This is a genomic window from Pseudomonas sessilinigenes (genome assembly GCF_003850565.1).
Classification (GTDB): Bacteria; Pseudomonadota; Gammaproteobacteria; order Pseudomonadales; family Pseudomonadaceae; genus Aquipseudomonas; species Aquipseudomonas sessilinigenes.
In genome coordinates this window covers 5,414,018-5,470,311 of record NZ_CP027706.1, presented here as the reverse complement: position 1 = coordinate 5,470,311, position 56,294 = coordinate 5,414,018, and the positions used below count along the sequence as shown (strand labels likewise).

Annotated in this window: 52 protein-coding genes (2 of these 52 running past the window's edge); 14 read left to right on the top strand and 38 right to left on the bottom strand. The window is 64.1% G+C overall.

The window, feature by feature from the left end; translation table 11 throughout:
* Both C4K39_RS25110 and C4K39_RS25105 read right to left on the bottom strand, forming a co-directional pair.
* Positions 1-1,141, bottom strand: partial view of an acyl-CoA dehydrogenase family protein gene (locus tag C4K39_RS25110; protein ID WP_124347688.1) — the 5' portion only. 11 nt of this gene lie to the left of the window's left edge; only the first 1,141 of its 1,152 coding nucleotides appear in the window; it begins with the start codon at positions 1,139-1,141; the stop codon falls past the left edge of the window.
* 4 nt (positions 1,142-1,145) lie between these two features.
* Entirely contained in the window at positions 1,146-2,252 is a 1,107-nt protein-coding gene (locus C4K39_RS25105) for an enoyl-CoA hydratase/isomerase family protein (protein WP_068575896.1), read from the bottom strand.
* Positions 2,253-2,711: 459 nt separating this feature from the next.
* On the opposite strand from C4K39_RS25105, the gene C4K39_RS25100 reads away from it, so the two are divergent.
* The 7 genes from C4K39_RS25100 (at position 2,712) to astA (ending at position 8,420) form a co-directional block, all read left to right on the top strand.
* Positions 2,712-3,491 carry a transporter substrate-binding domain-containing protein gene (locus C4K39_RS25100; RefSeq protein ID WP_068575894.1) on the top strand — a complete coding sequence of 260 codons (780 nt, stop codon included), beginning with the start codon at positions 2,712-2,714 and terminating at the stop codon, positions 3,489-3,491.
* A gap of 72 nt (positions 3,492-3,563) precedes the next feature.
* On the top strand, positions 3,564-4,289 hold the full coding sequence (locus tag C4K39_RS25095; RefSeq protein WP_068575892.1) for an ABC transporter permease: 726 nt from the start codon (positions 3,564-3,566) through the stop codon (positions 4,287-4,289).
* Positions 4,286-4,996: an ABC transporter permease gene (locus C4K39_RS25090; protein WP_068575890.1), complete on the top strand. Its 711-nt coding sequence runs from the start codon at positions 4,286-4,288 to the stop codon at positions 4,994-4,996. The genes C4K39_RS25095 and C4K39_RS25090 overlap by 4 nt, the downstream gene beginning before the upstream one ends.
* 61 nt (positions 4,997-5,057) lie before the next feature.
* Entirely contained in the window at positions 5,058-5,819 is a 762-nt protein-coding gene (locus tag C4K39_RS25085; protein WP_068575888.1) for an ABC transporter ATP-binding protein, read from the top strand.
* Positions 5,820-5,831: 12 nt separating this feature from the next.
* Entirely contained in the window at positions 5,832-6,311 is a 480-nt protein-coding gene (locus tag C4K39_RS25080) for an Lrp/AsnC family transcriptional regulator (RefSeq protein ID WP_124347687.1), read from the top strand.
* Positions 6,312-6,450: 139 nt separating this feature from the next.
* A complete protein-coding gene (ctlX, locus tag C4K39_RS25075; RefSeq protein WP_068575884.1) occupies positions 6,451-7,389 on the top strand; it encodes a citrulline utilization hydrolase CtlX in 939 nt (312 codons plus the stop codon).
* Positions 7,386-8,420 (top strand): arginine N-succinyltransferase, encoded by a 1,035-nt coding sequence (gene astA, locus C4K39_RS25070; RefSeq protein ID WP_124347686.1) that lies wholly within the window; start codon positions 7,386-7,388, stop codon positions 8,418-8,420. Before ctlX ends, astA begins: the two co-directional genes overlap by 4 nt.
* Here astA and C4K39_RS25065 read toward each other — a convergent pair.
* Genes C4K39_RS25065 through C4K39_RS25055 form a run of 3 tightly spaced genes read right to left on the bottom strand, consistent with a single transcriptional unit; the run spans position 8,380 to position 11,217 of the window.
* A complete protein-coding gene (locus tag C4K39_RS25065) occupies positions 8,380-9,831 on the bottom strand; it encodes an ArnT family glycosyltransferase (RefSeq protein WP_124347685.1) in 1,452 nt (483 codons plus the stop codon). The two genes, astA and C4K39_RS25065, sit on opposite strands and share 41 nt — an antisense overlap.
* Positions 9,828-10,820: a glycosyltransferase family 2 protein gene (locus tag C4K39_RS25060; protein WP_068575880.1), complete on the bottom strand. Its 993-nt coding sequence runs from the start codon at positions 10,818-10,820 to the stop codon at positions 9,828-9,830. The genes C4K39_RS25065 and C4K39_RS25060 overlap by 4 nt, the downstream gene beginning before the upstream one ends.
* Positions 10,807-11,217, bottom strand: coding sequence for a GtrA family protein (locus C4K39_RS25055; protein ID WP_068575879.1), 411 nt, complete (start codon positions 11,215-11,217; stop codon positions 10,807-10,809). The genes C4K39_RS25060 and C4K39_RS25055 overlap by 14 nt, the downstream gene beginning before the upstream one ends.
* A 335-nt stretch (positions 11,218-11,552) precedes the next feature.
* Here C4K39_RS25055 and C4K39_RS25050 point away from each other — a divergent pair, with 335 nt between their 5' ends.
* Complete coding sequence (locus C4K39_RS25050; RefSeq protein WP_068587281.1) at positions 11,553-12,416, top strand: LysR family transcriptional regulator; 864 nt, start codon at positions 11,553-11,555, stop codon at positions 12,414-12,416.
* 39 nt (positions 12,417-12,455) lie between these two features.
* Here C4K39_RS25050 and C4K39_RS25045 read toward each other — a convergent pair whose 3' ends face one another.
* From C4K39_RS25045 to arnB, 12 genes are all read right to left on the bottom strand, one after another.
* Positions 12,456-13,172: an HPP family protein gene (locus C4K39_RS25045; protein ID WP_068587280.1), complete on the bottom strand. Its 717-nt coding sequence runs from the start codon at positions 13,170-13,172 to the stop codon at positions 12,456-12,458.
* Positions 13,173-13,338: 166 nt separating this feature from the next.
* A complete protein-coding gene (locus C4K39_RS25040; protein WP_124347684.1) occupies positions 13,339-14,499 on the bottom strand; it encodes an MFS transporter in 1,161 nt (386 codons plus the stop codon).
* 30 nt (positions 14,500-14,529) lie between these two features.
* Positions 14,530-15,045 (bottom strand): GNAT family N-acetyltransferase, encoded by a 516-nt coding sequence (locus tag C4K39_RS25035; RefSeq protein ID WP_124347683.1) that lies wholly within the window; start codon positions 15,043-15,045, stop codon positions 14,530-14,532.
* A 42-nt stretch (positions 15,046-15,087) separates the two neighbouring features.
* A complete protein-coding gene (locus tag C4K39_RS25030) occupies positions 15,088-16,713 on the bottom strand; it encodes an ArnT family glycosyltransferase (protein ID WP_124347682.1) in 1,626 nt (541 codons plus the stop codon).
* Positions 16,714-18,078: a UDP-glucose dehydrogenase family protein gene (locus C4K39_RS25025; RefSeq protein WP_068587272.1), complete on the bottom strand. Its 1,365-nt coding sequence runs from the start codon at positions 18,076-18,078 to the stop codon at positions 16,714-16,716.
* Positions 18,075-18,488 (bottom strand): 4-amino-4-deoxy-L-arabinose-phosphoundecaprenol flippase subunit ArnF, encoded by a 414-nt coding sequence (arnF, locus tag C4K39_RS25020; RefSeq protein ID WP_124347681.1) that lies wholly within the window; start codon positions 18,486-18,488, stop codon positions 18,075-18,077. The genes C4K39_RS25025 and arnF overlap by 4 nt, the downstream gene beginning before the upstream one ends.
* Positions 18,485-18,829 (bottom strand): 4-amino-4-deoxy-L-arabinose-phosphoundecaprenol flippase subunit ArnE, encoded by a 345-nt coding sequence (arnE, locus tag C4K39_RS25015; protein ID WP_068587268.1) that lies wholly within the window; start codon positions 18,827-18,829, stop codon positions 18,485-18,487. Before arnE ends, arnF begins: the two co-directional genes overlap by 4 nt.
* Positions 18,826-20,475: a lipid IV(A) 4-amino-4-deoxy-L-arabinosyltransferase gene (arnT, locus tag C4K39_RS25010; RefSeq protein WP_124347680.1), complete on the bottom strand. Its 1,650-nt coding sequence runs from the start codon at positions 20,473-20,475 to the stop codon at positions 18,826-18,828. The genes arnE and arnT overlap by 4 nt, the downstream gene beginning before the upstream one ends.
* A complete protein-coding gene (gene arnD, locus C4K39_RS25005) occupies positions 20,472-21,356 on the bottom strand; it encodes a 4-deoxy-4-formamido-L-arabinose-phosphoundecaprenol deformylase (RefSeq protein WP_124347679.1) in 885 nt (294 codons plus the stop codon). Before arnD ends, arnT begins: the two co-directional genes overlap by 4 nt.
* A complete protein-coding gene (gene arnA, locus C4K39_RS25000; RefSeq protein WP_124347678.1) occupies positions 21,356-23,362 on the bottom strand; it encodes a bifunctional UDP-4-amino-4-deoxy-L-arabinose formyltransferase/UDP-glucuronic acid oxidase ArnA in 2,007 nt (668 codons plus the stop codon). The genes arnD and arnA overlap by 1 nt, the downstream gene beginning before the upstream one ends.
* Positions 23,359-24,378: an undecaprenyl-phosphate 4-deoxy-4-formamido-L-arabinose transferase gene (arnC, locus tag C4K39_RS24995; RefSeq protein ID WP_068587260.1), complete on the bottom strand. Its 1,020-nt coding sequence runs from the start codon at positions 24,376-24,378 to the stop codon at positions 23,359-23,361. Before arnC ends, arnA begins: the two co-directional genes overlap by 4 nt.
* 5 nt (positions 24,379-24,383) lie before the next feature.
* Positions 24,384-25,523 (bottom strand): UDP-4-amino-4-deoxy-L-arabinose aminotransferase, encoded by a 1,140-nt coding sequence (arnB, locus tag C4K39_RS24990; protein WP_068587258.1) that lies wholly within the window; start codon positions 25,521-25,523, stop codon positions 24,384-24,386.
* Between the two features lie 445 nt (positions 25,524-25,968).
* Here arnB and C4K39_RS24985 point away from each other — a divergent pair, with 445 nt between their 5' ends.
* Positions 25,969-26,910 (top strand): site-specific integrase, encoded by a 942-nt coding sequence (locus tag C4K39_RS24985; protein ID WP_068587294.1) that lies wholly within the window; start codon positions 25,969-25,971, stop codon positions 26,908-26,910.
* Between the two features lie 10 nt (positions 26,911-26,920).
* Here the strand turns inward: C4K39_RS24985 and C4K39_RS24980 are convergent, their stop codons facing one another.
* The 4 genes from C4K39_RS24980 to C4K39_RS24965 form a co-directional block, all read right to left on the bottom strand.
* A complete protein-coding gene (locus tag C4K39_RS24980) occupies positions 26,921-27,133 on the bottom strand; it encodes a FecR/PupR family sigma factor regulator (protein ID WP_124347677.1) in 213 nt (70 codons plus the stop codon).
* A gap of 96 nt (positions 27,134-27,229) precedes the next feature.
* A complete protein-coding gene (locus C4K39_RS24975) occupies positions 27,230-28,300 on the bottom strand; it encodes an ABC transporter ATP-binding protein (protein ID WP_124347676.1) in 1,071 nt (356 codons plus the stop codon).
* The gene (locus tag C4K39_RS24970) at positions 28,297-29,907 is read right to left on the bottom strand and encodes an ABC transporter permease (RefSeq protein ID WP_124347675.1); all 1,611 of its coding nucleotides are present in this window, start codon (positions 29,905-29,907) and stop codon (positions 28,297-28,299) included. Before C4K39_RS24970 ends, C4K39_RS24975 begins: the two co-directional genes overlap by 4 nt.
* 3 nt (positions 29,908-29,910) lie before the next feature.
* The gene (locus tag C4K39_RS24965; protein ID WP_068587251.1) at positions 29,911-30,924 is read right to left on the bottom strand and encodes an iron ABC transporter substrate-binding protein; all 1,014 of its coding nucleotides are present in this window, start codon (positions 30,922-30,924) and stop codon (positions 29,911-29,913) included.
* A gap of 312 nt (positions 30,925-31,236) precedes the next feature.
* Here C4K39_RS24965 and C4K39_RS24960 point away from each other — a divergent pair, with 312 nt between their 5' ends.
* Both C4K39_RS24960 and C4K39_RS24955 read left to right on the top strand, forming a co-directional pair.
* Positions 31,237-31,692: a glucosaminidase domain-containing protein gene (locus C4K39_RS24960; RefSeq protein ID WP_068587250.1), complete on the top strand. Its 456-nt coding sequence runs from the start codon at positions 31,237-31,239 to the stop codon at positions 31,690-31,692.
* Positions 31,686-32,156, top strand: a complete 471-nt coding sequence (locus C4K39_RS24955; RefSeq protein WP_068587248.1) for a hypothetical protein — start codon at positions 31,686-31,688, stop codon at positions 32,154-32,156. The genes C4K39_RS24960 and C4K39_RS24955 overlap by 7 nt, the downstream gene beginning before the upstream one ends.
* 116 nt (positions 32,157-32,272) lie before the next feature.
* Here the strand turns inward: C4K39_RS24955 and C4K39_RS24950 are convergent, their stop codons facing one another.
* The 3 genes from C4K39_RS24950 to C4K39_RS24940 form a co-directional block, all read right to left on the bottom strand.
* The gene (locus C4K39_RS24950; RefSeq protein ID WP_124347674.1) at positions 32,273-32,791 is read right to left on the bottom strand and encodes a sn-glycerol-3-phosphate transporter; all 519 of its coding nucleotides are present in this window, start codon (positions 32,789-32,791) and stop codon (positions 32,273-32,275) included.
* 81 nt (positions 32,792-32,872) lie between these two features.
* Complete coding sequence (locus C4K39_RS24945) at positions 32,873-34,348, bottom strand: alpha/beta hydrolase (protein WP_124347673.1); 1,476 nt, start codon at positions 34,346-34,348, stop codon at positions 32,873-32,875.
* Positions 34,348-35,007, bottom strand: a complete 660-nt coding sequence (locus C4K39_RS24940; protein ID WP_217884157.1) for a helix-turn-helix transcriptional regulator — start codon at positions 35,005-35,007, stop codon at positions 34,348-34,350. The genes C4K39_RS24945 and C4K39_RS24940 overlap by 1 nt, the downstream gene beginning before the upstream one ends.
* A 223-nt stretch (positions 35,008-35,230) precedes the next feature.
* Here C4K39_RS24940 and C4K39_RS24935 point away from each other — a divergent pair, with 223 nt between their 5' ends.
* Positions 35,231-36,640 (top strand): MFS transporter, encoded by a 1,410-nt coding sequence (locus C4K39_RS24935; RefSeq protein WP_124347671.1) that lies wholly within the window; start codon positions 35,231-35,233, stop codon positions 36,638-36,640.
* A gap of 140 nt (positions 36,641-36,780) precedes the next feature.
* Positions 36,781-37,398 carry a class I SAM-dependent methyltransferase gene (locus C4K39_RS24930; protein ID WP_068587245.1) on the top strand — a complete coding sequence of 206 codons (618 nt, stop codon included), beginning with the start codon at positions 36,781-36,783 and terminating at the stop codon, positions 37,396-37,398.
* A 152-nt stretch (positions 37,399-37,550) separates the two neighbouring features.
* On the opposite strand, the gene C4K39_RS24925 is transcribed toward C4K39_RS24930, so the two are convergent.
* The 6 genes from C4K39_RS24925 to C4K39_RS24900 form a co-directional block, all read right to left on the bottom strand.
* Entirely contained in the window at positions 37,551-38,060 is a 510-nt protein-coding gene (locus C4K39_RS24925) for a copper chaperone PCu(A)C (protein ID WP_124347670.1), read from the bottom strand.
* The gene (locus C4K39_RS24920) at positions 38,060-38,665 is read right to left on the bottom strand and encodes an SCO family protein (RefSeq protein ID WP_124347669.1); all 606 of its coding nucleotides are present in this window, start codon (positions 38,663-38,665) and stop codon (positions 38,060-38,062) included. Before C4K39_RS24920 ends, C4K39_RS24925 begins: the two co-directional genes overlap by 1 nt.
* A gap of 131 nt (positions 38,666-38,796) precedes the next feature.
* Positions 38,797-39,774, bottom strand: a complete 978-nt coding sequence (locus tag C4K39_RS24915; protein ID WP_124347668.1) for an alpha/beta hydrolase family protein — start codon at positions 39,772-39,774, stop codon at positions 38,797-38,799.
* A complete protein-coding gene (locus C4K39_RS24910) occupies positions 39,771-40,187 on the bottom strand; it encodes an NUDIX hydrolase (protein WP_068587237.1) in 417 nt (138 codons plus the stop codon). The genes C4K39_RS24915 and C4K39_RS24910 overlap by 4 nt, the downstream gene beginning before the upstream one ends.
* A gap of 158 nt (positions 40,188-40,345) precedes the next feature.
* On the bottom strand, positions 40,346-40,972 hold the full coding sequence (locus C4K39_RS24905) for a LysE family translocator (protein WP_178083992.1): 627 nt from the start codon (positions 40,970-40,972) through the stop codon (positions 40,346-40,348).
* A 216-nt stretch (positions 40,973-41,188) separates the two neighbouring features.
* Positions 41,189-42,001 (bottom strand): AraC family transcriptional regulator, encoded by an 813-nt coding sequence (locus C4K39_RS24900; protein ID WP_124347666.1) that lies wholly within the window; start codon positions 41,999-42,001, stop codon positions 41,189-41,191.
* 131 nt (positions 42,002-42,132) lie between these two features.
* On the opposite strand from C4K39_RS24900, the gene C4K39_RS24895 reads away from it, so the two are divergent.
* Entirely contained in the window at positions 42,133-42,963 is an 831-nt protein-coding gene (locus C4K39_RS24895; protein WP_068587235.1) for an enoyl-CoA hydratase/isomerase family protein, read from the top strand.
* An 18-nt stretch (positions 42,964-42,981) separates the two neighbouring features.
* Here the strand turns inward: C4K39_RS24895 and C4K39_RS24890 are convergent, their stop codons facing one another.
* From C4K39_RS24890 to C4K39_RS24855, 8 genes are all read right to left on the bottom strand, one after another.
* The gene (locus C4K39_RS24890; protein ID WP_124347665.1) at positions 42,982-43,428 is read right to left on the bottom strand and encodes a GNAT family N-acetyltransferase; all 447 of its coding nucleotides are present in this window, start codon (positions 43,426-43,428) and stop codon (positions 42,982-42,984) included.
* A 208-nt stretch (positions 43,429-43,636) separates the two neighbouring features.
* Positions 43,637-44,818 carry a condensation domain-containing protein gene (locus C4K39_RS24885; RefSeq protein WP_244935445.1) on the bottom strand — a complete coding sequence of 394 codons (1,182 nt, stop codon included), beginning with the start codon at positions 44,816-44,818 and terminating at the stop codon, positions 43,637-43,639.
* Positions 44,819-44,917: 99 nt separating this feature from the next.
* On the bottom strand, positions 44,918-46,342 hold the full coding sequence (locus C4K39_RS24880; protein WP_068580013.1) for an MFS transporter: 1,425 nt from the start codon (positions 46,340-46,342) through the stop codon (positions 44,918-44,920).
* A gap of 71 nt (positions 46,343-46,413) precedes the next feature.
* Positions 46,414-46,998, bottom strand: a complete 585-nt coding sequence (locus tag C4K39_RS24875; protein WP_068580010.1) for an aminodeoxychorismate/anthranilate synthase component II — start codon at positions 46,996-46,998, stop codon at positions 46,414-46,416.
* Positions 46,995-48,395: an anthranilate synthase component I family protein gene (locus C4K39_RS24870; protein ID WP_124347663.1), complete on the bottom strand. Its 1,401-nt coding sequence runs from the start codon at positions 48,393-48,395 to the stop codon at positions 46,995-46,997. The genes C4K39_RS24875 and C4K39_RS24870 overlap by 4 nt, the downstream gene beginning before the upstream one ends.
* On the bottom strand, positions 48,392-49,717 hold the full coding sequence (locus tag C4K39_RS24865; RefSeq protein ID WP_068580006.1) for a phenylacetate--CoA ligase family protein: 1,326 nt from the start codon (positions 49,715-49,717) through the stop codon (positions 48,392-48,394). The genes C4K39_RS24870 and C4K39_RS24865 overlap by 4 nt, the downstream gene beginning before the upstream one ends.
* Positions 49,714-55,215, bottom strand: a complete 5,502-nt coding sequence (locus C4K39_RS24860) for a non-ribosomal peptide synthetase (RefSeq protein ID WP_225926530.1) — start codon at positions 55,213-55,215, stop codon at positions 49,714-49,716. Before C4K39_RS24860 ends, C4K39_RS24865 begins: the two co-directional genes overlap by 4 nt.
* Before the next feature lie 34 nt (positions 55,216-55,249).
* Positions 55,250-56,294 carry the 3' portion of a DNA glycosylase AlkZ-like family protein gene (locus C4K39_RS24855; RefSeq protein ID WP_124347661.1) on the bottom strand. 74 nt of this gene lie beyond the right edge of the window, so the window shows 1,045 of its 1,119 coding nt (coding positions 75-1,119); its start codon lies beyond the right edge, outside the window; its stop codon occupies positions 55,250-55,252.

Here is a 56,294-nt window from a genome sequence, read left to right as displayed (position 1 = left end):
AGTGCTTCAACTCACGGGCGATCAGCATGCGCTGGATCTCGCTGGAGCCCTCGTAGATCTGGGTGATCCTTGCGTCACGGTAGTAGCGCTCCACCGGGTAGTCCTCAAGGTAGCCATAACCGCCGTGGATCTGCATGGCCGAGGAGCAGGCCTTCTCGGCCATCTCCGAGGCGAACAGCTTGGCCTGGGAGGCTTCGGACAGGCAGGGCTGGCCGGCGCTGCGCAAGCGGGCGGCGTGCAGGATCAACAGGCGCGCGGCGTTGATCCGGGTGTGCATGTCCGCCAACAGGTTGGCGATGCTCTGGTGCTCGATGATCGGTTTGCCGAACTGCACCCGATCGCGGGCATAGGCCAGGGACGCTTCGAAGGCGGCCCGCGCGATCCCCAGGGCCTGGGCGGCGATGCCGATGCGCCCGCCCTCGAGGTTGGACAGGGCGATGGCCAGGCCCTTGCCCCGTTCGCCCAGCAGGTTGGCGGCCGGCACGCTGCATTGGTTGAGGGTCACGGCGCAGGTATCGGAGGCGCGGATGCCCATCTTGTGTTCGGTGCGGTCGACGATGAAACCCGGGGTGTCGGTGGGCACCAGGAACGCCGACAGGCCTTTCTTGCCCAACTCCGGATCGGTCACGGCGAAGACGATGGCCAACTGCGCCCGCTTGCCATTGCTGACGAACTGCTTGGCGCCGTTGATCACCCACTGGCCGTCGCGCAGTTCGGCGCGGGTCTTGAGGTTGTGGGCCTCGGAGCCGGCCTGGGGCTCGGTCAGGCAGAAGCAGCCGATGGCTTCGCCACTGGCCAGGCGTGGCAGCCAGGCCTGTTTCTGCTCTTCGCTGCCGTAGTTGAGGATCGGCCCGCAACCCACCGAGTTGTGGATGCTCATCAGGGCGCCGGTGGCACCGTCGCCAGCGGCGATCTCTTCCACGGCCAGGGCGTAGGCCACGTAGTCCAGGTAGCTGCCGCCCCATTGCTCGGGAACCACCATGCCCAACAGGCCCAGCTCACCCATCTTGCGGACCAGGGCGTCGTCGATCCAGCCGGCCTTTTCCCAGGCCTGGGCATGGGGCGCGATCTCGCCACGGGCGAAGTCCCGGGCCATGTCGCGGATCATCACTTGTTCTTCGGTCAGTTCGATATCGTGCATGAGTTCAGCTCCCGCTGCCGTCAAAACCGCTGAAGAAGCTCGCCACCCGTTCGGCCTCGAGGGCCGCCAGGGTCGGTGGGTTCCAGTGCGGGGTCTTGTCTTTGTCGATGATCAGGGCGCGTACGCCTTCCATCAGGTCGCCGCGTTCGAACCACTGCCGGTCCAGGTGCAGCTCCAGGGCGAAGCACTGCTCCAGGCTCAGTTGGCGGCCCTGGCGCAGCATCTCCAGGGTCACGGCCATGGCCAGGGGCGAGCGGGTTTCCAGCAGGTCGGCGGTAGCCTGGGCCCACTCATGGCTGTCGGCCACGGTCACGCTGCGCAATTGCTCGACGATGCCGGGCACGTCTGGCTGGGCGAAGAAGTGGTCGATGGCCGGGCGCAGCGCCTGCAATGGCGCATCGGCCAGGGCCTGGACCCCGAGCCTGGCCAGCAGGCCCTGCAGGTCCTTGAGCGGTGACTGGCCCCATTGCAAGCGGTCCAGGCGCTGGTCCAGCAGCGCCAGCTTGTCGCTTTCCAGGTACCAGTCGGCCAGGCCGCAATACAGCGCGTCGGCCGCGCGGATCTGCACGCCGCTGACCCCGAGGTAGGTGCCCAGCTCACCCGGAACCCGCGACAGGAAGTAGCTGCCGCCGACATCGGGGAAATAGCCGATGGCCACTTCCGGCATCGCCAGGCGACTGCGCTCGGTGACCACCCGCAGGTCGGCGCCTTGCACCAGGCCCATGCCGCCACCGAGGACGAAGCCGTCCATCAGTGCCAGGACCGGCTTGCGGTAATGGTGGATAGCCAGGTCCAGGGCGTATTCCTCGACGAAGAACGCTTCGTGCAAGGTGCCGGCATTCTTGTAGCTGTCGTACAACGAGCGGATGTCGCCACCGGCGCAGAAGGCCTTTTCACCCGCGCCGCGCAAGACCACGGCATGGATCTTCGGGTCCAGGGCCCAGGCATCCAGTTGGCGCTGCAAGGTGCGCACCATGGACAGGGTGATGGCGTTGAGGCCGGCGGGGCGGTTTAGGGTCAGATGGCCGATATGATTGCGTACCTCGATCAGCACCTCGTCCTGAGGGGTATCGAGGTCCCGTGCCGTCTGGGATGGAACCTGAGCAGTCATCACTAACTCCCTGCTTTTATTGTTCTTTATATGAAACTCGCGCGCGAGCATCGTCGGATCGTAACAGTGCAAATTTGCCGAATTCAACCGTGAAAGCTGCAGGTTGGCTGTGCATTTTTGCATGGGTGGGTGAACGCCGGCACCAGCCCCTCAAGCGTGCTGATCCCCGAGCTAGAAGGCCTGCGACAGAATCGGCTGTGAAATGACGGTTATCAGCCGATCCCGGCTGTTTCAGGTGCCCGTTACGACACCTGCGTGGCATTCGCTATTGGCATTCTGGCGCTCGGTTGCAGCGTAGCTCGTGGCGACCAGGACGAACCCGGCGCGGTGCGCCAGGCCTCGGCGATAACGCCAAGAACCCGATTGCGGCGACCCCGCACACACTCTCTGCCCCTGTCACAAGTGGGGCCCGGTTTTACGCCGGGCCGCTATAAATCCAAATAATCCGGGACTCTGAAGATGAATAAGAAATGGCTGGCCGCGCCGTTACTGGCGCTCGCGTGCACCTGCCTGGGCGCCAGCGCCAAGGAATGGAAGGAACTGCGCTTTGGCGTCAACCCAAGCTACCCACCCTTCGAGTCGAGTACCGCCGATGGCGGGGTACAGGGCTTCGGTGTCGATCTGGGCAATGCCATCTGCGCCGAACTCAAGCTCAAGTGCGTATGGATCAGCAATGATTTCGATGGCCTGATCCCGGCGCTCAAGGCAGGCAAGTTCGACGCCATCGAGTCGTCGATGACCGTGACCGACGCGCGGCGCAAGCAGATCGACTTCAGCGACCGGCTCTATGCCGGCCCCACGGCCATCGTCACGCGCAAGGGCTCGGGGCTGGAACCCACCGGCGAGTCGTTGAAGGGCAAGACCCTGGGCTACATGCAAGGCACCGTCCAGGAGACCTACGCCAAGGCCCGGCTCGGGCCGGCGGGGGTCAAGCTGCGTGCCTACCAGAATCAGGACCAGGTGTACGCCGACCTGGTCTACGGGCGCCTTGACGCCTCGATCCAGGACAAGTTGCAGGCGCAGATGAGTTTCCTCGCCTCGCCCCAGGGCGCGGACTTCGAAAATAGCGTGGGAATCAGCGACCCGCTGGTGCCTTCGCAGATCGCCATTGGCTTGCGCAAGGATCAGGACGAGCTCAAGGCCATGCTCAATGGCGCGATCCAGGCGCTGCACGAGAAGGGCATCTACGCCCAGATCCAGCGCAAGTATTTCGGCGACCTCGACCTCTACAACAACTGATCTCCCAAGGTCCGGCCCGGGACTGCAACAGTCGGTTCCAGGCCGAGCCATGGCGAGCGCAAGGTGACTGGCGTGAATACCCTACTGTCTCTGATTGGCCTGGACCCGACGGTCTTGCAAGGCTACGGACCGCTGTTGCTGCACGGTACCTGGACGACCCTGAAACTCTCGCTGCTGGCATTGCTGGTCAGCATGCTCCTCGGGCTTGCGGGCGCGGCGGCCAAGTTGTCTCCACTGCGCCTGCTGAACCTGCCGGCCACCTGCTACACCACGTTGATTCGCGGGGTGCCGGACCTGGTCCTGATGTTGTTGATCTTCTACAGCCTGCAGGGCTGGCTCACCGCCCTGACCGAGTGGCTGGAGTGGCCCTACATGGAGATCGACCCGTTCGTGGCAGGAATCATCACCCTGGGATTCATCTACGGCGCCTATTTCACCGAGACCTTTCGCGGGGCGATGGTCAGCGTGCCCCGGGGCCAGCAGGAGGCGGCTGCGGCCTTTGGCCTGAGTCGCTGGCAACGCTTTCGCTTCGTGGTCTTCCCACAGATGATGCGCTTTGCCTTGCCCAGCCTGGGCAATAACTGGCTGGTGCTGCTCAAGGCCACTGCGCTGGTCTCGATCATCGGCCTGGCGGACCTGGTCAAGGTGGCCCAGGAGGCCGGCAAGAGCACGTTCAACCTGCTGGATTTCCTGCTGCTGGCCGCGGCCTTGTACCTGCTGATCACCAGTGCCTCGAACCAGTTGCTGCGCCTGTTGGAGCGTCGCTATAACCAGGGTGTGCGAGGGCTGTCGCGATGATCGAACTGATCCAGGAATACTGGCGTGCGTTTCTTTTCAGCGACGGCGAGAGCCTGACCGGCCTGGCCATGACCTTGTGGCTACTGGTGGCGAGCCTGGCGATGGGTTTCGTCCTGTCGCTGCCCCTGGCGATCCTGCGGACCAGCCACTGGGCATTGCTGCGCTGGCCGGTGCAACTGTTCACCTATGTGTTTCGCGGCACGCCGTTGTATATCCAGCTACTGATCTGCTACAGCGGCCTCTACGGCGTGGCGGCGATCCGCGAGCAGCCATTGCTGGAAGCTTTTTTCCGCGATGCCATGAATTGCACCTTGCTGGCCTTCACCCTCAATACCTGCGCCTACACGGTGGAGATCTTCGCCGGGGCCATCCGCAGCATTCCCTATGGCGAGATCGAGGCCGCCCACGCCTATGGGCTCAGCGGCTGGCGGCTGTACTGGCGGCTGATCCTTCCGTCGGCCCTGCGCCGGGCGCTGCCGTACTACAGCAACGAAGTGATCCTGATGCTGCATGCCACCTCAGTGGCGTTCACCGCCACCATCCCGGACATCCTCAAGGTGGCGCGCGATGCCAATGCCGCGACGTTCTTGACCTTCCAGGCATTCGGCATCGCCGGGCTGCTGTACCTGGGGTTGTCGTTCGCCCTGGTCGGCGCCTTCCGCCTGGCAGAACGCCGCTGGCTGGGTTTTCTCGGCCCGGCCCACTGAGCCCATTCGTCTATCCCTTGATCCAGAGCGTCGCCTGCGGCTGATGCTCCAGGAGCCCTAGATGTACAAATTGACCGTTGAAAATCTCTACAAGCGTTTTGGTGACAACGAGGTGCTCAAGGGCGTCTCGTTGAAAGCTCGGGCTGGTGATGTGGTGAGCATGATCGGCGCCAGTGGCTCGGGCAAGAGCACCATGCTGCGCTGTATCAACTTCCTGGAGCGTGCCGACGCCGGTGCCTTTGCCCTGGATGGCGAGACCATCGTCACCCGGGATGCCCCCGGCGGCATGCAGGTGGCCGACCCGGCGCAATTGCAACGCCTGCGTACTCGCCTGGCCATGGTGTTCCAGCACTTCAACCTGTGGAGCCACCTGAGCGTGCTGGAGAACATCATGCTGGCACCCTGCCGGGTGCTGGGCAGCAGCCGCAAGGAGGCCGAGGCCAGCGCCCGGGCGTATCTGGACAAGGTCGGCCTGGCCCAGCGAGTGGCCGAGCAGTACCCGGCGTTTCTCTCCGGGGGCCAGCAGCAACGGGTGGCCATCGCCCGCGCGCTGGCAGTGGAGCCGCAGATCCTGCTGTTCGACGAACCGACCTCGGCGCTGGACCCGGAACTGGTCGGCGAGGTGCTCAAGGTGATCCAGGCCTTGGCCGAGGAGGGGCGGACCATGCTCATGGTGACCCATGAAATGGGATTCGCCCGGCAGGTGTCGAGCCAGGTGTTGTTCTTGCATCAAGGCAAGGTAGAGGAGCAGGGCAGCGCCGCGATCCTCGACCAGCCACAGAGTGAACGTTTGCAGCAGTTTTTATCCGGCCGTTTGAAGTGAGGGAGAACATCCATGGCGGACATCCGCGACCTGGCGATCGTGCTTGATCGTATCGACCAGGCCATTATCGAAGTGCTGCGCCATGAAGGGCGCATCACCTATCAGAAACTCTCCGAGCGCGTGCACCTCACGCCCAGGCCGTGCCTGGAGCGGGTGCGCAAGCTGGAACAATTGGGGGTGATTCGCGGGTACGGGGCGATCCTCGACGAGAAAAAACTGACCCCGGGATTGTCGCTGCTGGTGTTGGTAGCGCTCTCCAACCAGAGTGGGCGAGCGGCGCAAAAAGCCTTCGAGGCCAAGGTCCGGGGCTGCCCCCAGGTGCTGGAGTGCCGCTTGATCAGCGGCGCTTTCGATTACAGCCTGCGCATGCGTTGCCGTGACATGGAGCACTACCGGGTGCTGACCGAGGTCTGGTTCGACGACCCGGACCTGCACATCGACAAGCTGGTCAGCCATCCGGAACTGGCAATGGTCAAGACCGGCATGGAGTGACGCTCCGGCTTGTGCGGAATCGGCTGGAGTCTGGGGTCCATTCAGCCATTTTCTACTGTGCAAGCCTTCGGATCAGCCGGGTTTTGCCCGCGTACAAAACCACAATGGGTACCTCCCGACTCTCACTGATTGCGTGCCCATGCAGACCACCCATAGTGTTTTGATGATCCGTCCCTCGTGTTTCTCGTTCAACCAGGATACGGCGAGCAACAACAGTTTCCAGCGACCCGCCCTGGCCGCCGAAGATGTCCAGGCCAAGGCCCTGCTGGAGTTCGATGGTTATGTCGCCTGCTTGCGCGAACAGGGGGTGAAGGTACTGGTGCATGAAGACAGCGCAGTGCCTCACACCCCGGATTCGATCTTTCCCAACAACTGCTGGAGCAGCCACCCGGACGGCACCCTGGTGCTGTACCCGATGCAGGGACGCAACCGCCGCCTGGAGCGCTACAAAGGCGTACTGGCCCACTTGCATGAGCAATACCAGGTGACACGAACCCTCGACCTGAGCCCCCTGGAGCAGCAGGACATCTTCCTCGAGGGCACCGGCAGCATGGTCCTGGACCGCCAGCGGCGCATCTGCTACGCCGGCTACTCCAGTCGCACCCATGCCCGGGCCCTGGAGCAGTTGGCCGAGCTGCTGGACTACCAGCTCTGTGGGTTCCATGCCCGCGATCGCCAGGGCGTACCGATCTATCACACCAACGTGATGATGAGCGTCGGCAGCCAATTGGCCGTGGCCTGCCTGCTGGCGGTGGATGACCCGGAACAACGGGCGAGCTTGCAGCGCAGCCTGCAAGACAGCGGCAAACAGGTGCTGCCCTTGACCTGGGCCCAACTGGAATCCTTCGCCGGCAATATGCTGGAAGTGCACAACAGCGCCGGTGAGCCATTGCTGGTGATGTCGCGTACGGCCTGGCGCTCGCTGGACTTGCAGCAGCGTCGGTTGATCGAACGCCACGTCCAGCCCCTGCCGGTGAACATCGACACCATTGAACGCATCGGCGGCGGCAGTGCCCGCTGCATGCTGGCGGAAATCTACCTGCCTGAACGTCAACCCCAGAGGGAGCAATCACGATGATCGTCCGTCCTGCCAACCTGGCCGACTTGCCAGCCCTGCTGGATTTGGCCCATAGCGCCGGTGCCGGCCTGACCACCTTGCCCGCCGACGCCACGCGCTTGCGCCAGCGCCTGGAGTGGGCGCAGAAGACCTTTGCCGGCAAAGCCGAGCGGGCCGATGCCGACTACCTGTTCGTGCTGCAGAGCGAGCAGGGCGAAGCCGTGGGCATTTGCGCCCTGGCCGGGGCCGTGGGCCTGCGCGAGCCCTGGTACAACTACCGGCTGGGCTTGTTCGTCGCGGCCTCCAGGAACCTGGGCATCAACCAGCAACTACCGACCCTGTTCCTGGGGAACGACATGACCGGGCATTCGGAATTGTGTTCATTGTTCCTGCACGCCGATCATCGCAGCGGCCTCAATGGCCGCCTGCTGTCCAAGGCGCGGTTCCTGTTCCTGGCCGAGTTCCGCCAATGCTTTGGCGAAAAGGTGATCGCCGAGATGCGTGGCTACTCCGATGAGGCCGGGGTTTCGCCGTTCTGGGAAGGCTTGGGCCGGCATTTCTTCAAGATGGACTTTGCCGCCGCCGATCATCTCACCGGCCTGGGTAACAAGACCTTCATTGCCGAACTGATGCCCAAGTTCCCATTGCCCACCTGCCTGCTGCCCGAAGCCGCCCGCGCGGTGATCGGCCGGGTCCACCCCAATACCGAACCGGCCCTGGGCATGCTCAAGGCCGAAGGATTCGGCTTCAAGGACTACATCGATATCTTCGACGGTGGCCCGCTGATCGAATGTGCGACCGGCGATATTCGCGCCGTACGCGACAGCCAGGTCCTGCAACTGAGCATTGGCACCCCTGGCGAGCAGGCCGAGCCATACCTGATCCATAACCGCCAGTTCGCCACCTGCCGGATCACCGCGGCTCCAGCCCGGGTCGCAGCTGGCACGCTGATTGTCGATGCCGCCAGTGCCCGGGCGCTGGGCCTGGGAGCCGGGGCCTCGGTGCGGGCGGTCAGCCTGGCGGTACCGCTGCGGCAGCGTTCGGCGGCCTGATGGATTGCCCGGTGCACCAGAACAACAGGCTCTGGCTGGCCCGCAGTTGCTCCACGCAGCCCAGGGTCGGCAATTGCTCGCGCTCCTGGTCAAGGTCCTTCATCCGCCGCGCCAGGTAGAACGCCCGGTCAGTGGGCAATTGTTCCAGGGCCTTGACCCGGCGTGCTTGCCCCGCGCTGTAGAACTCAGCGGAATAGGAGCGGCGTCCCCAGTAGTAGAGCGGCCCGGGCTGGGTCGCTTGCAGGTCGTTCCAGGCCCTGGCCAGGGCTTGCTGGTTCTGCGGTCGTTGCAGGGCGGCGCCGTTGTTTACGGTGAACAGCAGGCCCAGCGGCAGCAGCAACGACAGCACCAGCAACAGGTACGGTGCGCTCCTGCTGCTGCGTTGCGGCAGTGCTTGCAGGGCCAGGGCCAACAACAGGCACCAGGCGGGCAGGGCAGGCAGTACATAGGTCCAGAGGATGTTGCCCGAAAAGGTAAAGAACAGCGGTGTAACCAGCGCCCACAAGGTGATGAAGCTCAGGCGGCGGTCGACCCCCGCAGGTGTCCGGTAGAGCCGGTACAGCAGCGGCAGCAATAGGCTCCAGGGCAACAGCGCCATCAACAGTTCCAGCCAGATGCTGGCGAAGGGCCGTTCGTGGGCGCTGCCGTACAGGTCGCCAGCCCAGTCGCTGACCACATAACGCTTCCAGTGTTCGCCCACCAGGAAGTAGTCGAGAAAGCCAGGGCTGCGCGACTCGGCCAGGAGGTACCAGGGCAGTGCAACTAATAGCATCAGGCCCACGCCGCTCGCCCAGGGCAGGCGATAGAGGGCCCGCCACTGCCTATTGAACAGCGTCCACAAGCCTGCCTGGGCACCGACCAGAACCAGAACCAGCGGACCTTTGGCCAGTAGCCCGAGGCCCAGGCCGAAGAAACCCGCCAAGGCCCAGCCGCGGTCGGCATGCACGCAGCCGCGCCAGAAGCCGTAGCAGGCCAGCAGGAGGGAAAAGCTCAGGGCCGGGTCGGTCAGCACCACGCCCGCCGCCAACAGGCCCAGGCTTGAACTGGAGAACAGGATCGCCGCCAACAGGCCACTGCGCTCGTCGTACTCCTCGCGGGCGAAGCGGATCAGGATCAGGCAACTGGCTACATGAAACAGCCAGGCCGGCAGGCGCACGGCGAATTCGCTGATCCCCAGGACCTGCATGGCCAGGGCCTGGCTCCAGAACGCCAACGGCGGCTTGCCCCAGAAGGGCACACCGTAGTCGAACATCGGCGTCACCCAATCGCCCAGCTCGAGCATCTTGCGCGCCATCTCGCCGTAGCGTGCCTCGGAGGTGTCCATCAGTGGATAGAGCCCCAGGCTTGCCAGGCGCAGGCCGAGGATGCCCAGCAGCAACCACCACAGGGTGCGGGTTGGAAGGGCGTTCATCGGATCCGCTCTTGCTCGTCGGACTCAAGCGCAGGAGGCGCCTGCAACTGGCGGGAAAACCCGCCAAAGGTGCTACGCAGGAAGTACAGCGGGCGACGCTTGACCTCGACCAGTGCGGCGCCGATGTATTCGCCCACCATGGCAACGCCCACCAGGACCAGGGCCAGGGCACCGAGGATCAGGTGATCCACGCTGAAGGCGTCGACGAACCATTGGTGCATCAGGTAAGTACCGGTCAACAGCAGCGTTGCCAGGCTCAATACGCTGAACCAGCGCAGCGGCTTGCGTGAGAACGCCAGCACACCCTCCATGGCCAGGTCCACCAGGGCCATGGGGCTCCATTTCGACTCACCGGCCTTGCGCCGGGCCCGTTGGTAGGGAATTTCGATGGTCCTGAAGCCCAGCCAATTGACCAGGCCTTTCATCAGGGTGGCCCGCTCCGGCATGTTGCGCAGGGCATTCAGGGGAGCGGTACCGATCAGGCGGAAATCGCTGACATCCGGTGGTACCGGGTACTTGTCCACCAGCAGGTTCATCAACTTGTAGTAGAGCTGTGCGCTCAAACGCTTGCCGGCGGTATCGCTGCGCCGGTCGCTGCGTTGCATGTTGACGATGTCGTAGCCGGCCAGCCAGTGGCGGACCATGGCGGGAATCAGCTCCGGCGGGTCCTGCAGATCGGCATCGATAAACAGTACCGCGTCCCCCATTGCATGATCGATGCCTGCCGACATCGCCGACTCCTTGCCGAAGTTACGGCTCAAATTGAGGCAGCGCACCTTGGGCGCACGACAGAATTGTTCCAGTAGTTGGTCACTTCCATCCTGGCTGCCATCGTTGACATACACGACTTCGTAAGCCACGGGTAACGCATTCAATACCAGCATGAGGCGATGATGGAACTCGGGCAGTATGTGGGCCTCGTCATAACAGCAGACAATGATGCTGATAATCGAGTGGTTATCCATCGGTACGCAACTAGGCAACTTCATTTTTAAATGTCCAGGTTCGGTTTATCCAATAGCTGCCCAAGGTCAGGCAGAGCGTGCTGAGCATTTGCATCGACAAGGGAGAGTCTGGGTAGAGCGCCAGCAGGCACAGCATCAGCAGGGCGTTGCCGAGGTTGTAGCCGGCAGCCACCAGGCAGAAGCGCAGGGCCTGGGTGTTCCTGGTAGTGCCGACTGGTGGGAAGGTCCAACGCTTGTTGCCCAGGTAGGCGACCCAGGTGCCGAGGGCGGCACCGAGTAGGCTGGCGAGTAAGGCTGGCAAGGGGCCGAGCAACAGTAGGAACAATATGTAATGACTCAGGGTGGCAACACCTCCCACCAGTAGATAACGGAAAAGTTGTTTTAATGGGTGGCCTGATGAACTTATCGATAGTCGCGACATGAATGAACCCAAGCGTTTAAGGCTGATTGATTCTTGGGAAAATAATGTCGGTAATCAGTGGGTGTTTTGTGAAAATTTCGTTTGTCGCGTGGTGTGTAATATTTCACCAAGTAACTGACAAAGTTGTAATTAATTACCCGGGGCCGGCTGCGTCGTGGCTTTGCTTAGTTAAGTTGTTAGTTGGATTACAATAGAATGGCGTATTTGTTAGTTTGCCGTCAGCCATGGCCATGTACAGGCGATGGGCGATGGGCGAGGCACCGGTCATTTGCACCACTGGTTCAAAAGAGACGGGCCGTTACAATGGCGCTCGACTTCGACGCTACAGAGGCACTATGGATATCGATCTGGCCCGCACCTTCCTGGAGATCGTCCGCAGCGGCAGCCTGATTGCCGCCGCCGAACGCCTGCACCTGACCCAAACCGCCATCAGCGCCCGGGTGCAGAACCTGGAAGGCCAGCTCAACTGCAAGCTGCTGGTACGCAACCGTGCCGGTGCCAGGCCCACGGCCGATGGCGAGGCCTTCATTGCCTACGCCAACCAGCTGGTACAGACCTGGGAAGCGGCCCAGCGCGACCTGCCATTGCTGGCTGGCTATCGCAATGTGCTGCACATCGGTGGTGAGTTGAGCCTGTGCAATCCGCTGATGCTCAACTGGGTGCGCCGCCTGCGCCAGGCGCTGCCCAACCATGCGGTGCGCACCCAGATCGGCGACGGCGCGAGCTTGCAACGGCAGTTGGAACTGGGCGTGCTGGATGCGGCGCTGGTGTTCCAACCGCTGTACTCGCCGGGCCTGCAAGTGGAGCAAATGCTTGAGGAAAAACTGATCCAGGTGCGCCTGGCTGGCCGTCCACAGCCCTATGTCTATATCGATTGGGGCGAGGACTTCCGGCGCCAGCACGATGCCGCCTTGCCGGAGCAGGCCAAGGCCGCGGTGGGTTTCAACCTGGGGCCGCTGGCGCTGCAGTTCATCCTCGATGCCGGTGGCAGTGGCTACTTCCGTACCCGGGTGGTGCAGAGCTACCTGGACAGTGGTGTATTGGAACGAGTGGAAAAGGCCCCGGAGTTCAGCTTCCCGACCTATCTACTCTATGCCCGGGAGCGGGATTCGGAGCCGCTGCAACAGGCTTTCGATGTCTTGCGCGAGGTCATCCAGAGAGATAACGACTGGTCCCAGCGCTGGTCGCCGATGGTCTGAGCGCAACATGGCAGCCGGCAAGCGGCTGCCTGCACGGGCTCAGGGGCGCGACTGTGGGGCCGAGGACAGCACCTGGCCAATACTGCGGCGGCGGGCGTGCGCTTCGCTGGCGTGGATCAGTTGCTCCAGGTCCTCGGGGGTGACATCGAAGAACTCCTCCATTTCCTCCAGGGCCCGCTTGAGATCGACGGCAGTGATCGCCAGGCTGTCGCTGGGCCCGGCGGGGGCGAGGACCGCCGGCGGCTCGCCCGGCCCCTTGGGATAGCGGGTACGGGTCAGGTTGTTGTAGACCAGGGCACTGGCCAGCAGGCTGGCCGCGGCCAACATTACCGGGCCCAGCTCGCGCCAGTCGAGGGCGACACTGGCCGGGTCGGCCAACACCAGGGTCAGGGCCAGGGCACCGGCCGGTGGGTGCAGGCAGCGCAGCCAGCACATCAGCACCAGGGCCGTGCCGGCAGCCAGGCCTGCGCTGCCCAGGCTGCGCCCCAGGAAGTGGGCGGCCAACAGGGCCATCACCGCCGCGCACAGGTAGCCCCCCAGGATCGACCAGGGTTGGGCCAGGGCGCCGGAGGATACCGCGAACAGCAGCACGGCCGATGCCCCCAGGGGACCGATCAAGTGCAAGGCCACCGGCATGCCGAACACCTTGGCGCAGAGCCAGACACTGAACAGGGGGCCCAGGGCCACGCCGATGGCAGCGCGACTCCATTCCAGGGGGCGGGTATTGATGGCGGCGGGTTTCCAGCGGGTGAACATCGACACAAGCGATCCATTTTCAGGCGGGCAAAAAGAAGGGCTTGTCTGGATCACCAGAAAGCCCTTGAACGTTCCAACATTTGGGGGAGGAACCGGCGCAGTCTGCCGAGGAATCGATAGGTTGGCAAATTCATAATAATGCAGCTTAAGTGCAGATTTTTTGCACTCAAACCCCCGCGCGGCGGGCACTGCGATAACACAGGCAACCACCGGCGGCGCTCAGGCCGGCCAACACATAAAACATGCTGGCCGGGATGCTGTGGGTCAGCAGGTAGCCGCAGATGATCGGGCTCAGGGCACCGCCCACCGCCGCCAGGTTCTGCGCGGCGTAGTAGCTGCCGCGCAGGGACTCGGGGGCCAGGGTGTCGACGAACAGGAATTCTGCCGGGTAGATGATCATCTCCCCCAGGGTGAACACCAGCATCGCCAGGCACCAGAGCAGCAGGTTGTCGGCAACGCTGAAACCGATCAGGCCGGCCATGAACAGGGCCGTGCCCAGGGCGATCCAGTAGCGTAGTTGCTCGCGCTTGAGAAAACGACCGATCTGGTATTGCAGCGCGATTACGCACAGGGCGTTACAGGCCAGCAGCGCCGCCATGGTGTCCAAGGCCTGGCGAGGTTCCTGGGTGACCATCAGGTACTGCGACAGGTAGAGCGTGAAACGCCCGTGGACGATGGTGCTGAGCAAGCAGCCAGCGGTGAAGATGACCAGCGTGCGATCGTTTTTCAGGGTCGCCAGTGTCGTGAGGAAACTCAGCGGCTTGCCGATGTCGACCGCACCTCGGCCCACGCCGCGCATCAGCCACATGCTGCCAAGGGCAATGGCCCCGGCCAGCAGGAACGGGGCCTGAAACATATAGCCGGCGATCACCACTCCCAGCATCGGCGCGGTGGCGTAGCCGATGTTGGTCAAGGTGTAGCGCAGGGAAAAGACTCGGGCTCGCTGCTCCTGGGGCAGGCATTCACTGATGATCGCCTTGGAGCCGATCAGGAACAGCGCCGAGGCCGTTTCCACCAGGACCAGCACCACGGTAGTCAGCCACAGATCCTGGGCGAAGGTCAGCAATATGAAGCCGATGCCGCTGGAGAGCATGGTCAGGATCAGCAGCCGGCGCTTGTCCAGGCGATCGATGATGTAGCCGCCGTACAGGGCGAGCAGAGTGGCGCTGAACACCGCGATGCCCAGCAGCAAGCCTACGTCCTGCTGGTCCAGGCCCAGCTTGTGGCTGAGAAACTGGGTGAGCAGGGCACCGGTCAGGGCTCGGCTGACGACGATGGTCAGCGAGCAGATGAGCAACCGGCGAATGATCAGTGAGTAGGCAGCCATGGCCTCGTACGATCCTTGTGCTGATGGCGTCTACAACAGCAGGCGCATGGCGCAACGGCGCAGCGCCGGCAATCCATGTTGCTGTTCATCGAGCAGCACCTGTTCCAGGCGTGTTCCCAATTGCCCGGCATCCAGGGTGATAAAACCCTGGCGCTGATAAAAAGGCTCGTTCCATGGCAACTGCCGGAAGGTCGTCAGGGTCAGGGCCTTGAGTCGCTGCTGCCGGGCGTGTTCGATGGCCGCCTGCAACAGTGCCTTGCCGATCCCCTGACCCTGGTAATCACTGGCTACGGAGATTTCCCAGATGTGCAGTTCGTGGCCAAGGGGTTCGGCGCACAGGAAGGCGCAAGGCTGGTCCTCTGCCGGGCAAGCCACCCAGACCGGCAGGCGCTGGATATTGCGCCGGTGTCCTTCGGCGTCCAGCACCGGGGCCTCGGCCAGCCAGGCCAGTTGCGGATCGCGGAGAAACAGTCTGGCGGCGCTGGTTTCGATAGCGGGCAGGGCATTGGCATCGGACACTCGCGCCCGGCGGATATTGATCGTCATGGACGCGAGTGTAAGGAGGCAGCGGTACGCCGCGCAACGACTTCAGGGTTGCGCGGTCGCCGCCTTGGGCAGGTGCAGCAGGACGAAGTCGTTCTTGTCGAAGCGAGCACTGAGCACGGGTTCCAGGTGAGCCAGGGCCGTGCCTTCAAGACTGGACAGGTCGCTCTGATCGAGAATGATCCACGCCGGTCCGCTGATCTGGGCCAGGGCCTGGGGCTGATCGGTGAATTGCGGTTGCAGGTCCTGGTCGAGGTTGACCATGAACTTGATCGCCTTGGCATCCTTGCCCATGCGATGGAGGATCACCGGGGCCGGGTCCGCCTCGATCAACTGCAGGGCTGCATGGCTGAAGGTGCGGGTGTCGTAGAGCCGGTGCTCGACAGGCTCGTAAACGCCGATATAGCAAGCCCAGACCGCCAGGACCGCGCTGTAGGCCAGGCCCACGGCCCGCCATTGGCGCTTGAACAGCAAGGCCAGGGACAGCAGTTGCAACAGGCCAAGCACCACCAGCATCGGCGTGAGGTGGGTGAGCTGTTCGGGGAACTTGCGCCGCAATACCACCAGGCCGACCATCAGCAGGCCCGGTAGCAGCAACCACAAGCCCTGGATCAGGCCACGCAGCCAGGCCATGATTCGAGCGCTGCCAGCCTGGAACGGATAGGCCGCGACAATGGCCGCCATGGGCAGCATCGGCAACAGGTAGCGGGCCTTCTTCGCCTGGGGAATCGACAGGCCGATCATCACCACCAGGGCCGCTGCGGTACACAGGCGCAGTAGCTTCAGGCCAGGCCCCGGCTCTGCCGGGCGCGACAGCAGCACGGCGACCCAGGCCAGGATCGCCAGCGGATAGGCCAGGGCGTAGTTGCCCAGGGAACTGGTGAAGTAATAGAGGACGTCGCTGGAGCCTTCGCTGCCGTCCATGCGCCCCATGAACTGCATGCGGATCACGTCGTCGACGAAACCCTGGCCGCCACTGAGCTTGGCCAGCCACAGCAGCAGGGCGATGCACGCCACCAGCAACCCCAGGGCGCTGAAGCCAAAGCCGAACAAGCGACGCCACTGGCCGCCCAGCAGGTAGTAGCTGCACAGCATGCCGGTGGGGATCACCAGGCCGATGGGGCCGCGAATGGCAAAGCCCAGCACCAGCAACAGCAGGATCCAGCCCAGGCGCCGGGGCGCCGCGAAATGGTCGTGGGCATAGCCCAGGTAGAACACGGTGAGTGAAACTGCCGCCAGCATCTGGTCCAGTGAGACCGCGCGGGTTTCACTGATAAAGGTGTTGCTGAGCAGCAACAGGGCGACGCTCAGCAGGGCCCAGGTACGGGAGTAGGGCGCCAGCAGCCGGTAGACCAGGCTGACGATCAGCGCCGAGGCGATGGCCGTGGGCAGCCAGGCGGTGAGGCTGGTGACCTGCCCGTTGGGCAGCGAGAACAACCACACCAGCAGCGTCGAGGCGCTGGTGTAGTCGGCATAGGGCTCGCCATAGGTCGTGGGGAAGAACCCCGGCCCATGGCGTAGCATTTCCTTGGCGAACAGGAAGAAACGGGAATCGAAGCCGATCGCCGATTGATGATCGGCGCCGACGCAGAACAGCAGCAAAGTCAGCAGCCCCAGCCCCAACGATTGCCAAAGTAGTGTGTTCGCAGGGGAGCTGGAGTGCGTGTTCATTCAGGCCTCGGCGGACCACTGCTGATGAGGGATCGGCAGATTGCGCGACTCGCCACGACCGATCGGGAAGTAGGTGAAGCCATTGCGCGCCAGGCGTTCGGCGTCATACAGGTTACGGCCGTCGAAAATCACAGGCGCCTTGAGGCGCTGTTGGATCAGGTCGAAGTCCGGAGCCTTGAACTGCTGCCATTCGGTGCAGATGATCAGGGCGTCGGCACCGTTGAGTACCGACTCCGGGGTGCCCATCAGCAGCAGGCGAGACTCATCCGGATACAAGCGCTGGGTTTCCTGCATGGCTTCCGGGTCGAAGGCGCGGACTTCGGCACCGGCGGCGAACAATGCATCGAGCAGCACCCGGCTTGGGGCGTCGCGCATGTCGTCGGTGTTGGGCTTGAACGCCAGGCCCCACAGGGCGAAGGTCTTGCCTTTCAGGTCGCCCTTGTAGAAAGCCTTGATACGCTCGAACAGCTTGTGCTTCTGCCGTTCGTTGATGGCTTCCACTGCTTGCAGCAGGTCGCTGGAGCAATGGGCTTGCTCGGCACTGTGGATCAGCGCGCGCATGTCCTTGGGGAAGCACGAACCGCCATAGCCGCAGCCAGGGTAGATGAAGTGGTAGCCGATACGAGTATCGGCGCCGATCCCCAAGCGTACCGATTCGATATCGGCGCCCAGGTGTTCGGCCAGTTCGGCGATCTGGTTGATGAAGCTGATCTTGGTCGCCAGCATGCAGTTGGCGGCGTACTTGGTCAGCTCGGCGCTGCGCAGGTCCATGAACATGATGCGGTCATGGTTGCGGTTGAACGGTGCGTAGAGGTCGCGCATCACGTCGCGTACTTCTTCGCGGGCGCAACCGATGATGATCCGGTCCGGGCGGCGGCAGTCGGAAACCGCCGAGCCTTCCTTGAGGAATTCCGGGTTGGAGACGATATCGAATTGCAGTGGACGGCCGTCCAGGGCTTTCTCGATGTGGGCCTTGAGGGTGTCGCCGGTGCCGACTGGCACGGTGGATTTCTCCACCAGGATCAGCGGCTGCTCACGGTGACGGGCGACGGCATCGCCCACCGACAGCACGTAGCGCAGGTCGGCCGAGCCGTCTTCGCTCGACGGCGTGCCAACGGCAATGAACAGCACCTGGCCATGCTGTACCGCGAGTTTTTCGTCGTTGGTGAAGTGCAGTCGCTTGGCTTCGAGGTTTTCCTTCACCAGGCTTGCAAGCCCGGGCTCGAAGATGCTCACGTGTCCTTGTTGCAGCTGTTTGACCTTTTGCTCATCGATGTCCATGCAGATGACATCGTGGCCGACTTCAGCCAACACGGCAGCCTGTACGAGGCCGACATAACCACTTCCAAATACACTGATTTTCATGGGGTATTCCTGGGACTTGTCGCGGGTGCAGATCGAGAGTTGATGGTGATGACCCCGAGGATGACCAAGGCCACCCCGAGGGTTTTGGAAAGCGTGAAAGGTTCGTTGAACAGCGGCAGGCTGGCGGCTAGCAGGTAGACCAGTGCATAGCTGATGCTCAACAGCGAATAGGCCCGGCCCAGCGGCAGGTCGCGCAGGGCCAGCAGCCAGCAGAGCATCGACAGGGCATAGGCGCAGATCGCCGCGATGACCACGGCCAGGGCCGCCAGATCGACTGTGCCGTTGCCCAGGGCGTCCAGCCACTGCTGTGGCGCGGGCAGGCGAGTCATGCTCCAGCGCATGGCCAGTTGTGCGCCACTGACCAGCACCACGCTGCCCAGGGCGAAGATGAATCCCCTGGCCCGGCTCATGCGTGACGCCCCAGCAGCACTACGCCACCGATCACCAGGGCGACACCGAGCCAGTGGCGGCGATCGATGTGCTCACGGAACACGAAACGGGCGATCAGGGTGATGAACACGAAATTCAGGCTGAGCATCGGGTAGGCCACGCCCACCTCCATGCGCTGCAGCACCAGCAGCCACACCAGCAGGCCCAGGCCGAGGCTGAACAGGGCCAGCCACAACCAGCCCGAGCGCAGCTTGGCTACCACGGTCGATGGCTGGTCGCGCCAGCTTTCAACGGCAAATTTCTGTGCCACCTGGCCCAGGCAGGTCAGCCCGCAGGCCAGGAGTAGAAGCAACAGGCTCATGGCTGGCTCTGGGGAATGATAAAAATCACGATGTTGCCCTGGGCATAACGCTTGGCATCCGGTGGCAGCAGTTGGACTTCATGCTCCTCGTCGCGGCTCTTGACCCGCATGACCACGCCTACAGAGCCTTGCTTGCGGGCCTCGGCTATCCACGGTTGGACCTGCTCCAGGTTGACCTTGCGCTGGGCCGAATCGTCATAGGCCAGGCCGTATTTCAACTCGCCCTCGGTGTTGTACAAGGTCACATCGCTGCGGCGCAGACGCCAGGCCAGGGCCGAGGCCGCACCAAGGTCGTTGCTCAGCAGATGCTTGGCTTCGTTCAGTTCACCTACGTGATCGATGATGAATTGGTCGGGAATCTTGTTGTAGACCACCGAATTGGGCAGGGCGGCCGGGGCCAGGGCCGCCAGCAGGAAACTACCCAGGGCTGGAGCCGCCCACAGGGTCAGCGGACGCATGGCTTGCAGCAGGTTGCTGAGGATCCAGCCCAGCAGCAGGACGTAAACCAGCACCAAGTGCTGCGGCTCGTCCACATACACCGGTTTTTTCAGCTGGAAGTACACCAGCGCCAGCAAACCCAACAGGCCTGCCAGCAGATTGAGCAAGCCGTTGAGGCTGATGATGCGTGTCTGCTTGGCACTCAGGCGATCCATCAGGGTATTGCCCATCAGCAGCGCCAGCGGTAGCAGGCACGGCAGGATATAGGCGGGCAGCTTGCCCTTGCTCAGGCTGAAGAAGGCCAGTGGCAGCACCAGCCACAGCAGCAGGAAGCCGCTACTGCCCAGGCGTCGCTGGCTCCAGGCTTGTTTGAAGGTTGCAGGCAACAGCATGACCCAAGGCACACTGAAGGCCACCAGCAATGGCAGGTAGTACCACCATGGCGAGGCATGCTGGGCATCTTCACCGGCGAAGCGGCGAATATGTTCGTGCCAGAAGAAGAAACGCCAGTAGTCCGGTTCCTGGGCGTGCACCGCCAAGGCCCAGGGCAGGCTGATGAGGATGGCAACGAGGACGCCGATGCCACCCAATACCAGCAGCGATTTCAGGCGTTTTTGCCAGATGGCGTAGGGCAGGGCCACCAACACTGGCAGCAACCAGGCCAGGAATCCCTTGGTCATGAAGCCCATGCCGCAGGCCAGGCCCAGGACGACCCAGGCCAGTAGCTGCCCGCGGGAGGTCTTGCAGTCGAACGTGAACCACAGCGCAACCAGGCTCAGGTTGACCCAGAAGGTGAATTGCGGGTCGAGGTTGGCGTAGCCCGCCACCAGCGCCATCACGGTGAAACTCATGTACAGCACGGCGCTGGCCAGGGCCTTGCGCGGATCGTTCCACAAGCGCATGGCCAACAGGTAGGCCAGGACCACGCTCAGTCCGGTGCTCAGGGCTGACGCCACGCGTACCCCGAACAGGTTGTCACCGAAAACGGCCTGACCAATGGCCATCATCCAGTAACCCGCCACCGGTTTTTCGAAATAGCGAATCCCCATGAAATGTGGCGACGCCCATTGACCGCCATGGAGCATTTCCTGGCTGATCTGCGCGTAGCGGGTTTCATCGGGAATCCACAGGCCGTGGGTAGCCATGGGCAGGAGGTAGAACAGGCCGAAAGCGATCAGCAGCAGTGACAGGGCCCAACGTCTGGTCATGCTCCTTGCACTCCCAGCCAGCCTTCGCGGCCTTCCAGGGCGCCGCGTACCACCTGGCCTGCCGGCAAGCTGGAGATGTCCGCCGGGAGCATGTCTCCCAGGGGCTGGAAATGAATGTCGCGCTGCTTGGCACTGGCCAGCAGCTGGCGGAAGTCATTGGCCATCAGAATCCCTTCTACTTCGGCGTGGATGGTGTAGACATTGAGCTTGCCTGGCTTGAACCGGTCGAGGATGAAAGTGTTGAAATCAGCACTCGAGACCACCGGGCCGACGACTTCGTCGAAGGTCGGCAGGTCTACCGGAATCTGTGGCGCGCCCAGGCCGCCGTCCGCCAAACGTGGCTGGAACAGGCTCTGGCCGCGGCAATCGCTGTTGTAGCGAAAACCGAATTGTTGCTTGGCTTCGATGACCCGCTCATCGGCACGCCAACCGGCGGATGCCGAGCAGCTCACCGCTTGCCCGAGAATATCGTTGAGGCTGTCGACGCCACGGCGGATCTGTTCGATCAGCTGTGCCTGGCTCCAGCGCCCGGTGTTGGCCTGCCAGCCGTGGTGATCCCAGGCGTGCAGGCCGACTTCGTGTCCGGCAGCCAGGGCCTGGCGCATCAAGTGCCCCAGGTCCCGGCCAATGGGTTTGCCTGGCCAGGCGGTGCCGGCCAGGAGAATGTCCCAGCCATACAGGCCGGCAGCATTGGACCGCAGCATTTTCCAGAGGAACTGCGGACGGATCAGGCGCCACAGGTGGCGCCCCATGTTGTCCGGCCCGACGCTGAAGAAGAACGTGGCTTTGACCCCGGCTTCATCCAGCGATTCGAGCAGCCGTGGCACCCCCTCCCGGGTGCCGCGGTAGGTATCGACATCAATGCGCAGACCTGCCTGCATCAGCGTGCTTCTTCTTTGGCGCGATCGGCGATTTCCAGCATGGCTTCGCGCAGGAAGAAGTCCAGGGTGTTGCCGATGGTTTCGCTCATTTCCACGGTCGGTTCCCAGTTCAGCAGGCGCTTGGCATTCTCAATGCTTGGCTTGCGGTGCTCCACGTCCTGGTAGCCCGCGCCGTAGAAGGCCTTGCTTTCCACTTCGCGGAAACCGGCGAACGGTGGGAAGTTGCCACGCAGCGGGTGGGCTTCGAACTGGCGCAGCAGCTCTTCGCCCAACTGGCGGATGCTGGCTTCGTTGTCCGGGTTGCCGATGTTGACGATCTGGCCGTTGCAGCAATCGTTTTCGTTGTCGACGATGCGGGCCAGGGCCTCGATGCCGTCAGCGATGTCGGTGAAGCAGCGTTTCTGCTCGCCACCGTCGAACAGGCGGATCGGGGTGCCTTCCACCAGGTTGAGGATCAGCTGGGTAATGGCCCGGGAGCTACCGATACGTGCCGAGTCCAGGCGGTCCAGGCGCGGGCCCATCCAGTTGAATGGACGGAACAGGGTGAAGTTCAGGCCCTTGGCGCCGTAGGCCCAGATCACGCGGTCCAGCAGTTGCTTGGAGACCGAGTAGATCCAGCGCTGCTTGTTGATCGGGCCGACGATCAGGTTGGAGTTGTCTTCGTCGAAGTTCTTGTCCTGGCACATGCCATAGACTTCCGACGTCGACGGGAAGATCACCCGCTTGTTGTACTTCACGCAGTAGCGAACCAGCTTCAGGTTCTCTTCGAAGTCCAGCTCGAATACGCGCAGTGGGTTACGGGTGTATTCGATCGGGGTGGCGATGGCCACCAGCGGCAGGACCACGTCGCACTTCTTGATGTGGTACTCGATCCACTCGGAGTGAATGCTGATGTCGCCTTCGACGAAGTGGAAGTTCGGGTGGCTGCGCAGGCGCTCGATGGCGTCGCAGCCGATGTCCAGGCCATAGACTTCGTACTTGTCGTCGCGCAGCAGGCGCTCGGACAGGTGGTTACCGATGAAGCCGTTGACGCCCAGGATCAGTACGCGGGTACGACGTGGCTTGCGGCCGGACTCGGCGCCGCGCAGCAGCGAACCGTCCACCAGGCCCAGCTCGTTGGCCAGTTGCGGGCCGCTCAGGTACAGGCCGTTGGCGTTGCGCTGGCCGGAGGTGATGACCAGGGAGTCTTCGCCACAGGCGATGCGCAGTGGATCGACGCTGATGACCCGGCCCGGGGCCTGGCCTTCGTTGCCCTTGGCCACTTCGGCGCTCCAGACGATCAGCTTGTGTTCGCCGACGGCGCAGAAGGCACCTGGATAAGGTTGGGTCACGGCACGCACCAGGTTGAACAGCTCCTCGGCTGGGCGCTTCCACTCCAGCTTGCCGTCCGCAGCGGTACGACGACCGTAGTAGCTGGCCTTGGATTCGTCCTGGGCGGTTTCGCTGACCTTGCCCTGGGCCAGTGCCGGCAGGGTGTCGCGCAGCAGGCTGGCAGCGGCGTCACGCAACTTGTGGTGCAGGCTCAGCGCCGTGTCGCTGCGCTCGATGGCTACGCGTTCCTGGGCGATGATCGCACCGGCATCGGCGCGCTTGACCATGCGGTGCAGGGTCACGCCGGTCTCGGTTTCGCCCTTGACCAGGACCCAGTTCGCAGGTGCGCGGCCACGGTAGTGCGGCAGCAGGGAACCGTGCAGGTTGAACGCGCCCTTGCTGGCAGTGGCCAGCAGTTGTTCGCTCAGCAGGTTGCGGTAGTAGAAGGAGAACAGGTAGTCAGGGTTGAGCTTGGCAATGCGCTCGATCCACAGCGGGTGGTTGGCGTCTTCCGGGGCGTGTACGGCAATACCCTTGCGTGCGCACAGTTGTGCGACGGAACCGTAGAAGGTGTTTTCCTTCGGATCATCGGCGTGGGTGAATACCGCAGCGATCTCATAACCTGCGTTGAGCAGGGCTTCGATGCCAGCACAGCCAATATCGTGGTAGGCGAAGACAACAGCTTTATTGCTCATGGGGAAACCTGATCAGTATGGGTGGAAGTTAAACCGTCGACAGTCACGGTCGGGGCGGGTGCCGCCGGCTGACTGCGCAAGACTTTTTCGATGAAGAAGCGCGGGCGGGCCCGCACGTCGCTGTACATGCGTCCCAGGTATTCGCCCAGAAGACCCATGCCGATGAACTGGCCGCCGGTGAACACGAAGAGCACCGCGAACAGCACGAAGTTACCGTCGCCGGCCCAGGTGGCGCCGAAGATCAAGCGCAGGATGATCAGCAGCATGGCGAACAACGCACCCAGGCCGGCCATGCTGAAACCGATGATGCTCAGCAGGCGCAGGGGGGTGGTGGTCATGCAGGTGATCAGGTCGAACATCAGGTTGACCAGGCGCATCGGGCTGTACTTGGAGTCGCCGTGCTCGCGCTCGGCGTGCTCCACCAAGACCTCGGTGGTGTGCCGGGCGAAGCTGTTGGCCAGGATCGGGATGAAGGTGCTGCGTTCGGTACAGGCCAGCATCGCGTCGATGATGGTCCGGCGGTAGGCGCGCAGCATGCAGCCGTAGTCGCTCATGGCCACGCCAGTGGAGCGTTGCACCGCCATGTTGATCAGCTTCGATGGCCAGCGGCGGAAGGCCGAGTCCTGGCGGTTGTTGCGCACGGTGCCGACCACGTCGTAGCCGAGCTCGGCCTGGGCCACCAGGCGCGGGATTTCCTCCGGCGGGTTCTGCAGGTCGGCATCGAGGGTAATCACCACGTCGCCGCGGCACTGCTCGAAACCGGCCATGATCGCCGCGTGCTGGCCGTAGTTGCGATTGAGGATGACCGCCACCACCGGGCTGCCTTCGCGTTCCGCGGCGGCTTGCAGGATATTCGCCGACTCGTCGCGACTGCCGTCGTCCACCAGGACGATTTCAAAGTCGTGCTTGAGCAGGCGGCAAGCCGCTTCGGTACGTCGCAACAGCTCGGGAAGGCTCTGTTCTTCGTTGTAGACCGGGATGACGATCGACACGAACTGAATGGGATAAGGTTTCAAGGGTTTCAGTCCAGGAGGTTTTCAATGGCGCCGGCAACCCGCTCGACATCGTCGAGTGTCATGTCCGGAAACAGTGGGATCGAGCACAGTCGCGCAGAGTTCCATTCGGTATGTGGCAGGTGCACATCCGGGAAGCGCTGGCGGTAATAGGTATGCATGTGGGTGGCGATGAAGTGGATACCCGTGCCGATGTTCTGCTCCTGCAGGCCTTTCATGAAGGCTTCGCGATCCAGGCCGCAGCGCTCGGCGTCGATGCGCAGGATGAACAGGTGCCAGCTGTGCTGCTGCGGGTACTGCGGCACGTGCAGCGGTTGCACCGGCAGGCCGGCCAGACGCTCCAGGTAAGCCTTGGCCAACACTTCGCGGCGGGCGTTGATCTGGTCCAGGCGCTGCAGTTGCACCAGGGCGATGGCGGCATTCATGTCCGCCAGGTTGTACTTGAAGCCGGGTTCGATCACCTGGGCCTGGGGCTTGCGACCATGGGTCAGGCGGTCATAGGCATCCACGCCCAGCCCGTGGAACTTGAGCATGCGCACACGGTTGGCCAGGGCTTCGTCGTCGCTGACGAACATCGCGCCTTCGGCGCATGTCATGTTCTTGATTGCATGGAACGAGAAGATCGCCGTACCCCGGGCACCGATCTCACGACCTCGGTAGGTCGTGCCGGCCGCGTGGGCGGCGTCCTCGATCACGGCGATGCCGTGCTTGTCGGCCAGGGCATACAGTGGATCGAGGTCGAAGGCTGCACCGGCATAGTGCACCGGGATAATGGCCTTGGTCTTGGGCGTGATGGCGGCTTCGATGGTGGCTGCGTCGCTCATCAGGGTGTCGGGATCGACATCGACGAACACCGGGGTAGCACCCAGCAGGCAGATCATGTTGGCGGTGGAGACCCAGGTCTGGGAGGGGGTGATCACCTCATCCCCCGGACCGATGCCCAAGGCCAGCAGGGTGATGTGCATGGCGCCGGTGGCCGAGGATAAGGCCACGGCATGGCGGGCGCCGACACGTTCGGCGAAGAGCTGCTCGAGTTCCTGGTTTTTCGGGCCGGTGGTGATCCAGCCGGAACGCAGAACCTGCTCTACAGCAGCAACCTCTTCATCGCCAATACTCGGGCGCGAGAAAGGAAGGAAAGCCTGGTTCATGGTTACCTCGGGTTACAGAATACGGGGTGTAGCGAGCGAACAACGGTTCATGGAACGCGGGGAGGTCAAGCAGTCATCAGGCGCATCCAGTTGATTGAGCCAGCGTGGCATTCCATGCAGCAAATGAGTAAAGACTAAGTTTGTGAAAAGTAAATGTGGATCAAGGTGTTATCTTTGCAACCTGCGAAAGGACTGCACTAAGACCCTTGGCCGTCGGTGGCTGAGATTAAGCGGAAAAATGTGAAACGAATATGAAAAATAAGGTAAAAGTCCGTTTTTCTGCGAGCCAGACAGGCAGGGTTCAGTTTTTTGTTAATTTTGTTCATCAATTGGCTGTAACCGCCAGTTTTAGCGGGTTTAAGGCGAGCAGAAAAGGGTGCAACCCAGGGATTTTTCGCAACTGGCCAAGGCGCTATCAAGTGCAACCGGTTTGTTACATATGTCCATGACTGCGCCCATCGAACAAGCCAGCGAAAACATCGGCGCGACCAATCCCTTGAGCCTGTACCTGGCGCGATTGGCGCCCTCCAGCCAGTCGACCCTGCGCTACGTCCTGCAGGACGCGGCCGACCGCCTGGGGTATGAGGACATGAACCTTGAGGACATCCCCTGGCACCAGCTGCAGCCGGAGCATGTCACCGCCCTGGTCGCGACCTTGCGTCGCGATGGCTACGCCCCCAATACCTCTTCGCTGTACGTCAATGCCCTGCGCGGAGTCATGAACGAGGCCTGGCGGGCCAGCCTGATCAGCCAGGATCATCTGCTCAAGATGCGTTCGGTAAAGCCCATCGCCGGCACGCGCCTGGGGCGCGGCCGTAACCTGCGACGTTCCCTGATCCAGGACCTGATGGGTGTGTGCGCGGCGGATCCGCGGCCCCAGGGAGTGCGTGACGCGGCGATCATCGCGGTGCTCTATGGCTCGGGCATGCGCAAGTCGGAATCGGTGAACCTTGACCTGGCCCAGGTGGACTTCGACCAGCGCAGCCTTGAGGTGCTGGCCAAGGGCAACAAGCAGTTGATCAAGTACGCGCCGGCCTGGGCCTTCCACAAGCTGCAAGCCTGGCTCGACTTGCGCCGCGAATGCCTGCCCGAGGGGCAGGCCGATGATCCGTTCCTGTTCAATCGCATTCGCCGCGGCGGCCATATCACCCGTGAACGTATCAGCAAGCATGCCATCTACTACATCGCCAGGCAGCGAGGAGCCGAGGTGGGCGTGCGGATCATGCCCCATGATTTTCGTCGCTCGTTCATTACCCGGGTGATCGAAGAGCATGACCTGTCGATCGCCCAGAAACTGGCCCACCACACCAATATCCAGACCACCGCCAGCTATGACCTGCGCGACGACAACGAACGTCGTCGCGCCATCGACCGTTTCGACCTGTAATCCGCCGGCCTCAGGCTGCCGGCGTGCCAGGGACGAGCTGGCCGGTCAGATCCCAGACTTCCAGCATCCTGGAGTACTCACAGGCGTGGCTCGGGTCGCTCAGTAGCCAGTCCTCGAAGGCCTGGCGTTCCGCGAGGCTGCAGTCGTCCTCGCGCAGGCGGATGCACCAGTGGGCCGCCTGCATCATTACGTACTCGTCTGCTGCGCTGGCAGGCTCGGTCATTGTTCAATCCTTGTTCAAAGTGGAGCTCACTGCGCCCGCCATGGGCGGGTATCGCGCCAGTATCAGGCCCAATCGCGTGCGCCGCCAAGGCGTGGCTCAAGTTGCTGTTGTCGCACCCAGGACATGCGCCAGGCCCTGGGTAGAGATCCTTACCCGAGTGCCCGGGGCCGGCAGGTGGGGGCCCTGATTGCGTACCGGCAGCAGCTGCTCGCCACCGCTAGCGGTGGCCAGGGCGACATTGAGGGTGCAGGTGTTGCCGGCGAAGTCGCAATCTTTGACCACGGCGACGCAACCGGATGCGACCCCGCTTCCCGGGGCCTCTGGAGCCAGTTGCAATTGTTCGGGGCGCAACATGATCGTGGCTTGGCCCCTGGCAGCCGAATCGCGTACAGGCAGCACGCCGAGGTCGCAGTGGGCCAGGCCGTTGTCCAGGTGTGCCGGTAACAGCACGGCATCGCCCAGGAACAACGCCGTCTGCGCATCCTGCGGGTGCTGGTACAGCTCCAGGGGAGGGCCGGCCTGGATCAACCGACCCTGGCGCATGACCACCAGTTGATCGGCAAAGGACAAGGCCTCGGCCTGGTCGTGGGTAACCAGGACCGTGGTCACTCCGGCAGCGGCCAGCAGGCGGGCGACGGTCTTGCGCATCGAGGCCCGCAAGCCGGTATCCAGGGCGGAGAAGGGCTCATCGAGCAGCATCAGCCGTGGGCGCTGGGCCAGGGCGCGGGCCAGGGCCACTCGTTGTTGCTGGCCGCCGGACAGCTCATGGGGCCAGCGTGTTGCCATGTTGGCCTCCAGGGCGACCATTTCCAGCAGTTCAGCGATGCGCTGGCGCTTGCTGTCCAGGCTCCCTGGCAGGCCGAAACCGACATTGGCCGCCACGCTCAAGTGCGGGAACAGCGCGCCATCCTGCGGGACATAGCCAATCAGGCGCTGGTGGGCAGGTACCGCGCCCCGGCCATCGACCATGACCTGGCCGTCGAGGGTAATGCGCCCGCGGTCGGGGAATTCGAAACCGGCAATCATGCGCAAAAGAGTGGTCTTGCCGGAGCCCGAGGGGCCGACGATTGCCGTGCGACTGCCAGAGGGTACGCAAAGGTTGATATCGGTCAGCGCCGCTACTGGGCCGAAGGATTTGTGCACTGCATGGAGTTCAAGGGTATTCATCGGCCTGCGCTGCGCCTGGACTGTTGGTAGAGAAGGCCGGTCAACGGCAGTGAAAGCACGATCATCAGCAAGGCATAGGGCGCTGCCGCGGCGTAGTCGATTTCGCTGGTCATGGTCCAGAACCCGGTCGCCAGGGTCCGGGTGCCGTTGGGTGCCAGCAGCAGGGTGGCCGTCAGCTCGTTGCTGATGGCCAGGAACACCAGCGCCGCCCCGGCCGCCGCACCCGGTGCCGCCAGGCGCAAGGTGATCCACCACAGGGCCTGCAGCGGTCCACGGCCCAGGCTGCGAGCGATGTTTTCCAGCTCCACCGGGGCCTGGGCGATGCCGGCCCGCAAGCTGACCAGCGCCCGGGGCAGGAACATCAGGGCGTAGGCCAGGAGTACGCAAAGGCTGGTCTGGTAAAGCGGCCGGGCGAATTTTACGGTGATGGTCACCAGCGCCAGGGCAACGACGATGCCCGGCAGGGAGCTGCTGATGTAGTTGCAGCTTTCCAGCAGCCGCAGCAATGGGCCCGGGGCGCGGATCGACAACCAGGCCAGTGGCAGGGCGACCAGGGTGGTCAGCAATGCGCCGAGGCTGGCCAGGACCAGGGTCTGTTGCAGGCTGGGCAGCAAGTCCGCGCTTTGCCAGACGGCCATCCCGCCGGCCAGCAACCACTTGCCCAGGGTCCACAGGGGAACGCCCAGGGCCAGGAGGCTGGTGAGCATCGTCAGTCCCAGGCCGGCGTAGCGCGAAATCGCCTGCAAGCGCACGGCACGTTGTGCCCTGGGGCTGCCGGAGCCGACCCGGGCGTAGCGGGCGTGGCCTCGACTGGCAGACTCGATCGTCAGCAACAGCAGGCAGCACAGCACCAGCACCCCGGCCAGCATATTGGCCGCAGGTCCGTTATAGGTGGACTGGAACTGGTCATAGATGGCGGTGGTGAAGGTATCGAAGCGAATCATCGCGTAGAGGCCATACTCGGCCAGCAAGTGCAGGCCCACCAGCAACGCACCGCCGCCGATGGCCAGGCGCAGTTGTGGCAGGACTACCCGCAGGAACAGTGGCCAGGGCCGTAGCCCCAGGGACTCGGCAACGTCTTCGATAGCCGGGTCGAGCCGGCGCAAGGAGGCAGCGACCGGTAGGTAAATGAAAGGGAAATAGGCAATCACCGACACCAGCACGGCGGCCGGCAATCCATGCAGGGTCGGCAGCAGGCTGACCCAGGCATAGCTGTGAACGAACGCCGGTACGGCCAGGGGGGCCACCGCCAGCAGGGACCAGGCCCGGCGCCCCGGCAGGTCGGTGCGCTCTGTGAGCCAGGCCAGGGCCACTCCCAGCAGCACGCACAAGGGCAGCGTCAGGGCCAGCAGCAACAGGGTGTTGTACAGCAGCTCCAAGACCCGTGGGCGCAACAGCAATTGGGCAATGGTCGCCCAGCCGGTCTGGATCGAAATACCGACGACGAACCCCAGGGGCAGCAAGGCCAGCAACGACACCAGCAAGGCCGTTGCCGACAGCCACGGCACGGCCCCCGGGCCCAGGCCACGACGGCGATAGCCGGCCAGCGTGGTGCCCCGGGCCTTGCCGATATCGGCGGCGTTGGACAGCGACAGGTCGTCGGCCATGGCTTACAGGAGACCGGCCTGGCCCATCAGGTCCACGGCTTTCTTGCTGTTGAGCCTGGCGGCATCGACCTTGGGGGCATCCAGTTCGGCCAGGGGCACCAGTTGCGAATTGGATGGCGCGTCCTGGCCCACGGCATATTCGAATGAGCGACCGCTCTTGAGTACCTCTTGGCCCTGCTTGCTGGTAATCCACTTGAGGAAGGCCTGGGCTTGTTCCTGGTGCTTGCTGGAGGCCAGTACGCCACCTCCGGAAAGGCTGACGAAAGCCCCCGGGTCCTGGTGCTTGAAGTAGTACAGGGCGGTGTTCTTGCTGTTTTCCCCGGTCTTGGACTGGTCGACGAAGCTGTAGTAGTGATAGATCACGCCACTGTCCACCTGGCCGGCATTGACGGCCTTGAGCACCGCGCTGTTGCCGCGATACAGGCTGGCATTGGCCTTGATGCCCTTGAGCCATTCCAGGGTGGCGGCTTCGCCCTTGAGTTCCAGGACGGCACTGACGATGGCCTGGAAGTCAGCCCCGGCGGGCGAGGCGGCCCACCGGCCTTTCCAGGCCGGTGTTGCCAGGTCCATCAGCGACTTGGGCAACTGGCCGGAGTCGAGCTTGGTCGGGTTGTAGACGAACACGGTGGAGCGGGCTGCGATCCCCACCCAGTTGCCATGGCTCGGCCGGTAAGCGGCGCCGACCTGCTCGAGGGTGGTCGGCGCGACCTTGGCCAGCAGCCCGGCGTTATCCACCAGGGCCATGGCCGGGGAGTTCTCTGTCAGAAACACGTCTGCCGGGGAAGCGTTGCCTTCCTGCACCAACTGGTTGCCCATCTCGCTGTCATCGCCATTGCGCAGGGTGACCTTGATCCCGGTGTCGCGGGTAAAACCTTCGACCCAGGCCTTGGTCAGGCCCTCATGCTGGGCGTTGTAGACCAGGATGCCGTCGGCATCCGCAGCCCAGGCATGCCCGGCAGCCATCACGGCGCCGGCGAGCAGGGCGGACTTGAAGAGAGAGGGGGTACGAATGGCCATGGTGAAGGCAGCTCCTGGTTTTTTTGGAGGCATCGGTCCGGACCTTGGCTTGGGAAGTCGCCGTTTCACGTTGACCAATGGGAATCATTTGCAGGTGAAAGCTGGGCGCAATGTAGAGCGGCAAACAAGAAAAAATCGTCAAATTTATGCGTAATTCCTGTCATGGCCGAGCTCATGCCGAATGGCCTGTGATGTGTGCCACAGCGTGGGTGGAGCAGGTTAAGAAAGGCGCAGGCAAGGCCCTGGCGCTGATTTATACTCAGCGCCGGAAAATCGCTGGAAATGGAATTGACACATCATGAGGGAAGACCGATGAGCGCCAGACTGTGCAACAACATCAGTGCCGTGACCTTTGTCAGCAAGTACAAGGCCGTGTGCCAGCCAATCGCTGATCAACTGGACCTGCCGGTGGAGAACATCCTCGGCCTGGCTGCCCAGGAAAGCCAATACGGTACCGGGCGGATTGCCCGGGATCTCAATAACTATTTTTCCATGCATGCCCCGGCGCCGCTGCAGAGCGGCGCCGAGTCGCCCCAGGGCAATGCGGCGATCAAGGTCGCCAAGTTCGCCTCATTCCAGCAATCGGCACAGTCCTTCGCCCAGCGTTATGGCGGTTCGGTACGGGGCAAGCGTGAGCCCATGGAGTTTGCCCAGGCCCTGGTACGCAGCGGCTACAACAGCGGGGACGCGGCCACGGGTGGGCGCAATGGCTTCGCCAAATACCTGGCGGACATCATCGTTGCAGTCAGGGGGCGGCTGGCATGCTGAGGGTCACGGCCGTTTCCTGGGGGCTGGGCCTGTCCCTGGCCTGTGCGGGGCTCAGTGCCTGTGCCCAATCCGCGTTGCAGCCGACCCAGATCGCCTCCACCGGGTTGAGCCGAGAACAAGCCCAACAGGTGCTGCTGGTGGCCCTCAAGCACCAGGACTACCCGATGAGCAAGCCGGGAGTCTTCGTCGATGGCGACCTGCAGGATGAGAGCGGCAAGCCCCCTCATCCGGGGTACTTCGATTTCAGCCTGGGCTACAACGATCCCAAGGCCGGTGCCACCGAGTACTGGGGGTTGTTCTCGGTGAGCCTGAATACCGGCGATGTCTGGGAAATCAACAGCTGCAAGCGCCTCGACGGTGGTGAACTGCGGGCCTTGCAAGGGCAGATCATGGGGCGCACCGGCAAGACCTTGGTGGATGAAGAGCCCCAGCGCCAGGGGCTGGGTTGCGAGGACGAAAAATAAGACTGCCCGGCGCGTCCAGTCGAGCGGTGACCGGCCAGGCTCTGGCGCCTGGCCGGTCACCATCAGTATCGCCAAGGCACCTGCCCGGGTACTGAACCGATACGCCCCGCATGGCTTCAGAAGCGGTAGCCGAGGTTGACCATCATCGCGGCGCTGCCCAGTAGCACCACCTCGGTCCCGAGCGGGCCGTAGTGGGCGCCAATGGCCGGAATCAGGGCTGGGGCCACGCCGAAGTGGTTGAGTGGAATTTTGTCCTTGTACTTGCCCTTGTAGCCCTGGATCAGGCCGCCGCTGAGCTTGGCGTAGACCGGCCAGCTGGCGTTTTCCCAGGCCTTGCCTGCATAGGCGTAGTAGGAGCGCTGGGAGAAGGAGTTGCGAAAGGTGCTCAGGCCCCAGAGCTGGCCATCGGCGTAATTGCGTTCCAGGCCGGCCAGGTCCTGGTGGTTGTTGTGGTCGGGGTCATGCTTCCAGTGCTGGGTATAGGCGCTGGTCTGCAGGTACCAATAGTCCTGTTGCGGGGCGCCCTGGCTGGTCTGGCTGGCGGCCAGCAGTAGCGCGCCACCGAGGCAGGCAACGCTGTATCGCTGGCGAAGAAGACCGAGGCGCAGGGCCTGGAGGCGATTCTTGATTAGCATGCTCACTCCCTGCCCGAGGGGCAGTCATGCCCCCTCGTGCATCAAGGGAGCGAAAGGGACGGGACGCTAGCAGTAGGTCATTCACCGGATCAATGCTGAAACTGTTGCATGATCTATATCCGCCTCGATGCGCTGGATCAGGTAGGGAAAGAAGGGATTGGCGGTCAGGCGCATCAACTCATCCATCGGAACGACCAGCACCCCACGCTCGCCCCGGGCCGCCACGGTACCCAGGTGTACCCCGAAGTCTTCGGCAGTCGATGGCTGGGTCCCGTACAGGGCGTCATCCAGGGGGAAGGGCAGGGCCACGTGGGACAGGGAAAACACTTCTAGCGGATAGGCCAGGTCCAGGGGCTGGCGAGTGCTGTGCTCGCTGGCGGCGGTGGTGGTCTGCAGCTCCATGGCCATGCTGGCGCTGCCACTGTTGGTCAGCACCTGCGTCGTGTAGCGGCGGGGCGGAGGAGGCAGCAGCCCGGCCAGGGAGGTGACGCTCGCCGGGTCCAGCAGGCCTTCGAAATCCCGGGCGCGGTTGAGGTCGAAAATCACCAGCTCGCTGCCGTTGGCTGGCAACCGCTGGTACAACCCATCGACCAGCGCCCGAGTGCTGACGGTGGCGTCGGTCAGCGACTGGAAGCTCAGGATCGGTGGCAGGTTGGCCAATCGCGGATCCTCCGCCAGGGCCAGCAACTGGCTTTGCAGGGCATCGGTGAGTAACCAGGACTGGCGTGCGCCGTTGACCGGGAACGAGTTGTACTTGAACGGGTTGTACTCTGGACGCAGGTTCAGCCAAGCCGCCTTGCTGAAGGCCGGGAACACTGCGGGCCACGCGGCCAACCCGGCAAAACGCGCGGACGCCGCCACCCCGATCATTGGCGAGATCAGCACCAGGCGCTGGGCCTGGGGCAGGCGTGGATCGGCCAGGGCGTCCAGGGCGTACTTGACCGCCAGGGCGCCGCCGTTGGAGTAGCCAACGATATGCAAGGGCGCCGGAGCCGGCACTTCCTGGCGGGCGGTGCGTAGCGCCATGCGGGTCGCGGCCAGCCAGTCCTGCCAGCGCGCATCGGTCAGGCCCGCGGGTACCGTGCCGTGACCGGGCAAGCGCAGGCCGATGGCCAGGTAGCCGTGCTCGACATAGCGACGGGCGACATGGCGCAGGCTGTAGGGCGAGTCTGTAAGACCATGCACCAGTACCACCACACCTTGTGGCCGGCCTTTGGGGCGCAGTATGTAGGAGTGGTTCCAGTTCGTGGCGAACGCTGGCGGGTAGGTCCTGCTGTCCTGGCGATAGCGATTGAAGGCCGGCACCTGGGCGGGATCGAGGGTTGCGCTGACCTGTTGCTCAACTTCGGCGAACACCCGCTCCTCGGCCTTGAGCCAGGTGGCCCAGTCTGCCCGGTCGAGTTGCTCAGCATCGAGTTCATGAGGCACATGCAGGTGCCAGGGTTGCAGCGCCGGGCCAGCCGCACTGTCGTAGGCTCGCCAGGCCAGCAGGGTCACTCCTGCGATCCCGAGCACCAGGCCTGCCTGTTTCAGCAGGCGCCACAGCAGGGGCGCCATCAATGCGGCTCCACGGCGCTGATGCGGTATACGCAGCGGCGGTCGCCAGTGATCAAGTGCTCCACCCGCTGCACATGGCCCAGTTCACCGATGGCGGCCTGGAACACCTGCAATTCGGAGCGGCAAAAGCCCTGGCATTGCCGGGCCGCGACGCAGATCGGGCAATGGCTTTCGATCAGCAGCCAAGCATCGCCCTCGGGTTCGACATGAGCCATGTAGCCGGCTACCTCGCGGATCTGCGCCAGCGCCCGGACCCGTGCCTCCAGGGACGGCAATGGACTGCAGGCGCCAAGGTATTCGGCGGTGTTGATGCGTTCCATATCGCTGACGATGCGCTCCACGCCGTCGGCGCCATACACCGCGCGAATCGAGTCGATCAATTGCAAGGTCAGGTTGGCGTGGGTATCGGGAAAACGCGCCTGGGCCTGTTCGGTCAAGACCCACTTCTGCGAGGGCCGACCTGCGCCCTGGGCCGGCATCAGTTGCCCGCTGATGAGTTCGCTGTCCACCAGCTTCTGCAATTGCTGGCGAGCCGCCTCCTGGGAGATCTCCAGCAACGGTGCCAGGTCGGCGGTTTTCAGCGGGCCACGGGTCTTGAGCAGATACAGAATGCGCTCGGCGGTGGCGCCGGGGTTTTTCTTGTCGGCTTGAGGGGACATCGAAGACATGCGGGGCCATTAACCAATAGGCGGATAGGAAAATTCGGTGGCCTGCCAGTGGCTGGCGACCGGCTAAGCATAACAGGCCTGCAAGCCTTGGCCTGGCGAATCGCCAAGTCCTGATCGTCCTGGGGCCAACAGGGGCATGGAAAAAACTAATTATCAAAGCAAATACTTGTGTAATACATTGGCGCCTTCTCGAATAACCAGACAGGAACACACCATGGCATCGACAACGGGTTGGTCGGCCTTGCTATCGGGCAGGAACGGGTTGCGCTCCGCGGCCCTGGCCGGCGGCGTCGCGCTGCACGCAATCAACGTCTACCTGGTCACCACTTTGCTGCCCTCGGTGGTCAAGGACATCGGCGGCCTGGATTACTACGCCTGGAACACCACATTGTTCGTGGTGGCCTCGATCATCGGCTCGGTCCTGTCTACCCGGGTCCTGGCGAAGTTGGGACCCAAGCTTGCCTACGCCCTGGCGGCCCTGGTCTTCATGCTGGGGTGCGGCCTGTGCGGGCTGGCGCAGGACATGGCCTGGCTGATCGCCGGGCGCAGCGTCCAGGGCTTGGGCGGCGGGCTGTTGTTCGCCTTGCCCTACGCGATGATCCGCCTGGTGTTCCAGGAGCCGCTGTGGCCGCGGGCCATGGCGCTGATTTCGGCGATGTGGGGCGCAGCTACCCTGATCGGGCCGGCGGTGGGCGGGGTCTTTGCCGAGCATGGTGCCTGGCGTGCGGCGTTCTGGGTGCTGATTCCCTGCACGTTGCTGTTCATGCTGCTGGCCATGGCCTTGCTACCCGGCCAGCGCCAGGAGCCTGCGGCCCGCAGTCCGATTCCCGGGTTGCAGCTGGTTCTGCTGACGGTCACGGTGCTGGCGATCTCCATCGGCAGCATCAGCACCTCGGTGCTGTACAACGCCGTGGGGCTGGGGGTCGGCCTGGGCCTGCTGGCATGGGTTGGCGTCCTGGAAAACCGCAGCGCGCAGCGGCTGTTGCCAAGGGGCAGCCTGGCATCGGGCAGTGCCCTTGCAGCGCTGTACCTGTCCATGGCGTTGCTGGTGGTGGGCATGACCAGCGAAGTCTTCGTGCCGTTGTTTCTCCAGGTCCTGCATCAGCAAACGCCGTTGCTGGCGGGCTACATTGCCGCACTGATGGCCGCAGGCTGGACCCTGGGCGCGCTCTTCAGCTCTGGCCGCAGTCCCCAAGGGGCGGCCCGGGCGGTGGCCTGCGGGCCGTTCATGGTGGTCGCCGGCCTGCTCCTGGCGTTCTGGGCCATGCCAGCGGCCACCAGCCTGGTGAGCCTGGGAGCCATATGCCTGGCAATGGTGTCGGTGGGGGTGGGGATCGGCCTGGCCTGGCCCCATCTGTTGTCCCAGGTCCTGGAGCGCGCTCCTGAGGATCAGAAGGAACTGGCCGGCGCCTCGATCACCACGGTGCAACTGGTGGCTACGGCCCTGGGGGCGGCCCTGGCTGGCATGATCGTCAACCTGGCGGGCCTGGGCTTGGGCGCTGGCAGCGATGGCGCGGCCCAAGCGGCCCGTTGGCTGTTCGGACTGTACGCTGGCCTGTCGCTGTTGTTGTTCGTCTCGGTGCGCCAGGCCCAGCGCCAACCAGCAGCGGTCCCTAGCGTGTAGCTCACGATGATTGTTCGCATCGGCACAAAGCTGCGTGGGCTGGCGCGCCAGGCGGACGCCGCCGAAACCGTGGATTGTGATGCTTGCCTGTCCAGGGTTTAATCGGCGTCGTGTTTACTGCCCACATGGAAGTTCGATGCATGCATGACTCTGCCCGCCATATCGTCCAGTTGTACCAGCGCCACGCCCAGGCTTGGGATAGGGGGCGTCGCACCCATACCCGGGGCTTCGAAGGCGAGCGGGTGTGGTTACAGCGCTTTCGCCAGCTCATGGGCGATGGCCACCTGGTACTCGACCTGGGGTGCGGCGGTGCGGACCCCATGGCAAGCCACCTGATCGACAACGGCTGTGCGCTGACCGGGGTCGACAGTTCGACGACGCTGCTGGAGCTGTGCCAACAGCGCCATGCCAACCAACGCTGGATCCACGCCGACATGCGCACGCTGGCCCTGAACGAAGACTTCGACGGCATTCTGGCCTGGAACAGCCTGTTTCATCTGGCGCCCGATGACCAGCGAGCCATGTTCGCCGTGTTCGAGCGCCATGCCCGGCCAGGCTGCGCCCTGATGTTCACCAGTGGCCCGGCAGCCGGCGAGGCCATTGGTGAGTTCGAGGGCGAGGCGCTCTACCATGCCAGCCTTGATCCCGGCGAATACTGCACGCTGCTCGATACCCATGGCTTCGAGGTGGTCCGGCATATCAGCGAAGATCCCGATTGCTGCGGGTTCACGGTGTGGCTGGCGCGTGGCCTTGACTGAAACACAACGCCTGCCTACAGCACAGCTTGTGCGGTACAGGCAGGTTCGCTCCTGGCAACGCCGGAACCGGGTGGCCTAAATGAAAAAAGCCGCTGCCCGGTGTGGGCAGCGGCTTTTTCAGGACCGTACAGCGTGTGGGACCGAGGCTGGCCTCAGTGCTTCATCATGCTGTGGTCCATCGAACCATGGTCCATGGAACCGTGGTCTGGCGCATTCAGGGCGCGGGCCTCGGCATCGACCTTGATGCTTTCCTTCTCGCCCTTGGCATTTTCCACGATCAGCGTCAGTGGCACCTTGTCGCCGGCCTTGATCTGGCCGGTCAGCTCCATGAGCATCACGTGGTAGCCGTGGGTATCCAGGCTGACCTTCTGGCCGGCCGGCAGGGCGACGGCATCCACTTGCTGCATGCTCATCACATCGTTGTGCATGCTCGACTGGTGGATCTGCACGTTCTTGGCCACGGGCGACTGCACCTGGACCAGCTTGCTATCGCTGCTGGCGGTGATGTCCATGAAGGCGCCGCTGGCGTGCTGGCCGGCGACGGTGGCGCGGACCCAGGCGTTGTCGACCTGGGTCGCGGCGCTGGCGGCATTGGCCAGGCCCAGCAGGGAGGCCAGCAGCAGGGCGGATTTGAGACGGGATGGGCGGGGTTGCAGAGTCATTAACAGACCTCCATGACGGTGAGCAGATCTTCTGCGCACTCCTGGGCGTTGAGGGACTGGGACAGGCCCAGGCGCAAGGTGCCCCGTGAGTCGTAGACAAAACTGGTGGCGGTGTGCGAGAGGGTATAGGTATCGCCGCTGGGGATCTTCTCGTAGAACACGCCGAACTCCTTGGCCATGGCCGCGGTTTCCTCCAGGGTGCCGTACAGCGCTTCGAAGCTGGGATCGAACGCCTTGACGTAGGCATCCAGTACGGCAGGGGTGTCGCGTTCCGGGTCCAGGGTGATGAACACCACCTTGAGGCGATCGCCGTCGCGGCCCATCAGCTTCTTGGCCTGTGCCGCCCGGGCCAGGGTCGTGGGGCAGACCGCCGGGCATTGGGTGAAGCCGAAGAAGATCATTGGCATCAGGCCGCGGTAGCTGGACAGCGACTTGGTTTCGCCCTGGGAATCGGTGAGTTTGAAGGTACGGCCGAGGATCTGATTGCTCAGGTCCTTGCCGTACTTGAAGGACAGCCGGGGACTGTTGTCGCAACCGGCTAGCAGGCCCAGGCCGAGTACTCCGGCGCTGGTGAGCAGCGTGCGGCGAGTCAGTAAAACACTCATGAAATAACGCCCTTTGAACAGCCAGACAGGCAAAAAACCCGCGCATGGTAACAAACGGACGAGGGCCGCGGCGGGCTAATTAGACCAAAGCCTGCGGCCATCGGTCGCACTTCGCTGGCCCGTGGCCGGCCTCAGCCATGCTCATCCGCGACCGTCGGCAACTGCCTGAGCCACAGGGCGATGTCCTGCACCACGGCGGCCATCTGGCTCTGGCCGTCGCGGTCGCTCAGTCGATGGTCGAGGCCGGGATAGGCGCGAAATGTCAGGTTCGACCGGCCGTTGCGACGCAGTTGCTCGATCAGGTCGGTCACTGCGTTGACCGATACCGCCTCATCGGCCGAGGCCTGGATGATCAACGCCGGCACGCGGCTGGCCTGTAGCAGCGCTTGTTGATCCAGTTCCAGCACTTCTTGCCACCAGCGACTGCCATGGCCACTGGCTTGCACGTCGGCCGCCGGTTGCCGGCGCATCTGTTCGACGAAGGCCAGTAGCCCCTGGCGCGCCTGGTGCTGCTGCGCCGGGTCCCCACCAGCGCTATCGACACTGTGCAGCAGGTCATCGAGGAACCAGCGGCCACCCCCATTGAACGCCACGGTGGCATCGATGGCGGGCGAACGAGCCGCCAGGGCGTGGGCGATCACCGCACCTTCGCTGCCTCCCAGGGCGACGATGCGCGGGTAGGCCCGCCGCTGGCGCAGGTGCTCGATGACAGCCTGCAGGTCTGTCACACGCTGGCTGGGGCTGTCGTTGAGCAAGTAGGGGGCCGGGCAGTCCGTGCGCTCGCTGTCCTGGTCGTAGGGCAGCGTTGCATCGATGCCGTACTTCTCCACCGTCAGTACATCGGCCTCGGGCATGGCCAGGAGCAACTTCCGGATGCTGGGGATGCGGCTCACGCTGTTGCAATCCGAGCCCTGGAGGATCACCAGCAGCGATTGCGCCGGCAGGCGGGGATTGCGTTGTAGCAGGTAGTAGTCGATTCGCGAGCCGTCGGGGCGGGCCAACTGCCGGTACTGCGGTGCCGGCAGCGGTGCCGAGGGCTCCGGCGTGGCGCTGGCCAGGCTGGCAACGGCCAGCAGTAAGACGCAGGCCCAGCGGATACCGAGGCTCAACTTTCCACCGCGGCCATGCGCACCAGCGCGCGCACGGCGGTACGGGTGGCCTGGGTCAGGGGTTGCGGTAGCCGGTCCAGCTCGAACCAGGCGATCTGGCTGTGTTTTTCCGGCTCCAGGTTGCACGGCGCCATCTCCGGTGCCGAGGTCAGGTATACCGGGGCGACCCAATGCTCCTGGCATTGCGGGTCGATCTGGTCCACCACGCAGAGCAGGCTGACCTCCTGTAGCGTCAAGCCCAGCTCTTCGAGGATCTCCCGGCGCATGGCTTGCTCCACCGGCTCCAGCCAATCGACCTTGCCACCGGGCAGGCCCCAGTGACCGGCCTCGGGGGCCCGCAGGCGCTTGACCAGCAGTAGTTGGCCATCGCGAACGATGGCTGCGCCGCATCCCAGGCGGGGTTGTTGGGGCATGGCGAGTACTCCTTGGGTGAAATAGAGAGGAGGGTAGGGGCGCGGGGTTCCGTCCGATGGCCTGAGGCTTGTCCGACAATATCGGTTAAGGGCATGACAGCAGATTGTTGGTTTGTTGTTGATTTGTAACTTTCCTCCCGACGCGCTTCCTGGCCTGCCTAGCGCCGCAACCAGGTCGCGCCGATCACTGCCAGGGCCAGCAGGATCAGGATCACTCCGGTGCTTCTTTCCAACCACGGCAGGGCCCGGGCGAACCGCTGGCGAACCCGATCATTGCCGATGGCCACGGCCACCAGCACATCCCAGGCTAGCACCGCACTGAACATCCACAGGCCATAGAGCAGTTTCCAGCCGCTGCCCAGGCCGGCCCCGACCAGGGACGCCAGGCTCGCGTAGAACAGGGCGTTCTTGGGGTTGAGAAGGCCCGAAGCCAGCCCCATGCCCAGCCCACGGGACCAGCTGGCAGTTTGCGAGCGCTGGTCGCAAGCCACAGTGGCTAAGGTGCTGGCACCGGCATGGCGGATAAACAACCAGCCCATGTACAGCAGGTAAACGCACCCGGCCAGTTGGATCACCAGGAACAGCTGGCCTTCGGGGCTGAACACCGAGACCCCGGCAAACGCCAGGACGATGAAGACGCCATTGGCCAGGGCAATGCCCAGGCAGGCGCCGGTGGCCGAGCGCCAACCGCCGGCCATGGACATGCGGGCCACCAGGAAGAAATCGGGGCCGGGGGACAGTAGCGCCAGAAAATGTGCAGCGGCCACCAACAGGAACTGTTCGATCACGGTCAAGACCTCCAGCAAGCAAAAGGGCGGGAAGTCTGCTGTGCGCCAGGAACTTGGGTATTGAAGAAAATTGCGCGTCGATCAAGCCCGGTACCGCCGGCAATGCCGACCCGTCAAGGAAATGCAGGGGCCAGGCTTGCCCGCGATGGGTTTATCCAATCAACAGGCGCTACCGTTCACGACCCTCGCAAGCAAGCTTCGCCCCTGCTGGGATCAAGCATTCCGGTACCGCCCGGGGGTGACGCCGACGTGGGCCTTGAACACCCGTTGAAAGTGCGCCTGGTCGGCGAAGCCCAGGCGCTGGGCCAATGCCGCGGCAGGCTCGCCAACCTGTAGGCAAGCGCGGGCCTGGATGACGCGCTGGTTCAATTGGTAGGCGTGGGGCGTCATCCCCGTAGCGGCACGAAAGGCCCGGATCAACTGATAGCGGCTCATCCCGGCCAGGTGCGCCAGGCTCTGTAGGGTGTTCACGGCCTGGGGCTGATGTTGCAGCAGGGCGATCACCCGCTGCACGCCGGCACTGGCCCGGGCAGGATCGGCAGCCAGGGCAATCGCCGGCTGCCCGGGGCTGGAGAAGTCACCGACGAACTCGATCAGCGCCTCGTCCTTGTCTTGCCAACTGGCGTTGGAAAACAGCAGGGCATTGAGCTGGCAGAAGCGCTGGTAGTGATCCGGATCATCGCTGAGCAGCACCTGGTCGCGAAGTGCGCCGGGACCAGGGGAGCGCTCCCGGCAAATGGCCTCTACCCAGTCGGCATCCAGATGCAGCATCTGGTAGCTCCAGGCTTCGCCCGGGCGAGGATTGCAGGCATGCACGCAACCGGCTGGAACCCAGACCAGGCTGCCGGAGCGAATCAGTGTCGGCCCCTCCGCCGCGCCGCTGAACAGGCTCGTGCCATGGTCGACCGCGCCGATGGAAAGGGTGGGGTGGCTATGGGCCTTGTAATTGGCACGGCTGTCACACGCCCGACGGCTTTCGACGTAGGGCAGGTGCGGATCGCGCCAGAACTGGGCGGAGCAAGACATGAGCGGCAAGCCTTGGTGGTCGGGTGCGGCAGCAGCGTAACGGCGAACGAGGCCCGGCGCCAGCCAGCCCGAGCCAATGCCTGAGGCTGCCTATAATCGATGCTGGCCCAGGACCCAAGGAACCCATGCCCATGACATTCAGTGAAATAGCCTACGAGCAACATGGACCCGTGGTGGTGATTCGCTTCAACCGCCCCGAACAGCGCAATTGCATCGGGCCTGTCACCCATCTGGAACTGCTGCAAGCCTGGACGCGCTTTCGCGATGACGAGCAGGCGCTGGTGGCGATCATCACCGGAACTGGGGACAAGGCCTTTTGCGCAGGTGGCGACCTGAAGGCGGCGGCGCAACTGGTGCCCCACAGTCCCGAGGAGGTTGCCGCCCATGATCGCGGCGAGCGCCCGGGCATTATCGGCCCCAGCCGCTGGACCGATCTGTACAAACCGGTCATCGCCGCGGTCAATGGCGTGGCCTATGCCGGCGGCCTGGAGTGGGCCTGTTTTGCCGACATGCGCATCGCCGAGGAGCATGCCTCGTTCGGCGTGACCTGTCGGCGCTGGAACATCGGCCTGGGGGATGGCGGGACCCAGCGCCTGCCCCGGATCGTCGGCATGGGCCGGGCGCTGGAGCTGATTCTCACCGGCAAGGTGATCGATGCCCAGGAGGCCTATCGCATTGGCCTGGTCAATGAAGTCGTGCCCAAGGGGCATTCGCTGGCCCGGGCCCTGGAGCTGGCCAATGCCCTGGCACAACTGCCGCAGCCGGCACTGCGTACGGACAAGGAAGCAGCCATTCGTGGCTACGGCCTGCCGCTGGCCGAAGGCTTGAAGATCGAGGCCCAGTGCTTCAACCGTTCGGTGCATCAGGCCGAAACCCGGGAGGGCCTGCGCCAGTTCATCGAGCGGGACCATCCTGACCGTACCCGGCAACCACCCAGGACACCTGGAATCGTCAGGGATTGAGGCCGCTGGGCCCGGCGTCTATTCCAGCGTCAAATGCATATCCCAGCAGTCAAGGCCGGGGCCGTGGCCGTAGGTGGTGATCTTGCCCGGCACGAAGCCCAGGTTGGCGTAGAAGCCCTGGCTGTGCTGGCTGGTGCTTATGCGCACGGTCCTGGCCTGGCCCAACTCGCGGATGGCCAGGAGCCGGGCTTGGGTCAACTGCTGCCCCAGGCCTTGGCCATGCAGCGTCTGGTCGACCATGCCCCAGCACAGGCTGGCCGTGGCATCCTCCGGGCGCATGGCATAACCACCGCAGGCGACGATCTGCCGGTCGCGCTCGATGACCAGGAAACAGCCTGGCGAGTGCTCCAGGAAATGCTTGAAGTCGTCGCGCTCCAGCGGATCGAAGAAGGCCGGAGTATTGCTGTCGAACAGCTCCAGGCAGGCCGCCAGGTCACTGGCTTGGTAGGGGCGTATGCGGTTCATGATCGGTACGCTCGAGCGGAAGATCCCGAATATTCGGGATCTTTGGCCCTGAGGGTCAAGCCAGATGAGCGCAGAGGCGCGTCATTGGCTTTGGCAAAGCATATGCAAGGTTACCCCTGCACTGGACCGCAAGCCTCGCTGCGGCCCTGAAGGGCGCGGGACTGCTCGATCCGCGCTCTGCTCGTTGCCTGCCTACCGGTGCGGCCGGTCAGTCGTGGGGGATACCTTGCAGGTCGTGGACAATCTGCTCGATAACCCGTCCGGCCTGGTCGCCATAAGCGGCGGCGTCCATGTCGATTCGCCCCGAGATGTCCTCGGTGTGCTCATCCAGGGTGATCTCGAAGGCCACGCGGCAGGTGTCGTTCGGCAACAGTTGCAAGCTCATCCACTGCTCCTCGCCCAGGCTGATACGGCTGCCTGCGCTGCGCGAGTTCCAGGCGTTGAACAACTGCGCGAACGGCAATTCGAAACCGGCGGTGCGTGTCGACATGCCCTCGGGATACAGCGCTGCCGGTTCGATGCCCTGGCGCGCCGAGGCATTGATTACCGCCCGCTGTACACGCTTGATCACCGCATCCAGTGGTTCGCCAGGCTCATGCCGGGTGCTGACTGGAACCGTGTTGGACAACGGCCCCACCAGCGTCTGCGCTGCAGCTTCCGAGCGATTGGCGAAAGGCACGCCGGTCACCACGGTGCTCACGCCACTCACGGCACTGATGGCCCGCTGGTAGATCGCCAGCAACAGCACGAACGGCGTCACGCGTTGAGCCTTGGCGTAGGCCAGGACCCTGCTGCGCGGTACGTTGCTGGTGAACTTCAGGCTTTGCATGCGCCCCATGCCGCTACTGCCTTTGGTGCGCAGTGCATCGAGCCCGTAGGGGCCGGTGTGCGGGTAGACCTCCAGCTGTTGCGCCGCGCTGACCGTCTGTTCGGCCAGTTGCTGGGTCTGGCAATAGTCGTTCCAGGCGGTGCCGGATACCGGGGGCTGGCCCTGGTAGTGCCGGGCGATATCGTCCAGCAGCAGATCAATCGATGCGCCGTCGCAGGTATAGACCCAGAAGCCGATCCAGATGTGCAGGCCGTCCTGGTCCACGGCCGAGGCAATGCGCAGTCCCGGCTCAGAGGCCTGCCGGGCCCGATAGGCCAGGAAGTCCTGATCGGTGATGGCGTCCTGCACCTTGCCCAGTTGCTCGCGCAACGCTTGACGCAAGTCTGGCTCGCTCGGGGCATGGCCGACCAACTGTTCACCGTCGATCTCGAATCGGGCCGCCAGGATCGGATGCCGTGCCAGGGTCTGGGCCACGGCGTCGAATACCTGTGCCTGGTCACACTGTGCGCTGAAGTCCAGGCGCAGCGCGCCGCAATAGGCGCGCCCCGTCTGGTCAAGCATCGCCCCGGTCCATTTTTCCCGCAGTCCCGCGACACTGCCAAGCGTCGCGAGTGGTCCCTTGAAGGGAGGGATCAGGTAGTTCTGATGCATGACGATAACCTATGCCTGTGGGCTCGATGGGGCGGGCTCCAGAGCCAGGGCGTTGCGCCCGGCCCAGATCAGCAAGGCACCACCGAACATCGCCAGGGCCGACAGTGCGAAAGCGCTGACGAAACCGTTGGCGGCAATGGTCGGCGCACCGCTGTTATCGGAGACAGCCAGGGCCACGGCAGCCAGCGAGCTGACGCCAAACACCTGGAACAACTGCTGGATGGTGGTGGTGATGCCCGAGCCGGCACCGGCGTCTGCCTCACTGAGGTCACTGGTGGCCAGCGACTGTGCAACCGGTGCGACACAACCAAAGCCAATGGAGGTCACCAGCATGGCGGGGAACATGCCCAGCCAGTAGCTGTGCAGGGGCACGCCAAAGGCAAACAGGGCAAAACCCACTGCCGAGGTCATCAGGCCCACGACCGCTGCGGTCTGCGGGCTCCAACGCTGCATGACGAACTGGCAAAGGAAGATCCCAGGGAAGAAGCCCAGGCAGAACGGCAGCCAGGCCAGGCCAGTCTGCATCGGACTCAGGCCGAGGTATTCCTGCAGCAACAGCACGCCCAGGTAGAACAAGGCACCGGAGGTTGCGGCCAGGATGGCCACGATGGCGTAGCCGGCCAGGCGCGGCGAGCGGGTCATCAGGCGAGCAGGAACGATGCCGTTTTCCGAGCGCTTGCAACGACGCAGTACCAGGGCGATGCCCAGCAGGCCCAGCACCAGGAGTGCTACCCGTTGTCCAGGCAGGTGCTCGACGCCGGAGCCCATCACGGCCATGACGGTCGCGGCGACGGCCACCACCAGGATCAAGGCGTTGCCCAGGTCCAGAGGAGTGGAAACGCGATGGGCGAACTTGGGAATCATGACCATGGTGGCGACGATCAGCAGCAGGACGACCGGTACGTTGATCCCGAAGACCCAGCGCCAGGACAGGTAGTGAGTCAGTACGCCGGACAGCAGCACGCCGATGATCGAGCCCAGGCCGCCCAATGCCGCCCAGATGCCAAACGCCTTGCCGCGTTCAGGGCCGGAAGGAAACAGCAGCGACACCATGGCCAGGCCGGTGGCCGACGCCAGGGCTTCACCCACCCCTTGTCCGGCACGGCTGATGATCAGCACCGTGGCATCCTGGGCGAAGGTCGCCAGCAAGGAAAATGCACCGAAGATCACCACGCCGACCTGGAAGGTGCGACGTACGCCAAAGGCGTCGCCGATGCGTCCGCCCAGCAGCAGGAGCGATCCGGCGGTGATGAGGTAGGCATTGACTACCCAGGTCAGGGACCCATCCGTGAGCCCCAGTTCGTGCTTGATGCGTGGCAGTGCCACGTTCACCACGGTGGCATCCAGCAGCAGGATCAGCTGGATGATCGAGATGACAGCCAGTGCCTGCCATCGTTTTTCATTGAGCGTTGCATTCTCGGGTGTTTGAGTCATGTCTATCCAATCCTTAGATGTAATGGGTGTCGGCCGGCATCCGGCCGGCACCCAGGTTTTTCCTCGAGCGATCAGCTCATGGCGTTGACGCTGGCCAGGGCCAGCGAGTTACGGATCATTTGGATTCCGTAGTCGGTACCAATGCTCTCGGGGTGAAACTGCACGCTTTCAATTGGCCGGGTACGGTGCCGCGCCGCCATGTTCACGCCATCGTCCGAATAGGCCGTGGCCATCAGGGCGGTGGGCGTTGGCGGCTCGGTGATCGCCAGCGAGTGATAGCGCACCACGGTGAGCGCCGAAGGCACATCCTGGAAAATGCCCTTGGCGTCGTGGTGGACCTGGGCGTACTTGCCATGTTCGGTGGTAGGCGCACGAGTGAGCTTCCAGCCAAAATGTTCGCCCAGTGCCTGGTGCCCCAGGCAGACACCAAAAATAGCCTGCTGTTCATCCATCGCACGAATTATCTGCGGGTAACCATGGTCCTCGGGAGTACCCGGGCCGGGTCCCAGGACCAGCAACTGCGGTTGCCACTGCCGATAGTGGGCAAGCGGGTCGTCGTTGACGCGAACGACCTTGGTCTGCGCACCGGCGGCCGAATAGTACTGCTCGATGACATAGACGAAGCTGTCGAAGGCGTCGATTAGCATCACTTTCATGCGCAGGCCCCCATCGCTCGGGAAAACGAACGGATCTTCGCTCCCGCCTCGTTCCATTCGTCCTCGGCCCGGGAGTCGGCGACGACTCCGGCGGCAGCCTGCAGTACGTAGTGCCCGGCATTACCGACGATCGTACGGATCGTCAGCGCCAGCACCGCGCTGTTGGCCCCGGTGATGTAGCCGGCACAACCGGTGTAGAGCCCGCGAGTGGTGCCTTCCAGTTCGGCGATGATCTCCATGGCCCGGACCTTGGGGGCACCGGTCATGGTGCCCGCCGGGAAGTTGGCCACGATCAGGTCCCAGACATCGCAGTGCTCGCGCACCCGGGTTTCCACGGTCGAGACCAGGTGCAGCAGGGACCCATAGGTATCCTGCTGCATGAACGAGCTCACCTGCACGCCCCCGGGGACGGCGCAGCGAGCCAGGTCGTTGCGCGCCAGGTCCACGAGCATCAGGTGCTCGGCGGCTTCCTTGGGAATCTTGTCCAGCGCGTTGCCACGCAGGTCCCCCCGACTCATGGTCCCGGCGATGGGGCGGACCTGGGCCACGCCGTCCTGGAGGCGGATCATCAGCTCGGGGCTCGATGACACGACATGCAGGTCGGCAAGGTCCAGGTAGTACATGTAGGGCGCCGGGTTGACCGATGCCAGGCGTTCGTAGAGATCCACCGGGGCGATCGACGCATTCGAGACCGCCCGGCGACACAGCTGCACCTGGTAGATATCACCAGAACGGATGTACTCCTTGGCCCGGGAAACGGCCGCGCAGAACCCTTCGCGATCGGTGACATCCTCGACCACGGCGCTGTCCACGGCGAGGCCAGGCGCCGATGCCGCAGGCGGCTGGCGAAGCACCTCGAACAGGGCCTCAAGGTCCGCACCCGTATTCGCGTCGGCGTTGAGCACATCGATCTGCGCCGGGCCTTGAGGGGCTTCGTAGCGGACCACATGCCGGTAGACCCGTACCAGCACTTCCGGCACATCCTGCTCGATGGCCATTCCTGGCAGGTTCTCGACGAAGCGCGCGGCGCTGTAGCCCAGGGCCAGTACCAGTGGAAAACCCTCAGGCAGCGCCAGGGTCTGGGCCACGCGCCGCAGGCGTTCGCACAGGCTCGACTGTGGATCGTTGAGTACCTGCTCGCAGGCCGCCAGGGCCCATTCGAAGGGCTCGCTGGCCGACAGATGCCAGGCACCATTGACCAGCTTGAACTCCAACAGAAGGTCGATCATGAAGGTGGTCTGGTTGCCGTCGACCGGCAGGAAGCCCGCACCGGTCTCGAACAGCGCCGGGCAGGGATAGAGCCCGAGCAAGCCGCGGCGCACCCGGGCGACCGGCGCTGCGTCGGCGACCTCGTGATGCTCCACGCTCCACAGGGGGATGGCTTGTAATGAACTCACAGGGCCGACTCCCGTTGGTCGCGGATACGGGCGTGCTTCCAGGAGATGTAGGCCCCGGTCTCGGTCCGTGGGTCCAGGCTCTGTTCCAGTTGCAACTGGACCGAGGTGCCGAACTGGCTGGCCATCTGTTCCTGTACCTGGGCCACCGAGCGCTCGCCGATACCCGCCACCATCGATACCTCGACATGGTCACTGCCATCGCTGGCGGTGCGGATCTTGACTTCGTAGCCAGAGACCCACTCGGCGGCACCCAGCACCGCCGATTCGATCAGTGCCGGCACCACCTGGCGACCGCCCAGGGTCATCACATCACCCACCCGACCAAAGACCCGCAGGCAACGGGAGCGATTGCCGCACCCGCATTCCTCGGCCGAATGCAGCCGCGCCAGGTCGCCGGTGCGATAGCGGATCAGTGGCTTGGCCCCGGGCACGAGCATCGTCAGGCACAGCTCACCCACATCGCCCTCCATGCCCGGGACCGGGAGAATCTCCGCCAGGTAGTTGGTTTCGGAGAAGTGCAGGTTGCCGTTGGCGCAGCCGGTGGCCACCGCATGGGCTTCCTGGGAGCCGTACAGGCCATGGGTGCAATGGGCGTTCCAGACCCGGGCGATATTGCTCAGCATCTGTGGCGTGCACAGCTCGCCCAGCACCATGATCTGGCCTACTGCGGTCTCGCGCGGATCGATGCCCTGGCTTACATAGAGGCGGGCCAGGGCCAGGGCCACGGCGGGCGAGCAAATCAGCGAGCGTACGCCCAGGTCGCTGATCAACTGGGCGGCCTTGGCCAGGCCGACCCGTGGGCTTTCCGGCCACAGCCGCACATAGGGAATCCCCAGGTTGCGGCAGACTTCGCCATAGGTATCGCCGAACGCATACAACTCCGACGGACCCATGATCGCCGTCAGGGCGTTGGTGGTGCCGAAGGTCGATTGGTACAGGTCGGCGACGGCCTTCTGTACATAGGCTCCACTGGTCTCGACATCGATCGCGGCCCGAGGGCAGGGGGTCGGCAGCCCGGTGGTCCCGGTGGTCTCGTAGTACACCGCGATCTGGTCGAATGGCAGGCTGCAAACCGAGCGGCCCACGCAGCGCAGGTCATCCTTGGTGGTGAAGGGAACGCCATCCAGCGCCGGCAGGGCACTGGGGCTGCCGGCTTGCGAGCGCAGGTGCCCGGCATAGAATGCCGAGCGCTCCTGGACATAGTCCAAGACTTCCCGGGCCCGCGACTGCCCCTTGGTCTCCAGTTCCTGTGGCGTGGTACGCCCCTCCAGATAAGCGTCCACATCGTCCAGCCATTGCTGGTGCAGGGCGTCCTTGATCATGGCTGGCTCCCCGCGTTCAGGCTGCTGGCGAACTCACTGATGGTCTCGGTGAGCATGAGGTTTTCCAGGGGAACGGCGATGGACAGCTGGGACTCGAGTTCGATCTTGATCTTCATCGCCGACAGCGAATCGCCGCCCAGGTCGAAGAAGTTGTCCTCGGGCAGTACCACCGGCTCCTCCAGATGACTGGCGATGACTCGGATCACGGTGCGCAGGATGGTTTGCGGAGTCTTGCTATTGGAGTCTTTCATGTCATTCCTCAGGAGTTCACGCAGGGCAAGTACATCCACCTTGCCGTTCTTCGACAGGGGCAATTGGGTCAGCGGCTGGACAGACTTCGGCACCATGTAGGCAGGCAGCCGCAGGGTCAGGGCCTGGGTGATTGCCGAGGCCAGGTCCGGCTCGCCGACATACACCAGGGCGATCTGTTTGGGATGCCCGTCCGGGCCCGGCAGCGCTACGGCGCAGGCTCGCGAGACGCCGGGGCAGGACTCGGCCACGCTCTCGATTTCACCCAGCTCGATACGCAGGCCGTTGAGTTTGATCTGGTTGTCGATACGCCCCAGGATCTCGATCTCACCGTTGGGCAGGTAGCGTCCCAGGTCGCCGGTGCGGTACATGCGTCGCCCGCTGCGCGGATGCTGGACAAAGGCCTTGCGGGTCAGCTCCGGTTGGCCGATGTAGCCGCAGGCCAGGGAGATATCGCTTTCCACCAGCATTTCCCCGGGAACCCAGTCCGGGCAATCGGTCCAGTCGCCGGCGATGATGTGATAAGCCGAGTTGCGCATTGGTGCGCCGTAGATCACCGAACGCACCAGTTGGCCTTCCTGCTCGTCGATCTCGTGCAGCACCGACCAGTTGGTGGTCTCGGTAGGGCCGCCGCAGGAGTACAGCCGCGCCTGCGGATACAGCGCCCTGGCCCGTGGCAGCAACGGCATGGGGATCCAGTCGCCCGCCATGACGATGTTGGCCAGCGACTCCACCGCCGAGAAGCTGCGCGCGGTCTCTGCAACGCTGCACAGCAGGTCCATGATGGCCGGCACGCAAGCCCAGAACGTCACGCCGTGGCGACGCTGCAGGCGTAGCCAGGCATCCGGGTCGGGCCCTGCCGCCTGGGCGGGCACCACCACCGAGCCGCCATGCAGCAGGGGGCCGAAGATATCGAAGACCGACATGTCGAAATGCAGCGCGGCTGTGGCCAGGTGGCGGGCTGAGGCGTCCAGGCCGAAGCGCTCGACGACGTCGTACACATGGTTGACCACCGCCACCTCGGGAATCTCGACGCCCTTGGGGTTGCCGGTGGAGCCGGAGGTGAAGATCACGTACGGCGAGTAGTCCGCCGCCAGCGGCGCCAGTGCCAGGTCAGTGTGCTGCTGGGCCCAGGCGCGCAGGTCCTGCTCCGCCAGCACCAGTCGCTGTACCTGCTCGGGCAACTGGGTATCGGCGCCTGCGATGACCGTGGTCACCCCAGCCTGGGACAACACCGAGCGGATACGCTCGGACGGCAGGTCGATATCCACCGGTACATAACCGACCCCGGCCAGCAAGCAGCCGTAGACGGCCGCGTAGTGCCCGCTGCCCTTGGGCAGCACGATCCCGACGAAGCGCTCGCCAGGCGTATGGGCTTGCTGGATCATCGCGGCGATCCGGGTCGCGGCCCGGCCGATCTCGCCCCAGCTGTAGCTGCCCAGGGTATCGATGACGGCGACTTCTTCGGCGCGCTCGGCAACCCGTGCCAGCAGCAGGTCACGCAGATGGACGGGCGGTACAGGGGCCTGGGTCGCGTTCACCGCGTCGCGCACTTCGATCTGTGCACCAGGGCGCAGGTCGAGCCAGGTGCGTTGCCAGATCTCGCTGTCGTCCGCCAATTGCTGCAACAGGGTGCAGAAGGCACCGAACATCGCTTCCACAACCTCGGGGCGAATGACCCCGGTGAGGTAGTCCCATTTGAAGTACAAGGTGCCTTCGGACTCGCGCAGCTGCACATCCAGGGTGACCTGGGGCGTCTGCGAAACGCCGTAGACTTCCTGGCCAAGACGGGCCGCGTCGTGGCGCCCGGGGTGTCCGAGCAGGCTGGTGAGGACGATTGGCATCAGCGGCGCACCGCCGCTGCGCCGGACCCGGGCCAACTCGCGCAGCACTTCGACGCCGTTGAACAGCCGGTGGTCCAGCGCCTGCCAGATGGCGCCTTGCAATTGCTGGCCGCGAGCTTCCAGGGTATCGCCGGCGGCGGTTTCGTAGGGCACCAGCAGGGTATTGGTGAAGTCCCCGACGACCTGGTCGATATCGGCGCTGACCGGCATCCGGTCGGAGACCGGGAAGTTCAGGGTGAACCGATCCTCTTCGCTCCAGCAGCGCAACACTTCGCACAAGGCCAGTGCAACCACCCCGGATGGCGAGATGTTGCGGGCCTGGGCCTTGGCCTGGAGTCGTTCCCAGGCAGCGACGGCGAGAGTGCCTTCGTGCCGTTCGAAGCGCGACTGGCCCTCGAACTCTCCCGGCTCCAGCTGCGGCAGGCGCGGTGCCGCCGGCAGATGGTTGATCTTGTCCAGCCAGTATTCGCGATCGGCCTGGTACTGGGCGCTCTTGAGCACCAGTTGGCGATAAGCGACGTAGTCGTGGAAGCTGGTCTGGAGCACCGGCAACTGCGGCTCGTCCTCCAGGTAGAGGTCGATCAGGTCAGGGATGATCACCTGGAAAATCGACCAGGCGTCGGCGATCAGCATGTCGATGCACAGGTGCACGCGACTGGTGGCGGCGCTGATGCGGCTGATGCGGAACTGGAACAGCGGCCACTGGGTGGTGCCGATTTCTTCGTTGGCCATGCGTTCACGGACCCGATCGATCTCGAGTTCGATCTGGTCTGCCTCCATGGCGCTCAGGTCGACGAACTCCACCGCCTGGGTCCCGTCGACATCGCCGATACTCTGGCGACCGCTGGCGTCGATGGTCATGCGCAGCATCGGATGGCGCTCGACCAGCAAGCCCACGGCCCGGGTGAAGCGCTCGCGATCCAGGGCTTCGACTTCCCACTCGAAGTAGCCCTGGCAACCGACGCCGCCGTAGTCGTAGAACGAGCCGCGGCCGATCCACAAGGCCTGCTGGCTTTCATTGAGTTCGAATGGCAGCAGTTGCTGCTGTGCCGGCAGGTGCTCGAACTTCGGCAACTGGGTATCACGCGAGGCGTTGGCCAGGCGGACCAGGTTCGCCAGTACCGGCTCCTCGAGGAATGCCCCCATCTGTACATGGATGCCGTGCTTGCAGGCCAGCTCGCCGACCATGCGCAAGGCGCGCAGGGAGTCGCCGCCGGCGTCGAAGAAGCTCGACTCCAGGGTCGCTTCTTCGCACAGCGTCCAGGCCAGCCAGCAATCACGTACGGCGTGGTCTGCCTGGGTCACCGGGACAAACAGGGTCTGGTTCGCATCGCGTTCGATGGGGCCGACCTGCAGTGCGCTGTAGTCGACCTTGCCGTTGCGTCCCAGGGGCAGGGCGCCGGTCACGATCTGGCCAGGCTGCGCGGCCGGGTGCAGGCGGGTGGCCAGGTGCTTGCGCACCTGGGCGACCACCTCCACGGCGTCCGGCGCCAGCTCCAGGAACAAGGCCAGGGTCGCGCCCAGGTCGTTGCTCAAGCAGTTGGCCGCGGCCTTCACCACGCCCGGTACTTGCAGCGCGGTGATCTCCAGCTCGGTCAGGTCGACCCGATGTCCGCGGATCTTGACCACCGAGTCGGTGCGTCCGAAGATTTCCACGGTGCCATCGGCGGCCATCCGTGCCCGATCGCCGGTGCTGTATTGCAGGGGGGACGTGGTATCCAGGGTGTTGCCACGAAACGCTTTCTTCGTGTCCTCGGGGTTCACGTAGCCCACCGACAGCGTCTCGCCGGTGATGATCAGCTCGCCCACGCAACGCGCCGCCAGTTGCTGGCCATGGCGGTCGACCACGTACATCTGGGCGCCGGGAATCGCCCGTCCTACCGAGGGCAGCAGGGTGCGGCGCGGGGCACTCAGGTCTTCGATGGAAACCACCGCCGCCTCTGCCGAACCATAGACATTGATCACCCGATAGCCCAGGTCGGTGGGTGGCCATTGCTTGCAGCGTTCACCGGCGATCAGCATGGTGCGCAGGCCGGTGCGGATTCCCGTGGCCCACAGCGCTTCGGCGATGGAGGTCATGGCCAGGGTATGGTTCATGTCGCCTTCGAGCAGCCAGCGTGCCAGCAGGTTGACGTCCTGCAGCACCTGCGGGCCCGGAATGCAGACGGTGCCGCCAGCGCACAGGACCGGCAACGGATCGACCTCGACCATTCCGTAGCCCGGCGACGACAGCCAGGAGCCGCGACTGTGCTCGTCCAGCCCGGCCTGTTCGATAATGGCATCCAGGGTAGCGGCCATCCCGCGATAGGACAGGCACACGGCCTTGGGCCGCCCGGTGCTGCCGGAGGTGCCGGCGATAAAGCAGGCTTCGTTGGTCGTCTCGACCCACTTGCCATGTTCCCAGTCGACGTGGCTGGGGCGTACCTGCACCTTGTCGATATCCAACTGCGGATAGGTCACCAGGTCCCGGGCCCGTTCGCTGGTGCTGCCAGCGGTCAGGACCGCATGCGGAGTGCATTCTTCGATAAAGGCGCGGATGCGTTCATCGGGGTGGGCCGGGTCGATCAGTACGCAGGTGCCCCCCATGCGCTGCACAGCGATGATCGAGGCCAGGTGTTGCCAGCCGCGCTCCAGGAACAGCGCCAGGCGCGGGCTCGAGCGGCGGGAAGTGACGCGTTCGCGGATGTGCTGGACCAGCGCCTCGGAGGCGTCCCAGAGCTCGGCGTAGGTCAGGCTACGGCCGCTGTTGTCGTCCACGATCGCCACCGCCGACGGCTTGCTCTGTACATGGCGGTAGATGCGCTCCACGAGAAATTCACGGGGGGCGGTTTCCTCAGGAACCGGGCAGGCAGGCTGCAGCGCAGCCGCCGGCAGGGCCTTGGGATCGAGTACCCGGGCGCAGGCGAAGTGCACCAGCTCAAGCAGTTCCAGGCGCATGGCCGGTGTCATGCGATCGCTGCGTACCGATAGCTGGCAGCGACCTTCCTGCACCAGTAGCCAGACCGGGGATTGCGCCTGTGGCAGGTGGGTGCCATCGCTGATCTCGATGTCGGCGCGCACGGCTGGCTCGCCCTGGGCCGCTTCGGCGTCAGCGCGCAACTGGGCGATATAGGCCCGGGCATCTTCTGCCAGGTTCAGAGCGGTGCCATCGACGCCCAGCTGCAATGACTTGCCGTCTGCGTGGACTCCCAGGACGACTCGGCCTTCGGGGCTGAGCAGCGAGCCCAGGATCGCAGCGACCGTTGTCAGGTCGTTCATGCTGGCCGCCAGGCCAGGGGGCAGGGCAAGGTCTTCCTGCTCCCGGGTGTCGCTGGCCGGTTGTCCGGCCGCCGGGCTTGCGAACGCGTCCCACAGGCTGCGCTCGTTGCCTGGCAGCGCTGGTGCTTCGGGGGGTAGTGATGTCATGTCGTCCCTCATCTTGTTCGTGCCTTCCCTGTTGTCACGCTGTTGTTGTGTTCTGGATTTCATGAAAAGCCCCGATCTGTTGCGCCAGTAGCGAGGCCGCTTCAAGTACGGCTTCGCGCTCCTGGTCGGCGAGTGTCGAGGCATCGATGCTAAGGGAGCGCTTGCTGCCCTTGGCCGCGGTGTTCCAGGTGGCGACCGCGCGGCCGCCGATGAGCACCACCGGCCGGCCGTTCCCGGCCGAGTCGTAGCCGCCGACCCGTTCCAGCCCCAGGCAGGCGCGCTGCCTCGAACCCGGGGCATAACCCATTACCAGGGGGTCCCAGGCCGGCAGGAAGCGAATCTGCGCGCTTGCCGGGGAGGTGGTGCTTTGGATGAATTGTTCAAGACGTGCCAGTCCCGCCTGGCTGTGCCACATCTGGTCGGCGATCTGGCAGGCTGCGCAGGCTTGAAGCAGCGTGCGTGCGGTTTCCTTCGAAACCCCGAGCCACCAGGCCAGGTCATCGACGGTGACCGGTCCGTAGTGCTCGAGGTAGCGCGCGGCCAGATCGCGCTGCAGCTGGTCGCGGTCCAGGGGGACGCCATCACCGGGCAACAAGCCTTCCGGAGCGGCGGAGTAAAGCCAGCGGCTGGACCATTGGTTCGTCGCCGGGACACGCACCAGCGCGCCGTCATAGGCGGCGACCGATGTCACCGCACGGGCCTGGGGCCCCGGCAGGTCCAGTTGTTTGCCGATGTCTGACAGGTTCAGGGTGGCGCGGGTGCCCAGCGCGACCAGTGCCGGTAGCAGTCGCCGGTAATCGTCCAGGCCGAGCCCGACGTCCCGCAGGCGCCATTCGTGGTTGGCCAGGGGCAAGCGGGTGGCGGCGAAGACCTTGGCCGCCAGTTCGCCGGGAAGCAGGAACTTGGAGCGTCGCATGCCGGGGATTCGTAGCAGGTCGCTGGCGTTTTCCATGGCCAGTACCGCCTTGCGATCGAGGTTGCGATTGCGCGCCATGACTGCCAGCCAACTGGTCGGTCGGGCCGAGTAGACTCCGACATAGGCCTGGGCAATCTGTGCCACCGTTGCATCCGCCAGGCGC

Coding starts and splice junctions, on each gene's coding strand:
- C4K39_RS25105 (WP_068575896.1), bottom strand. CDS start 2,252: ATGACTGCTCAGGTTCCATCCCAGACGGCACGGGACCTCGATACCCCT.
- C4K39_RS25100 (WP_068575894.1), top strand. CDS start 2,712: ATGAATAAGAAATGGCTGGCCGCGCCGTTACTGGCGCTCGCGTGCACC.
- C4K39_RS25090 (WP_068575890.1), top strand. CDS start 4,286: ATGATCGAACTGATCCAGGAATACTGGCGTGCGTTTCTTTTCAGCGAC.
- C4K39_RS25085 (WP_068575888.1), top strand. CDS start 5,058: ATGTACAAATTGACCGTTGAAAATCTCTACAAGCGTTTTGGTGACAAC.
- C4K39_RS25080 (WP_124347687.1), top strand. CDS start 5,832: ATGGCGGACATCCGCGACCTGGCGATCGTGCTTGATCGTATCGACCAG.
- ctlX (WP_068575884.1), top strand. CDS start 6,451: ATGCAGACCACCCATAGTGTTTTGATGATCCGTCCCTCGTGTTTCTCG.
- astA (WP_124347686.1), top strand. CDS start 7,386: ATGATCGTCCGTCCTGCCAACCTGGCCGACTTGCCAGCCCTGCTGGAT.
- C4K39_RS25065 (WP_124347685.1), bottom strand. CDS start 9,831: ATGAACGCCCTTCCAACCCGCACCCTGTGGTGGTTGCTGCTGGGCATC.
- C4K39_RS25060 (WP_068575880.1), bottom strand. CDS start 10,820: ATGAAGTTGCCTAGTTGCGTACCGATGGATAACCACTCGATTATCAGC.
- C4K39_RS25055 (WP_068575879.1), bottom strand. CDS start 11,217: ATGTCGCGACTATCGATAAGTTCATCAGGCCACCCATTAAAACAACTT.
- C4K39_RS25050 (WP_068587281.1), top strand. CDS start 11,553: ATGGATATCGATCTGGCCCGCACCTTCCTGGAGATCGTCCGCAGCGGC.
- C4K39_RS25045 (WP_068587280.1), bottom strand. CDS start 13,172: ATGTTCACCCGCTGGAAACCCGCCGCCATCAATACCCGCCCCCTGGAA.
- C4K39_RS25040 (WP_124347684.1), bottom strand. CDS start 14,499: ATGGCTGCCTACTCACTGATCATTCGCCGGTTGCTCATCTGCTCGCTG.
- C4K39_RS25035 (WP_124347683.1), bottom strand. CDS start 15,045: ATGACGATCAATATCCGCCGGGCGCGAGTGTCCGATGCCAATGCCCTG.
- C4K39_RS25030 (WP_124347682.1), bottom strand. CDS start 16,713: ATGAACACGCACTCCAGCTCCCCTGCGAACACACTACTTTGGCAATCG.
- C4K39_RS25025 (WP_068587272.1), bottom strand. CDS start 18,078: ATGAAAATCAGTGTATTTGGAAGTGGTTATGTCGGCCTCGTACAGGCT.
- arnF (WP_124347681.1), bottom strand. CDS start 18,488: ATGAGCCGGGCCAGGGGATTCATCTTCGCCCTGGGCAGCGTGGTGCTG.
- arnE (WP_068587268.1), bottom strand. CDS start 18,829: ATGAGCCTGTTGCTTCTACTCCTGGCCTGCGGGCTGACCTGCCTGGGC.
- arnT (WP_124347680.1), bottom strand. CDS start 20,475: ATGACCAGACGTTGGGCCCTGTCACTGCTGCTGATCGCTTTCGGCCTG.
- arnD (WP_124347679.1), bottom strand. CDS start 21,356: ATGCAGGCAGGTCTGCGCATTGATGTCGATACCTACCGCGGCACCCGG.
- arnA (WP_124347678.1), bottom strand. CDS start 23,362: ATGAGCAATAAAGCTGTTGTCTTCGCCTACCACGATATTGGCTGTGCT.
- arnB (WP_068587258.1), bottom strand. CDS start 25,523: ATGAACCAGGCTTTCCTTCCTTTCTCGCGCCCGAGTATTGGCGATGAA.
- C4K39_RS24985 (WP_068587294.1), top strand. CDS start 25,969: ATGACTGCGCCCATCGAACAAGCCAGCGAAAACATCGGCGCGACCAAT.
- C4K39_RS24980 (WP_124347677.1), bottom strand. CDS start 27,133: ATGACCGAGCCTGCCAGCGCAGCAGACGAGTACGTAATGATGCAGGCG.
- C4K39_RS24975 (WP_124347676.1), bottom strand. CDS start 28,300: ATGAATACCCTTGAACTCCATGCAGTGCACAAATCCTTCGGCCCAGTA.
- C4K39_RS24970 (WP_124347675.1), bottom strand. CDS start 29,907: ATGGCCGACGACCTGTCGCTGTCCAACGCCGCCGATATCGGCAAGGCC.
- C4K39_RS24965 (WP_068587251.1), bottom strand. CDS start 30,924: ATGGCCATTCGTACCCCCTCTCTCTTCAAGTCCGCCCTGCTCGCCGGC.
- C4K39_RS24960 (WP_068587250.1), top strand. CDS start 31,237: ATGAGCGCCAGACTGTGCAACAACATCAGTGCCGTGACCTTTGTCAGC.
- C4K39_RS24955 (WP_068587248.1), top strand. CDS start 31,686: ATGCTGAGGGTCACGGCCGTTTCCTGGGGGCTGGGCCTGTCCCTGGCC.
- C4K39_RS24950 (WP_124347674.1), bottom strand. CDS start 32,791: ATGCTAATCAAGAATCGCCTCCAGGCCCTGCGCCTCGGTCTTCTTCGC.
- C4K39_RS24945 (WP_124347673.1), bottom strand. CDS start 34,348: ATGGCGCCCCTGCTGTGGCGCCTGCTGAAACAGGCAGGCCTGGTGCTC.
- C4K39_RS24940 (WP_217884157.1), bottom strand. CDS start 35,007: ATGTCCCCTCAAGCCGACAAGAAAAACCCCGGCGCCACCGCCGAGCGC.
- C4K39_RS24935 (WP_124347671.1), top strand. CDS start 35,231: ATGGCATCGACAACGGGTTGGTCGGCCTTGCTATCGGGCAGGAACGGG.
- C4K39_RS24930 (WP_068587245.1), top strand. CDS start 36,781: ATGCATGACTCTGCCCGCCATATCGTCCAGTTGTACCAGCGCCACGCC.
- C4K39_RS24925 (WP_124347670.1), bottom strand. CDS start 38,060: ATGACTCTGCAACCCCGCCCATCCCGTCTCAAATCCGCCCTGCTGCTG.
- C4K39_RS24920 (WP_124347669.1), bottom strand. CDS start 38,665: ATGAGTGTTTTACTGACTCGCCGCACGCTGCTCACCAGCGCCGGAGTA.
- C4K39_RS24910 (WP_068587237.1), bottom strand. CDS start 40,187: ATGCCCCAACAACCCCGCCTGGGATGCGGCGCAGCCATCGTTCGCGAT.
- C4K39_RS24900 (WP_124347666.1), bottom strand. CDS start 42,001: ATGTCTTGCTCCGCCCAGTTCTGGCGCGATCCGCACCTGCCCTACGTC.
- C4K39_RS24895 (WP_068587235.1), top strand. CDS start 42,133: ATGACATTCAGTGAAATAGCCTACGAGCAACATGGACCCGTGGTGGTG.
- C4K39_RS24890 (WP_124347665.1), bottom strand. CDS start 43,428: ATGAACCGCATACGCCCCTACCAAGCCAGTGACCTGGCGGCCTGCCTG.
- C4K39_RS24885 (WP_244935445.1), bottom strand. CDS start 44,818: ATGCTTGACCAGACGGGGCGCGCCTATTGCGGCGCGCTGCGCCTGGAC.
- C4K39_RS24880 (WP_068580013.1), bottom strand. CDS start 46,342: ATGACTCAAACACCCGAGAATGCAACGCTCAATGAAAAACGATGGCAG.
- C4K39_RS24875 (WP_068580010.1), bottom strand. CDS start 46,998: ATGAAAGTGATGCTAATCGACGCCTTCGACAGCTTCGTCTATGTCATC.
- C4K39_RS24865 (WP_068580006.1), bottom strand. CDS start 49,717: ATGATCAAGGACGCCCTGCACCAGCAATGGCTGGACGATGTGGACGCT.
- C4K39_RS24860 (WP_225926530.1), bottom strand. CDS start 55,215: ATGACATCACTACCCCCCGAAGCACCAGCGCTGCCAGGCAACGAGCGC.